The organism is Pseudomonas sp. NS1(2017), from assembly GCF_002269425.1.
GTDB classification, from domain to species: Bacteria; Pseudomonadota; Gammaproteobacteria; order Pseudomonadales; family Pseudomonadaceae; genus Aquipseudomonas; species Aquipseudomonas reactans.
The window spans coordinates 5,227,983-5,268,455 of sequence record NZ_CP022960.1; the positions used below are offsets into that span (position 1 = coordinate 5,227,983).

The 40,473-nt window shown below is 61.3% G+C and carries 37 protein-coding genes (1 of these 37 cut by a window edge); 15 read left to right on the forward strand and 22 right to left on the reverse strand.

From position 1 onward, the window contains the following. On the reverse strand, positions 1-911 hold the 5' portion of the coding sequence (locus CI807_RS24340) for an ABC transporter substrate-binding protein (protein WP_095016566.1). It extends 94 nt beyond the left edge of the window; the window shows 911 of its 1,005 coding nt (coding positions 1-911); its start codon is at positions 909-911; the stop codon falls past the left edge of the window. Continuing rightward, positions 895-1,914, reverse strand: coding sequence for a LacI family DNA-binding transcriptional regulator (locus CI807_RS24345; RefSeq protein WP_095016567.1), 1,020 nt, complete (start codon positions 1,912-1,914; stop codon positions 895-897). The genes CI807_RS24340 and CI807_RS24345 overlap by 17 nt, the downstream gene beginning before the upstream one ends. 265 nt (positions 1,915-2,179) lie before the next feature. Between CI807_RS24345 and CI807_RS24350 the strand changes: the two genes are divergently transcribed. Together CI807_RS24350 and CI807_RS24355 are read left to right on the forward strand one after the other, a co-directional pair. Continuing rightward, complete coding sequence (locus CI807_RS24350; RefSeq protein ID WP_095016568.1) at positions 2,180-3,277, forward strand: carboxynorspermidine decarboxylase; 1,098 nt, start codon at positions 2,180-2,182, stop codon at positions 3,275-3,277. Between the two features lie 28 nt (positions 3,278-3,305). Then, positions 3,306-4,550, forward strand: coding sequence for a saccharopine dehydrogenase family protein (locus tag CI807_RS24355; protein ID WP_095016569.1), 1,245 nt, complete (start codon positions 3,306-3,308; stop codon positions 4,548-4,550). A 180-nt stretch (positions 4,551-4,730) separates the two neighbouring features. Here the strand turns inward: CI807_RS24355 and CI807_RS24365 are convergent, their stop codons facing one another. Next, positions 4,731-5,510: an IclR family transcriptional regulator gene (locus CI807_RS24365; protein WP_016977166.1), complete on the reverse strand. Its 780-nt coding sequence runs from the start codon at positions 5,508-5,510 to the stop codon at positions 4,731-4,733. Between the two features lie 215 nt (positions 5,511-5,725). Here CI807_RS24365 and CI807_RS24370 point away from each other — a divergent pair, with 215 nt between their 5' ends. From CI807_RS24370 to CI807_RS24395, 6 genes are all read left to right on the forward strand, one after another. Next, positions 5,726-6,508, forward strand: a complete 783-nt coding sequence (locus CI807_RS24370) for an ABC transporter substrate-binding protein (protein ID WP_095016570.1) — start codon at positions 5,726-5,728, stop codon at positions 6,506-6,508. Continuing rightward, positions 6,505-7,173: an amino acid ABC transporter permease gene (locus CI807_RS24375; RefSeq protein ID WP_016977168.1), complete on the forward strand. Its 669-nt coding sequence runs from the start codon at positions 6,505-6,507 to the stop codon at positions 7,171-7,173. The genes CI807_RS24370 and CI807_RS24375 overlap by 4 nt, the downstream gene beginning before the upstream one ends. Continuing rightward, positions 7,170-7,922 (forward strand): amino acid ABC transporter ATP-binding protein, encoded by a 753-nt coding sequence (locus CI807_RS24380; protein WP_095016571.1) that lies wholly within the window; start codon positions 7,170-7,172, stop codon positions 7,920-7,922. The genes CI807_RS24375 and CI807_RS24380 overlap by 4 nt, the downstream gene beginning before the upstream one ends. Further along, positions 7,919-9,187 (forward strand): FAD-binding oxidoreductase, encoded by a 1,269-nt coding sequence (locus CI807_RS24385; RefSeq protein WP_095016572.1) that lies wholly within the window; start codon positions 7,919-7,921, stop codon positions 9,185-9,187. Before CI807_RS24380 ends, CI807_RS24385 begins: the two co-directional genes overlap by 4 nt. 308 nt (positions 9,188-9,495) lie before the next feature. Further along, positions 9,496-9,735 carry a DUF6124 family protein gene (locus CI807_RS24390; protein WP_095016573.1) on the forward strand — a complete coding sequence of 80 codons (240 nt, stop codon included), beginning with the start codon at positions 9,496-9,498 and terminating at the stop codon, positions 9,733-9,735. Positions 9,736-9,807: 72 nt separating this feature from the next. Beyond that, positions 9,808-10,311: a signal peptidase II gene (locus tag CI807_RS24395; protein WP_095016574.1), complete on the forward strand. Its 504-nt coding sequence runs from the start codon at positions 9,808-9,810 to the stop codon at positions 10,309-10,311. A gap of 39 nt (positions 10,312-10,350) precedes the next feature. Here CI807_RS24395 and CI807_RS24400 read toward each other — a convergent pair whose 3' ends face one another. From CI807_RS24400 to CI807_RS24415, 4 genes are all read right to left on the reverse strand, one after another. After that, entirely contained in the window at positions 10,351-11,094 is a 744-nt protein-coding gene (locus CI807_RS24400; RefSeq protein WP_256578612.1) for a zeta toxin family protein, read from the reverse strand. Then, positions 11,091-11,381: a hypothetical protein gene (locus tag CI807_RS24405; protein ID WP_095016576.1), complete on the reverse strand. Its 291-nt coding sequence runs from the start codon at positions 11,379-11,381 to the stop codon at positions 11,091-11,093. The genes CI807_RS24400 and CI807_RS24405 overlap by 4 nt, the downstream gene beginning before the upstream one ends. A 152-nt stretch (positions 11,382-11,533) precedes the next feature. Beyond that, positions 11,534-12,442 carry a glutaminase B gene (glsB, locus tag CI807_RS24410; RefSeq protein WP_095016577.1) on the reverse strand — a complete coding sequence of 303 codons (909 nt, stop codon included), beginning with the start codon at positions 12,440-12,442 and terminating at the stop codon, positions 11,534-11,536. Positions 12,443-12,497: 55 nt separating this feature from the next. Next, positions 12,498-12,842: a hypothetical protein gene (locus CI807_RS24415; protein ID WP_025856147.1), complete on the reverse strand. Its 345-nt coding sequence runs from the start codon at positions 12,840-12,842 to the stop codon at positions 12,498-12,500. A 90-nt stretch (positions 12,843-12,932) separates the two neighbouring features. On the opposite strand from CI807_RS24415, the gene CI807_RS24420 reads away from it, so the two are divergent. Then, on the forward strand, positions 12,933-13,280 hold the full coding sequence (locus tag CI807_RS24420; protein WP_016977177.1) for a hypothetical protein: 348 nt from the start codon (positions 12,933-12,935) through the stop codon (positions 13,278-13,280). 106 nt (positions 13,281-13,386) lie between these two features. Here CI807_RS24420 and CI807_RS24425 read toward each other — a convergent pair whose 3' ends face one another. After that, positions 13,387-13,797: a hypothetical protein gene (locus CI807_RS24425; protein WP_095016578.1), complete on the reverse strand. Its 411-nt coding sequence runs from the start codon at positions 13,795-13,797 to the stop codon at positions 13,387-13,389. Between the two features lie 108 nt (positions 13,798-13,905). Between CI807_RS24425 and CI807_RS24430 the strand changes: the two genes are divergently transcribed. Then, complete coding sequence (locus tag CI807_RS24430; RefSeq protein ID WP_095017617.1) at positions 13,906-14,772, forward strand: helix-turn-helix domain-containing protein; 867 nt, start codon at positions 13,906-13,908, stop codon at positions 14,770-14,772. On the opposite strand, the gene CI807_RS24435 is transcribed toward CI807_RS24430, so the two are convergent. Further along, positions 14,763-15,392 (reverse strand): ribonuclease T2, encoded by a 630-nt coding sequence (locus CI807_RS24435; RefSeq protein ID WP_095016579.1) that lies wholly within the window; start codon positions 15,390-15,392, stop codon positions 14,763-14,765. The genes CI807_RS24430 and CI807_RS24435 overlap by 10 nt on opposite strands. A gap of 36 nt (positions 15,393-15,428) precedes the next feature. Beyond that, a complete protein-coding gene (locus CI807_RS24440) occupies positions 15,429-16,409 on the reverse strand; it encodes a Gfo/Idh/MocA family protein (protein ID WP_095016580.1) in 981 nt (326 codons plus the stop codon). A gap of 126 nt (positions 16,410-16,535) precedes the next feature. Here CI807_RS24440 and CI807_RS24445 point away from each other — a divergent pair, with 126 nt between their 5' ends. Continuing rightward, positions 16,536-16,898 (forward strand): NUDIX hydrolase, encoded by a 363-nt coding sequence (locus CI807_RS24445; protein ID WP_095016581.1) that lies wholly within the window; start codon positions 16,536-16,538, stop codon positions 16,896-16,898. On the opposite strand, the gene CI807_RS24450 is transcribed toward CI807_RS24445, so the two are convergent. The 9 genes from CI807_RS24450 to CI807_RS24490 all read right to left on the reverse strand — a co-directional run bounded on the left by CI807_RS24450 (position 16,884) and on the right by CI807_RS24490 (position 29,097). Beyond that, positions 16,884-17,597 carry a transporter substrate-binding domain-containing protein gene (locus CI807_RS24450; protein ID WP_095016582.1) on the reverse strand — a complete coding sequence of 238 codons (714 nt, stop codon included), beginning with the start codon at positions 17,595-17,597 and terminating at the stop codon, positions 16,884-16,886. The two genes, CI807_RS24445 and CI807_RS24450, sit on opposite strands and share 15 nt — an antisense overlap. After that, positions 17,590-20,244 carry an aconitate hydratase AcnA gene (gene acnA, locus CI807_RS24455; protein ID WP_095016583.1) on the reverse strand — a complete coding sequence of 885 codons (2,655 nt, stop codon included), beginning with the start codon at positions 20,242-20,244 and terminating at the stop codon, positions 17,590-17,592. Before acnA ends, CI807_RS24450 begins: the two co-directional genes overlap by 8 nt. Next, entirely contained in the window at positions 20,241-21,434 is a 1,194-nt protein-coding gene (rocD, locus tag CI807_RS24460; RefSeq protein ID WP_095016584.1) for an ornithine--oxo-acid transaminase, read from the reverse strand. The genes acnA and rocD overlap by 4 nt, the downstream gene beginning before the upstream one ends. A 27-nt stretch (positions 21,435-21,461) precedes the next feature. Next, positions 21,462-22,580 carry a succinylglutamate desuccinylase/aspartoacylase family protein gene (locus CI807_RS24465; protein WP_095016585.1) on the reverse strand — a complete coding sequence of 373 codons (1,119 nt, stop codon included), beginning with the start codon at positions 22,578-22,580 and terminating at the stop codon, positions 21,462-21,464. 130 nt (positions 22,581-22,710) lie between these two features. Continuing rightward, complete coding sequence (locus CI807_RS24470) at positions 22,711-23,964, reverse strand: OprD family porin (protein WP_016977186.1); 1,254 nt, start codon at positions 23,962-23,964, stop codon at positions 22,711-22,713. Between the two features lie 111 nt (positions 23,965-24,075). Then, entirely contained in the window at positions 24,076-25,719 is a 1,644-nt protein-coding gene (locus CI807_RS24475; protein WP_095016586.1) for an ABC transporter ATP-binding protein, read from the reverse strand. Further along, complete coding sequence (locus tag CI807_RS24480; protein ID WP_095016587.1) at positions 25,716-26,594, reverse strand: ABC transporter permease; 879 nt, start codon at positions 26,592-26,594, stop codon at positions 25,716-25,718. The genes CI807_RS24475 and CI807_RS24480 overlap by 4 nt, the downstream gene beginning before the upstream one ends. Continuing rightward, a complete protein-coding gene (locus CI807_RS24485; RefSeq protein WP_033902298.1) occupies positions 26,591-27,532 on the reverse strand; it encodes an ABC transporter permease in 942 nt (313 codons plus the stop codon). Before CI807_RS24485 ends, CI807_RS24480 begins: the two co-directional genes overlap by 4 nt. Positions 27,533-27,534: 2 nt before the next feature. Beyond that, positions 27,535-29,097, reverse strand: a complete 1,563-nt coding sequence (locus CI807_RS24490; protein ID WP_095016588.1) for an ABC transporter substrate-binding protein — start codon at positions 29,095-29,097, stop codon at positions 27,535-27,537. A 379-nt stretch (positions 29,098-29,476) separates the two neighbouring features. Here CI807_RS24490 and CI807_RS24495 point away from each other — a divergent pair, with 379 nt between their 5' ends. Together CI807_RS24495 and CI807_RS24500 are read left to right on the forward strand one after the other, a co-directional pair. Next, positions 29,477-30,391 (forward strand): LysR substrate-binding domain-containing protein, encoded by a 915-nt coding sequence (locus tag CI807_RS24495; RefSeq protein WP_095016589.1) that lies wholly within the window; start codon positions 29,477-29,479, stop codon positions 30,389-30,391. A gap of 24 nt (positions 30,392-30,415) precedes the next feature. Then, entirely contained in the window at positions 30,416-31,843 is a 1,428-nt protein-coding gene (locus tag CI807_RS24500; RefSeq protein WP_095016590.1) for a serine hydrolase, read from the forward strand. A gap of 27 nt (positions 31,844-31,870) precedes the next feature. On the opposite strand, the gene CI807_RS24505 is transcribed toward CI807_RS24500, so the two are convergent. Then, a complete protein-coding gene (locus CI807_RS24505) occupies positions 31,871-34,507 on the reverse strand; it encodes a glucosidase (protein ID WP_177409601.1) in 2,637 nt (878 codons plus the stop codon). Positions 34,508-34,576: 69 nt separating this feature from the next. Further along, entirely contained in the window at positions 34,577-35,986 is a 1,410-nt protein-coding gene (locus CI807_RS24510; protein ID WP_095016592.1) for an OprD family outer membrane porin, read from the reverse strand. Between the two features lie 289 nt (positions 35,987-36,275). On the opposite strand from CI807_RS24510, the gene CI807_RS24515 reads away from it, so the two are divergent. Further along, a complete protein-coding gene (locus tag CI807_RS24515) occupies positions 36,276-37,652 on the forward strand; it encodes a VOC family protein (RefSeq protein WP_095016593.1) in 1,377 nt (458 codons plus the stop codon). A gap of 254 nt (positions 37,653-37,906) precedes the next feature. On the opposite strand, the gene CI807_RS24520 is transcribed toward CI807_RS24515, so the two are convergent. Beyond that, on the reverse strand, positions 37,907-38,131 hold the full coding sequence (locus CI807_RS24520) for a DUF465 domain-containing protein (protein ID WP_095016594.1): 225 nt from the start codon (positions 38,129-38,131) through the stop codon (positions 37,907-37,909). A gap of 175 nt (positions 38,132-38,306) precedes the next feature. Here CI807_RS24520 and tkt point away from each other — a divergent pair, with 175 nt between their 5' ends. Further along, entirely contained in the window at positions 38,307-40,370 is a 2,064-nt protein-coding gene (tkt, locus tag CI807_RS24525) for a transketolase (protein ID WP_095016595.1), read from the forward strand. Positions 40,371-40,473: the final 103 nt, after the last annotated feature.

A 40,473-nucleotide genomic window follows, 5' to 3' on the forward strand; every position in this document is an offset into this window, starting at 1 on the left:
TCGGGCAGGAACTGTGCGGCCACGTCAGCCGGCATTTTCATCGGGCGCACCGGGCGCAGATAGGCCTTGGCCCAGAGTGCCTGGCCTTCGTCCGACAGCACGAAGTCGAGGACCTTTTCCCCGTTGGCGCGGTGCGGTGCGTTGGCCACCAGGCTCATCACGTAGGGCACGCTGATGCTGCCTTCCTTCGGGATCACAAAGGCGACGTTGGCTTTGTCTTTGTAGCGCGCGCGGTAGGCGTTGAAGTCGTAGTCCACCAGGATCGGCAACTCACCGGACAGCACCCGCGCATAGGCGGTTTGCTTGGGCACGATAGGCGCGTTCTTCGCCAACTTCTGGAAGTAGTCGATGGCCGGCGCGAAGTTGTCCAGGTCGCCGCCCAGTGCGCGGTTGATCGCCACGGCCGAGACGTAGCCGACGAAAGCACTGGACGGGTCGAGGTAACCAACCATGCCTTTGTACTCAGGCTTGAGCAGGTCGGCCCAGCTTTGCGGTACCGGCAAACCAGCCAGCGCATCAACATTGACCATGATGCCCAAGGTGCCGGAGTGGATCGCGAACCAGTGGCCGGCCGGATCTTTCAAGCCAGCGGGAATCTGGTCCCAGGCCTTGGGTTTATAAGTGTCGACCACCTCGGCTTTTTGCGCCTGCAGACCGAAGGTCACGCCGTAGTAAACGACGTCAGCCACCGGTGCGGCTTTTTCCGCCACCAATTGCGCCAGGGACTGGCCGGAGTTCTTGTTGTCTAGCGGCACCTGCACGCCGGTGCTGGCGGCGATGGCCTTGAGCTGGGTGCCCCAGTCGGCCCAGTCCGGCGGGCAGTTGTAGCAGATCGCGGTTTCGGCGGCCTGAGCCAGGCTGGCCGCACCGCACAGCAGCACGGCTGCCAGGGTTTTACTGAGTGCGCGCATCAAGGATTTCCTCGTGGGGTTGAGTACTGTCGCCCGGCCGGATATGGCAAGGCAGGCAATGGGACGTCGGGGCGTTGCCGGCGATCTGCGCCAGCAGTTGGTCAATCACGGTGCTGGCCAGCAAGGCGATGGGCTGCACCACGCTGCACAGGGTCGGGTGCATCTGAGTGCCGAGGCTGATGCCGTCGAAGCCCATCACCGACAGTTGTTCGGGCACGTTCCAGGCGTTGCGGCGCAGTTCGGCGATCAGGCTGATCGCCAGGAAATCGTTGGAGCACACCAATGCAGTCGGGGCCTCGGGGCCTCGCAAAAAGGGTTCGATGGCGGCGAATTCAGCCTGGGTGTGGGCCGGCATTTCGATCACCGCGCGGGGTTCCAGGCTGTATTCGCGCATGGCGTCGCAATAACCGGCGTAGCGCAGGCGGGCACGGTCGGACTGCAACGCAGGGCCGGCGACCATGCCGATACGTCGGTGCCCGGCTTCCAGCAGGTAACGCGTGGCCAGCGCCATGCCCGCGCGGTTGTCCACCGACACGGCGCTGTAGTTGGGATTGCTCGGTTGGTGATAAGCCAGCACGAACGGGGTTTGTTCGGTGTTCAAGCTGCTGAGCACGCTGTTGCTCTCGGCATCGGTGACCGTCAGCACCAGGCCATCGACGCGCTGGCGCAACAGTTCTTCCACCACGATGCATTCGCGCTCGCTGCTGTAGTCGGTGGTCGCCAGCAACAGGCTGTAGCCGCGCGCCCGAGCGGCGCGCTCCATGGCCTGAAACTGTTCAGCAAACACCGGGTTGAGCAGATTGGGCACCACCACGCCAATCAACTGGGTGGTTTGCAGACGCAGCTGGCGACCCAGCAGATTGGGGCGAAAACCCAACTCTCGGGCGGCGGCGAACACCTGCTCACGGGTGGTCGGGCGCACCTGGTCGGGGGAAGCAAAAGTGCGGGCGGCGGTGGCGCGGGATACGCCCGCCAGCCGGGCTACGTCTTTCAGGTCAGTCATTGTCACTCGCTTGAGATCGATCTCATTGGCGAGGACAGTAGCGGGGGAATGTGGCAGTTCGGCGGTAAGGAGATGACAGTTTGATGGCACCTGGCTTGCTACACACAAATCAAAATGGGCCGGGGTATGCCCATAGATAGTCATACTCCGCAGGTATTATTGAAAACCCAGGGCAGCAAAATCCGCCCACGAACCTTTCGATTCGATCCAAGTGCGGGCACAATGCGTGTCCTTTTTTGGCAGGCACCGCCGCAGGCTCTCAAAAATGATCAAAACGCCGTACTACCTCATCGATAAACAGAAGCTTCTGGTCAACATGCAGAAGATTGCTTACGTGCGCGAGCAGTCCGGCGCCAAGGCGTTGCTGGCGCTCAAGTGCTTTGCCACCTGGTCGGTGTTCGACCTGATGCAGCAATACATGGACGGCACCACCTCGTCGTCGCTGTATGAGCTCAAGCTCGGCCGCCAGAAGTTCGAAGGCGAGGCACACGCCTACAGCGTGGCCTGGGCCGACGATGAAATCGAAGAGATGCTGGATAACTGCGACAAGATCATCTTCAACTCGATCAGCCAATTGCAGCGTTTTGCCGAACGTTCCGAGGGCAAGACCCGCGGCCTGCGCGTCAACCCGCAGGTGAGCAGCTCCGACTACCTGCTGGCCGACCCGGCGCGTCCGTTCAGCCGTTTGGGTGAATGGGACCCGGTGAAGATCGAAGGCGTGATCGAGCAGATCTCCGGCTTCATGTTCCACAACAACTGCGAGAACGGCGATTTCAGCCTGTTCGACAAAATGCTCGGCACCATCGAAGAACGCTTCGGCGCGCTGCTGCACAAGGTCGAGTGGGTCAGCCTCGGCGGCGGCATCCACTTCACCGGTGAAGACTATGCGGTGGACGCGTTCTGCGCGCGCCTGAAGGCGTTCTCCGAAAAGTACGGCGTGCAGGTGTACCTGGAACCCGGCGAAGCGGCGATCACCAACAGCGCCTCCCTGGAAGTCACCGTGCTCGACACCCTCTACAACGGCAAGAACCTCGCCGTGGTAGACAGCTCCATCGAAGCCCACCTGCTGGACCTGCTGATCTATCGCCTCAACGCCAAGCTGGCGCCAAGCGACGGTGAACACACCTTCATGGTGTGCGGCAAATCCTGCCTGGCCGGGGATATCTTCGGCGAGTATCAATTTGATCGTCCGCTGGCCATCGGCGATCGGCTGTCGTTCATCGACACCGCAGGCTACACCATGGTCAAGAAAAACTGGTTCAACGGCCTGAAAATGCCGTCCATCGTAGTGAAACAACTCGACGGTACTGTCGAAGTGGTTCGTGAATTTGGTTACGACGACTACCTGTCCAGCCTTTCGTAAGCTGGCGGATAAAGGAGAGATAAAGCAATTGAAAAAGAACGTTCTTATCATTGGTGCAGGAGGTGTCGCCAAGGTGGTGGCCCACAAGTGCGCGCAGCACAACGACGAACTCGGTCGTATTGCTATCGCGTCGCGCAACATCTCCAAATGCCAGGCCATCATCGACAGCGTCAAGGCCAAGGGTAGCCTTAAGGTTCCCGCCGACATCCAAGCCTTCGCGCTGAACGCCCTGGACGTGGAAGCGACCAAGGCCCTGATCCGCGAGACCGAATCGCAGATCGTCATCAACGTGGGTTCCGCGTTCCTCAACATGTCGGTGCTGCGCGCCTGCATCGACACGGGCGTTGCCTACCTCGACACCGCCATCCACGAAGAGCCGGGCAAGGTCTGCGAGACCCCGCCGTGGTACGGCAACTACGAATGGAACCACCTGGAAGAGTGCAAACAGAAGAACATCACCGCCATCCTTGGCGTGGGCTTCGACCCGGGTGTCGTCAACGCGTATGCCGCGCTGGCGCAGCAACAGCATTTCGACCGCATTGATTCGATCGACATCCTCGACGTCAATGCCGGCTCCCATGGCAAGTACTTCGCCACCAACTTCGACCCGGAAATCAACTTCCGCGAGTTCACCGGACAGGTGTGGAGCTGGCAGAACAGCCAGTGGACCAGCAACACCATGTTCGAAGTCAAACGCACTGATGACCTGCCGGTCGTCGGTTCGCAGAACCTCTACCTCACCGGCCACGATGAAGTGCACTCACTGTCGAAAAACCTCGACGTGCCCAACGTGCGCTTCTGGATGAGCTTCGGCGAGCACTACATCAACGTGTTCACCGTGCTGAAAAACCTCGGCCTGCTCTCCGAAAAGCCGGTCACCACCGCCGAAGGCCTGGAAGTCGTGCCGTTGAAACTGGTCAAGGCCGTGCTGCCCGACCCGTCTTCGCTCGCCCCCGGCTACACCGGCAAGACCTGCATCGGTGACCTGGTCAAGGGCACCAAAAATGGCCAGCCCCACGAGATGTTCATCTACAACGTGGCGTGCCATGAAGAAGCCTTTGCCGAAACCGACAGCCAGGGCATCTCCTACACCGCAGGCGTGCCACCGGTGGCCGCTGCGCTGCTCGTTGCCCGTGGCGAGTGGGATGTGAAGCACATGGCCAACGTCGAGGAACTGCCGGCTGAGCCGTTCCTGAAGGCGCTGGACGTGATGGGGTTGCCGACTCGGATTAAAGACGAGAAGGGTGATCGGGCCTGGGATGCGATTGCCTGAATAGGCGATAACTGACCGAACAAAAAAATGCGCCCTCCGGGGCGCATTTTTTGTTTGGCCCCCCCTTACTGTAGGAGCGAGCTTGCTCGCGAAAAACATCAACGATGACGCGGGCATTCTGGATGCACGCGGTGCCTGTTGGTTTTTCGCGAGCACGCTCGCTCCTACAAGGGTTCTGGGTTATTCGAGGTTACGGGCCGAGTTACTCAGCGCTCGCGAACATTGCAACAACGCCGGCGCCAACTGCTTCTCCGCATCCGCCCTGCTCCACCGACTGGTCGGCGCCACCACATGCACCGCCGCCACCGGCCGGCCATTGGCACCCAACACCGGCGCGCCGATGGTCATGTCGCCCAGGAACAGCTCCTGGCCATTCACCGCGTAGCCCTGCTCGCGCACCTGTTGCAACGACTCCAGAATCTGCTCGACGTCAGTCAGCGTCTGGCTGGTGTGGGCAATGCGCTGGCTGTTCTCGATCAACACCAACGCCTCCTCCTGCGGCAACGCGCTCAAATACGCGCGCCCCGACGCCGTGCAATACATCGGCACACGCGAACCGATCGGCATGTGCACCGGCACGAACCCTGAGCTGACGAAACGCGCGATATAGGTCATGTCGTAGCCCGCAGGCTCGGTGAGGCATGACGTCTCGCCGGTCAATCGCGTCAGCTCCGACAGAAATGGATTGGCCACCTCGATCAACGAATGCGCGTCCAGGTAACTGAAGCCCAACTCCAGCACCCGAGGTGTGAGTTGGTAATGCCGTGTGCGGGAGTGTTTCCGAAGGTAACCCAGGCTTTCCAGGGTAAACACCATGCGCTGGGCCGAGCTTTTGGTCATGCCGGCGGCTTCGGCCACCTCTGCAAGGCTCATGCTGCGGCGCTGAGCGCTGAATGCCTTGAGCACCGACAGGCCTTTTTCCAGGGATTGGTTGTGCAGACTGTTGCGTTCTTCGGACATGTCGGACTCGCGGTCAGGTCGATCAGGCGTGGCGATATTTCTACCTCAAATCACAAAAATAGACCACTAAATATCGCATATCGATACGATCGGTTCATTTTGTCGATTTTTGATGGCGAATATCGATTGTTATCAATCGAAATGGCACAGAGCTTGCGATTTCATCAATAACCGCTCGCGGTACTGACGATCCGTTTTCCTTCTGGAGTAACCCGATGAACAGTCTTTCGCCCTTGTTTCGCCGCCTTGCCTTCGGTTTGTGCGCCGCCTTTTGTGTCAGCGCCGCGCACGCAGACAGTGCGTCCTCGTACAAAGTCGGTGCAACCGCCAGTGGCTCGCCGTTTACCTTTCTCGACATCAAGAGCAACAGCATCCAGGGTGTGATGGTCGATGTGGCTGAGGCCGTGGGCAAGGCCGGCGGGTTCACCAGCCAGATCGAACAGACCAACTTTGCCGCGCTGATTCCGTCGCTCACCTCGGGCAAGCTGGACTTCATTTCCGCCGGCATGCTCAAGACCGAAGAGCGCACCAAGGTCGTCGACTTCAGCGCCCCGGTGTATGCCTACGGTGAAGGCCTGATTATCAATGCCGACGACAACGCCGCCTACCCTGACCTCATGCCACTCAAGGATCAGGTGGTCGGCGTACAGGCCGGCACGGTCTTCTATGACCAACTGAACAAGCTCGGCATCTTCAAGGAAATCCGCACCTACGACTCCATCGGCGAGATGGTCCGCGACCTGTCCCTGGGCCGCATCAAAGCCGCCGTGGGCGACCAGCCGGTGGTGGCCTACCAGATTCGCCAGAATCTGTTCAAAGGCGTGAAACTCGCCCCGGACTACAAGCCCACCAATGTCGGCGAAGTGTGCCTGGTGGTGCGCAAGGGCGATTCACAGACCCTGGAGCGCCTGAACACCGCCATCGCCAGCATCAAAGCCGACGGCACCCTGGACAGCATCCTCAAGAAGTGGGGACTTGATACCCAGGTGCGCCCATGAACCCGGCTGAGTTCCTGCAAAACGCCCAGGACTTCTTGCCGATCCTGCTGCAAGGCGCCTGGGTGACGATCCAGATCACCGTGCTGTCGTTCCTGCTCAGCAGCGCGATCGGCCTGGTGCTGGCGCTGCTCAAGCTGTCGCCTATCCGCGCGCTGTCGTGGGCCGCCAGCACCATTATCAACGTGATCCGTGGGCTGCCGATCATTGTGCAGCTGTTCTACATCTACTTCGTGCTGCCGGACATGGGCGTGCACCTCACCGCGTTCTACGCGGGCGTAATCGGCATGGGCATCGCCTACTCGGCGTATCAGGCGGAGAACTTTCGCACCGGCATCATTGCCGTGGAACAGGGCCAGCGCGAGGCCGCCGAAGCCTTGGGCATGCGCTCGGCACTGATGATGCGCCGGGTGATCCTGCCGCAAGCGTTCCGCATCGCCCTGCCGCCCTACGGCAACACCCTGGTGATGATGCTCAAGGATTCATCGCTGGTATCGACTATTACCGTGGCCGAGATGACCCGCCAGGGCCAACTCATTGCCTCGTCCACCTTCCAGAACATGACCGTCTACACCCTGGTCGCCCTGCTCTACCTGCTGATGAGCCTGCCGCTGGTGTATGGCCTGCGCCGCATGGAACAGCACCTGGGTCGGAGGAAAAAAGCATGATCGAGATTCGCCAACTGCAAAAACACTACGGCAGCCACCGCGTACTGCACGGCGTCGACCTGGACGTGGCCAAGGGCGAAGTCGTATGCCTGATCGGCCCCTCGGGCTCGGGCAAGTCCACGCTGCTGCGCTGCATCAATGCGCTGGAAGCTTATGACGGCGGCGCCATCACCGTATTTGGCCAAACCGTGCAACGCGGCAGCAAGACCGTGCACACCCTGCGCAGCCGCATGGGCATGGTGTTCCAGCGCTTCAACCTGTTCCCCCATCGCACCGTGCTGGAAAACGTCATGGAAGGCCCGGTGTATGTCAAAGGCGAACCTGCGCAACAGGCCCGCGAGGAAGCCCTGGTATTGCTGGAAAAGGTCGGCTTGAGTGCCAAGGCCGACGCTTACCCGGAACAACTCTCCGGTGGCCAGCAGCAACGCGTAGCCATCGCCCGCGCCCTGGCAATGAAACCCGAGGCGATGCTGTTCGACGAACCCACCTCCGCCCTCGACCCGGAACTGGTGGGCGATGTGCTGGCGGTGATGCGCACCCTCGCCGACGAAGGCATGACCATGATCGTGGTCACCCACGAAATGGGTTTTGCCCGCGAAGTGGCCGATCGCGTGTGCTTCCTGCATGGCGGCTACATCGTCGAAAGCGGCGCGGCGGAGCAGGTGCTGGGCAATCCGCAGCATCCACGCACCCAGGATTTCCTACGCCGTGTGCTGCATCCCACTGGCGATACGCGGAGCCTGTCATGAAGTCATTATGGTCAGCGACCGCGCCGTCGGTGGTGCCGACGCCTGCGTTGAGTGAATCGGTAAACGTGGACGTGGCGATTGTCGGCGCCGGGTACACCGGCTTATCGACGGCGCTGCATTTGGCCGAGCGTGGCGTGAGCGTGTGTGTACTGGAAGCTAACGAACCGGGTTGGGGTGCGTCCGGGCGCAACGGTGGGCAAGTCAACCCGACGCTCAAATATGACCCGGAGCAACTGGTGCAGATGTATGGGGCGGAGCGCGCCGAACCATTGATCTCAACCGTATCGAACTCGGCGGACCTGGTGTTCAAGCTGATCGAAAAACACGGCATCGATTGCGCCCCGGTACGCAAGGGTTGGATGCAGGTGTCGTACACCGAAAAAGGCGTCGCCGGGTTGCATGCACGAGCAGATCAGTGGGCCCGGCGTGGTGTGCCGGTACATCGCCTGGATGCAGCGGCGGTAGCTTCACGCATGGGCAGTGGCGCCTTTGCCGGTGGCTGGCTGGACGGCCGGGCCGGGGCGATTCAGCCGTTGGCGTATGCCCGTGGGTTGGTCGGTTCGGCGTTGGCGGCGGGTGTGAGGATTCATGGGCAGAGTGCGGTGACGGGGTTGCAGCGCCAAGGTTCGGGCTGGCAATTGACGACGGCAACGGGTGCGCAAGTGAGCGCCGAGAAAGTGGTGCTCGCCACCAACGGCTACAGCGGCAACCTGTGGCCGGGCATGGCGCAAAGCATCCTGGCGGCCAACAGTTTTATCGTCGCGACCAAGCCTCTGACGGGGCACGCGGCCGAGAGCATTTTGCCGGGCCAGGAAACCGTTTCCACCGCACAAAGGCTGCTGCTGTACTTTCGCAAAGACAGCCATGGGCGCTTGCTGATGGGCGGACGCGGGCTGTTCAACGACCCCACTTCGCCCACGGATTTTGCTCATCTGGAGCGTTCGTTGGCACTGCTGTTTCCGCAGTTGGGGCCATTGGAATTCGAATACCGTTGGGCTGGGCGTATCGCGATCACCCGCGACTTCATGCCCCACGTCCACGAACCGGCGCCGGGGCTCACGTTGGCACTGGGTTGCAATGGCCGTGGGATTGCGTTGTGTACCAGCCTGGGGCAGCAATTGGCGGGGCGGTTATGTGACGGCAAGGCCGAGTTTGCCTACCCGGTGACGGCGTTGCAGCGCTTGCCGATGCATGGGTTGCAGCGGTTTTATATTGGGGCGGGGGTGGCGTGGTACAGCTTGTTGGATCGACTCCATATCAGCTGATTGCGATCCAGGACTTTTCCCACAAGGGTTTCAGGTTGTCGCTCGGAACCTGGCTGACTAACCTCTGCGCCGTCGCTGCCAATTCAGCGGCCGGATTTGACCGTCCGACCTTGTTAACGAACTGCTACGCCCTGCACCCGCCTTAGGCGTTTTTTTGTGCCTGAGGTATTGTGTCGCGGCAGTTGTGCGCGGGATACCTTCGGGTATGCCGGGTTCGTTGACAACCGGTCGGTCAACCCGCGTACAGCTGCCACCCTCTTCGTTTGACCGCGTACGTTGGTAGCTCCACTTGTCAACGGAGTTTCACCATGATTAAAGACAGCCCAAATCCCCCAGAAACACTCTTCTCCGTCCGTCCCGATTTAGGTACAGAAACTGTGCTGGCCAACGCCTCCCAAGACCTGGCCTCCATCAACGACATCGCAGCCCACCTGGCGTTTGAAGTCGACGGTGCTCAACGCAACGTGGCGCTGGGCATCTGCCGCCTGCTGGAAGGTGTGCAACTTTTAGTGAACAAGGCATTGGACGAGGCTCATCCCACTGCCTGAACGTAGACGACATAAGGCGCCTGAGCTATCTTCGGACGCCTTATCGATCGACCCGGAACAGGAAGTGACCGCTTGAGCACGTCGTCCCTACTGCGAGGCCGCACCTTTGCCTTCTTCGCAGGCACCGCCTTTATTGCCGTAGACCAACTCGTCAAACTACTGGCCTTGGTTTCACTGCAAGCCACCAGCTTCAAATTCGGCGCCAGCCCCATCAACCTCGCGCTGGAACTGAGCCTGAACCCAGGCGCCTTCCTTAGCCTGGGCGCTGCACTACCGGCGCAGGTCAAACAGCTGATCTTTATCGTGGGTGTGGCGGTCGTGGTGGCTTGGGCGATGGGGTGGTCGCTCTCCAATTGGAACCAACCGCTGCGTAAAGTCTTGCCGCTGTACGCGATTGCGTTGGGCGGTATCGCCAACCTGATCGACCGCGTCTTTCGTGACGGGCATGTCGTCGACTACATGGTGTTGAATGTAGGGCCGACACATACCGGCGTGTTCAATATTGCTGATATCGCTATTACGGCCGGTGCGATTTATTTAATGATCGACTTATTGGCACGACCGCGAAGGGCATAGTTCGATGAGCACATTACGTAAAAGAAGGCGTCTCACCTTCTACGTCAACTTATCGATCACGTATTGCTGAAACCAGGCAGGCTGCGTATCCGAAACGATATCGATATCTTCACCTTCGGTAATTTCCGCAAGCTGAGCGAAACTTGGCTCACCGTCTTGCGAGTTATCAAAGATATAAGCTCTGTTTGAAAGCAATACAGCGTCGGAGAGATTCTCCAGCGAGCGCTTGTAACGAGAGCGAATTTTGTCGGCAGGAACATCATGTCCCCCGATTGACGCCCTGTACGCAACCCGCGCAACGTTGATATCGGCATCTGCCGTGGCGACGTAGTAAACGTATACCCGATACCCTGCTGCTTTCGCCTGCCGCAGCAGCTCTATCTTGCTGCTATCTGACATGACGGTTTCAAAGGTAAAACTCACCCGCTCTTCAATCAAGGAGACTCGAATAAAGTCAGACAACGCAGAGGCTATATAGGAATCCACCTGCCTTGAGGGAAAAGCGATTCGATCGCCGTCCACGACTAAGTCTTCCAATTTGGCAAGAGAATCGGGAAATTTCAAAAGTAGCGTATGACCGCGTAAGAACGGAATCGCCCGTCTGGCACATTGATCGAGGCCAAAGGCAGCAAATTCAAACGCTCCCGTTTCGCGGATGCTCAACTCAATTGCATCAGGGTTGATGTAGTTCACCAGCAAATGAGCCGGAACTTTCGAGTTGAACGTGCTCTTTCCACTCCCGTTCGGTCCGGCGAACATCCGGACCCTGGGGGTGGTACTCAAGCCTGAATCTGCGCCTGGGTGGACCGTCGATCCAGGAGAGACTTCTTGGTTTTCAAGCGGGTGCCCGCCTTGAGAGTACCGTAGGTTTCCACTGGACGAATAACCAACGTTTCTGTATTTGAGACTTTCACCAGCTGGCCGGCACGGACCACAAGCACAGATTCGCCCTTGGAAAGGGCAACCTCGTAGGCATCTCTGAATGCCTTGGCTGCAATAGAGGGAATACTCGATTCTTGAGCAAGAATCTGCGCTTCGGTGATTTGTGGCTTAATTTTTTTACGTGACATGCTGGTCTCCGGCTCAGGACGGGGGCGGATCAATGGCAGTTAGCATAGATCACCTCAAGCGTCGAACGCAGACTCGACTTTACCTCAATGTGTGTCCCGTGTCCTCACCCCCACCGTGCGACACGGTGTTTACGCGCTCCCCATTCGATCTCTCAAAACACCGACCACCCAATCCGCTCACTCAACAACTCCAACGCTTTCATCCCCGCCAGCGAGTTCCCCGCCGCGTTCAACTCCGGCGACCACACGCACACCGTAAACTGCCCCGGCACCACCGCGACGATCCCGCCCCCTACCCCACTCTTGCCCGGCAACCCCACGCGATAGGCAAAATTGCCCGCCTCGTCATACAGCCCGCTAGTCGCCATGATCGAGTTGACCTGTTTGGTCTGGCGCGCGGTGAGGATCTGCTCGCCGCTGTGGGCGCTCACGCCTTCGTTGGCCAGGAAGCTGAACGCCCGCGCCAGATCCAGGCAGCTCATCTGCAACGCGCAGTAGTTGAAGTAACTATGCAACACCGCATCCACATCGTTGTGGAAGTTTCCAAACGACTTCATCAGATACGCCATGGCCGCGTTGCGCGCACCGTGTTGCGCCTCGGATTCGGCGACGATGCTGTTGACCAGGATCTGCGGGTTGCCCGACAGGCGCCGGACGAAATCGCGCATCGACAAAATCGGCACGGCAAAGCGCGATTGGTTGATGTCGCAGATCACCAGAGCACCGGCATTGATGAATGGGTTACGCGGGCGGCCGCGTTCAAATTCAAGCTGCACCATGGAGTTGAACGGCTGCCCGGACGGCTCGTGGCCCAGGCGTTCCCAGATGGTTTCGCCGCCGTGGTCGATGGCCTGCACCAGGCTGAACACCTTGGAAATGCTCTGTACCGAGAACAGCGTGTCGGCGTCACCGGCGCAGTAGGCGGAACCGTCGTTGCCGTACACGGCGATGCCCAGTTGGTTGGCGGGCACGTCGGCCAGTGCGGGGATGTAGTCGGCGACTTTGCCGAGGCCGATCAGGGGGCGCACTTCGTCGAGGATCGACGAGAGCATCGCCTGCATGTCTTGTCGTGTCATCTGGGTTTGAATCGCTGGTAAACGGGTCGCGGAGGATACTTCAATGCGCCCGAAAGCCCCACACAATCTCGACCACCCGTTCGGCGATCACCAGGTACACCAGGATCAACAATACCTGTAGCGCCAAGTGATAGCGCAGCTTGGCGAGCCGGCGAATACCGTCGCTGATATTCAGGAGCATGAGCAGCGTCGACAGGATGATCAGGCCCCAGCCGGCCACGCTGGAGGCGAACACCCCGATAAACAAGTCACGCTGCCCAAGCAACGTATTGGTCCCCGCTGCAAACAACAGTGCACACACCAGCAGGTTTTTCACGTTGTCGAAGATCTGCGTGCTCAGATCGTTTTCCAACAACGCCATATAGCGTTTCCATAACGTGCGCATGGCAGGTACCGGATAGGGATCGCTCGTCAATCAAAGTAGTCCAAATGCCCGTACACTGCACCGTTGCGCTTACTCCACGAGGATTTTTGCATGAAATTGATGATCGGCCTGGCCGCCCTGCTGTTGGTATCGGCTTGCACCACGACCGCGTCCACCACGCCACCCGCCCAAGACTCCGCTGCGTCGACGTGCCTGGCCGGCGGCGGCACCATGAAGCAAGTCGGCAAGTTGCAGAGCTGGAAGTGCATCACGCCGTACAAGGACGCGGGCAAGGCATGTACCGATTCGAGCCAGTGCGAGGGTGAGTGCCAGACCAGCGTGACCACGCAAACAGGCACTACACCGATCAGCGGCACCTGCCAAGTGGATAACAGCCACTTCGGCTGCTCGGCGACAGTGGAGAAAGGCAAGCTGGGGCGGGCGATCTGCATCGATTGACCGATACCCCCTGTAGGAGCCGGCTTGCCGGCGATGGCGTCCCCAGGTGCGATGCAAATCTTGAGGGCCTATCGCCGGCAGCCGGTGCCTACAAGCGGGCCAGCGCTTAGAAATGCGCCACATCCGACACCTGCTCGTCCAGCACATCTCGCGCCAGCGCCCAGGCGCGATCCTTGGACTCCACCACCAGCAGCGGGTAGCCCCAGGCCTTGCCGAACATCACGGCAAACGGCTTCAGCGCCAGGCGTTGTGCGGCGCTGGGCTCGACCTGGATCATGCCTTTGACGTAGGTGCGCAGCGCCTGCTTGTTTTTCTTCATCCAGATCGACGCTTGCTTGCGCTCTTCATGAGAGTGTTCGTGGTTGTTCTCATCCACGGATTTCTCGTGCAGCAACAGGAAGGGTTGCTGGCGGGCCAGCAGGCTTTCGAAGGTCAGGAAGGCCTCCTCCGGCCCGCCCTCGTTGGGCGCGTCGAAGACGATTTTCACCACTGGGAATGTTGAGCTGTCGAGTCGCATGGCAAATCTCCTTGTTGAGAATGGATCTCACTATAACGACCACCCCACTAGACGGCATTGCACAGAATAGCCAGAATGTTTCGCAATTCAGCCAAGCGTAAAGTCGCCATGCAACACCACCGCCTCGACCAACGTGACCCCTCCAGAGTAAAGGACGCCGACCTGCTCCCGCGTGCCGTGATCGCCGTGAGTGCCACCAGCACGTCCGAGAGCTGGGAGCATGCACCGCATTCCCATCGCAAGGGCCAGTTGATGTACACCCTGCGCGGGGTGATACATTGCCAGATCGAGGCCGGCATCTGGATCGTGCCGCCCCAGTGCGCGCTGTGGATTCCCGGCGGCCTGTCCCACGCAGCACGCGGTTCCGGCCAAGCGCAGGTGTATTGCCTGTTGATCGACCCGGACGCCGCCGGCGCCCTGCCCCCGCAATGCTGCACGCTGTCGGTGTCCGGCCTGTTGCATGAACTGATCAGCAAAGCCGTAAGCTTCCCGCCGTTGTACGAAGAGGACGGCGCGCAGGGCCGTCTGATCCGCACGCTGCTGGACGAACTGGCCCAGGCGCCCATCGAGGACCTGCACCTGCCGATGCCTCAGGACCCGCGCTTGCGGCGCCTGGCCGACAGCCTACTGGCCGCCCCCAGCGACAAGGCCACCCTCGGCCAGTGGGCCGTGCGCATCGGCATGAGCGAGCGCAGCATGACCCGCCTGTTGCTGGAAGAATTTGGCCTGAGTTTCGGGCGTTGGCGCCGGCAGTTGCATGTAATCCTGTCACTGCAACGCCTGGCCAAGGGCGACAGTGTGCAGCGGGTCGCCCTGGACCTGGGCTATGAGAACGCCAGCGGCTTCATCACCATGTTCCGCAAGGCGGTAGGCCAGCCGCCAGCACGTTACCTCGCTGATCGCGCCGGTGCGTCAACAGCCAACGCCGCCGCGACCATCGCATTGCACGCGCAACAGACGCCGGATCAGCGCTGAACCGGAATGCGAATATCACCGCCGCGACACTGGGTCTTCACACTTTTGGGGCAGCCGGCAAAGCGCAGTTCCTTGCTCAGGCACACCCGCACTTCGGACAGCACCTTGCCCTTGCAGATCACCGCCACACTGTGATCGCCCATGGCTGGGTTGGCCTGGCGGAACAGGCGTTCGATGTCCTGTGCCTCAAGGTAACTGGGCACATTGAACGGCTGCAGTTGCTGCGGAATCTGCACCGTGGCCAGCGCTGCGTCGGTTGCTTCCAGGTAACGCGCGGGCCCCAAGCCGCTGCACGTGCCGTGTTTGGCCCACTCATGCTTGAGCAATGCCTGTGTGGGAAACATCAGCGCGCCCTTGGCCATGTCGTCGGCCGACAACCGCGATTGCGGGTCGCACGACGCCGGCCACCCGCCACGGGCGTACTGCGGCCATAACCCGTGCAATACAAAGCCGTAGCCTTTACCTGTGCATTGCTCATTGTTCGGGTGCGTCAAGCAGAACGTGGGCGACCACGACAGCGACAACACATAAAAATCAAAGTCCCCTGCCGGGCGTTGCTCACGTGGCGCAGCCATTGCACTGGTGGCTATGACCAGCCACACCATCATCCAGTATTTCATCCGTCTATTCCTCGAAAAAACAGAGCCCTATCGCAGCTACCCAGGATGATGGGGGTTACGTTGTAGCACCTTGTCGAGGATCCGATCGGTCTTCAACGCCTCGATCGCTTGGGAAGGGTGTTCGGCTTCCCCGCGAATATGGGCATTCATTGCCAGCACATGATGCCACTGGATATGCGCGTGGCAAGGCACCTCCAGCACCTCGTCCACCTCGCCTTCAAGGCGCAGTGGCTGGTCGTCGAATACGGCAAAAGTGATACGCCCCTTGCTGCCGATCAGCTCGACCTTGTCTTCGCGGCGGTCGGCGACAAAGTTCCAGCAGCCCATGCCCAACGCACCGGACGCGAACGTCCAGCAGGCGGTCACCGCATCTTCGGCGGCGTAGCGCCCGGCCTGTCGCGCGGTGAAGCCCGAGACCTCGACGATATCCCCGGCCAGGTACTGGAACAGGTCAAACCCGTGGCTGGCCAAGTCGGCAAAATAACCACCACCGGCGATGAGCGGGTCGGTGCGCCAATTGGCGACACTGGCATCGTCGGCGCCCGGTGGCTTGCACAGGGTCCAGGTCAGGTGGCGCAGTTTGCCGATACGCCCGTCTTGCAGCCACTGACGCACCTGCTGGAAACGCGGCAGCGAGCGGCGGTAATACGAGACAAACAGGTGCAGGCCGGCACGCTCGAAGGTGCGCTGCATCAATGCGCTTTGCTCGGCATTCAACGCCATCGGCTTTTCGACACAGCAGTGCTTGCCCGCGGCGGCCACCATCAGGCTGTACTCGAGGTGGCTGTCGGGTGGCGTGGCGATATACACCGCATCCACTTCGGGATCGTTGATCAGGGCCTGGGCGTCGGTGTAGAAGCGGGCAATACCGTGGCGTGTCGCATAATCGCGCACCGCGTCTTCACGGCGCCCCATCACGGCCACCAGCGCAGAACCTGGCGCTTTGTAGAAAGCGGGTCCACTCTTCAATTCAGTGACACTGCCACAGCCGATCATGCCCCAGCGTACGGTGCTCATCTGCTCTCCTCGTGCGTTTTGATCAATCGGGCAGTATCCACATCCCCACACGTCAGCGCCATAACCACTTAGCATGACAATTGCATTACACTTTTATGACACTCATCCCGCTGCGGGGCACAGACGATGAAAATAAGGGCCACGGTCATTTGCGAACACGAGGGGCATATCCTCTTCGTGCGCAAGGCCAGATCGAAATGGGCGCTGCCGGGCGGCAAGGTCGAACGCAATGAGCGACCGGTTGGCGCGGCTGAGCGGGAGCTGGAAGAAGAAACCGGATTGAACGTGGACGGCTTGTTGTACTTGCAGGAGTTGAAAGCCCGCGACACTGTCCATCACGTGTTCGAAGCGTCGGTGGTGAACATCGCCGATGCAAAACCTTGCAATGAAATAATCGATTGCCAGTGGCACCCCTATGGCGCCATGGATGATCTGGACACCACCGACGCCACCCGACACATCGTTAAATCCTTTCTACGTCGCCTGTAGTTCAGCGCTTTGGCCACTGGCCAACAGACCTCGTTTCACCCCGCCATTCTCTTTCTGCCGTTCGACAAAGGACCTGACGAACGCGGCAGCGGCTGCGTGCGCCACCGGTACGGCCATGGCTTGGCGGATGGTCATGAAATCGTCCTGCACCAAGCGGCTTTGCGCGGTGACCTGGGTTTGCAGGAAGTCCCGCACCCCTGCCGCCGCATCCAAACCTTGTTCGATAAACCAATCCACCGCTGCGGCCGAGGTCGGCGCGCGTACCAATTCGGCATGCTCGACCGTTCGGCTCAAGTACAGATCGTAGGCCGCGCCCTGACCGACGGCGATGCGTCGGCCCGGCGCATCCAGTTGTGCGACGTGCGTAAAAGGTGAGTCCGCCGCCACCAGATACGTGCCCTTGATCGCTACATACGGCGCGCTGAAGGCGATTTCCTTTTCACGCACCGGCTCGATAGCCAGGAACGCCACGCGCCAGACGTCCTCGGCCAAGGCCGCGAAGACCTTACCCGCCGCCTCAAACGTGATGAGCTGCAACTCTACACCCAGCTCTGCAGCCAGCGACTTGGCCAGCGCCACGGAAACACCCTGGGGCTCTCCGTTCGTACCACGTTGCGCCAGCACCGGGTTGCCGAAGTTGATGGCGGCGCGCAGCACGCCATCGGGGGCCAATTGTTGCAGTACGCGGGGGTCAATCATCAAGCGCTCCTTGGCGGGTCCGTTGCACGGTCTTGCGGATCACAAACGGCAGCACGCCGCCGTGCACAAGGTAACCAAGCTCTTGCAGCGAGTCGAGGCGCAACACCAGACTGCATTGAGTGAGACCACCGTCGGCGCGATCGATCTGCAGGGTGATCGGGTTTTCGCCCACCTGCAGGTTATCCAGGCCGAGGAAAGTCAGGCGCTCGCTGCCCTCCAGCGCCAATTCCTGCACTGTCTGCCCCTCGTTGAATACCAACGGCAACACCCCCATGCCGATCAGGTTGCTGCGATGAATACGCTCGATACTGCGCGCCACCACCGCCTTGATACCTAGCAGACTGAGGACCTTGGCCGCCCAATCGCGGCTGGAGCCAGCGCCGTAGTTGATCCCGGCAAACAGCACCGTAGGCGTACCCACGTAGCTTTGCGCAGCCAGGTACAGCGGCTGATAGTCCGTATGGTCGGCGTTCCACGCCCACACGCCTTGGCGCGGCGCTTGCGTCGGGTCCAACAGGTTGTTCAGGCGCGGGTTGGTAAAGGCGCCACGCACCATCACCTCGTGGTTGCTGCGCCGGGTCGAGTACTGGTTGAAATCCGCCTCGGCCTCGCCCCTTTCACGCAGCCAGGCACCGGCCAGGCTCTGCGCCGGGATGGTACCCGCTGGCGAGATATGGTCGGTGGTGACGTTGTCGCCCAGCACCACCAATACCCTGGCGTTGCGCACCGATAAGCGCGTCACCGGCAACGCCTGAACATCCGCCAGGTACTGCGGGCGGCGCAGGTAGGTGGAGTCGGGATGCCAGGCAAACTGCACGCTGCCATCGGCTTCCAGCGCCTGCCAGTGAGGCGTGCCTTGCCAGAGCAGTTCACTGCGTTGCTGGAACAACGCCGGCCGTACCACTTCAGAGACTTGCGCCGACACCTCGGCGTCGCTGGGCATCAGCTCATGCAGGTACACCGGCCTGCCCTGTGTATCCAGTGCCAGTGGCTGGCTGGACAGGTCTATGTCGATGCTCCCGGCAATCGCATACGCCACGCACAGCGCGGGCGATGCCAGGTAGCCGGCCGGGACTTTCGGGTTGACCCGCCCCTCGAAATTGCGATTACCCGACAGCACCACCACGCCCCTGAGGCCCTGCTCGGCGAAGGTCTCCACATGCGCTTCCAGGCTGCCAGAGTTACCGATGCAGGTCATGCACCCAAAACCCGCCAAGTCGAAACCCAGCGCAGCAAAATCCTTCAGCAAACCTGCTGCTTCCAGATAGTCCGCGACCACCCGCGAGCCCGGCGACAGTGAGGTCTTCACCCACGGCCTGCGCCCCACGCCACGTGCCCTTGCATTACGCGCCAGTAACCCGGCCTGGATCATCTGCGCCGGGTTGGCAGTGTTGGTGCAACTGGTGATCGCCGACATCACCACCGCGCCGTGGGTCAGCGGCGCATTAAACGATGGCTCTAAAAACGGCTGCCCGGCCTCGCCTTGCACATGCTGATGAAACGAGGCACTAGCCCCCGCCAGCGACTGACGCTGATGGGGCTGATGCGGCCCGGCCACACTCGGTTCCACCTGCGCCAGGTCCAGCTCGATCAATTCATCGAACTGCGGCTCGGGTTCCCCTTCCTGGCGCCACAACGACTGCGCCGCCATATAGGCCGAGACCTTGGCCAGCAGCGCCGCCGGGCGCGCGCTCAATTCAAGGTAAGACAAGGTTTCGTCATCAAACGGGAAAAACACCACGGTCGCGCCATACTCTGGCGCCATGTTCGCCACCGTGCCTCGCGCCGCCCAACTCAACGACACCAACCCCGGCCCGGTGAACTCGACAAACTTGCCGACCATGCTGCGTTGACGCAGCAACTCGGTCACGGTCAACGCCAGGTCCGTCGCCGTCACGCCGGGACGCAAGGCGTTGTTCACGCGAATCCCCACCACCTGCGGGAACGGAATCGGCACCGGCTCGCCCAGCATTGCCGCCTGCCCTTCCAGCCCGCCCACGCCCCAGCCCAACACACCGATCGCGTTGATCATCGGCGTATGGCTGTCGGTGGCGACCATGCAATCGGGGTGCAGCAGCACACCGCCGTCAGCAGCGGGACTTTCCCACACCACCTGCGCGATGGACTCCATGTTCATCTGGTGGATGATCCCCGTACCTGGCGGGATCACCTTGAAGTTGTCCAGGCTGGCCTGGGCCCACTTGATAAAACGGTAGCGCTCGCTGTTGCGGCGAAAGTCGATGTCCAGGTTGGCTTCCACCGCCCCCGCTTCGGCGTAGTGCTCGACAATCACCGAATGGTCGATGGTCAGCACCGCCGGAATCGCCGGGTTCACCGCCGTCGGGTCACCGCCGAGTTCCGCCACCACATCGCGCATGCCGGCAAAGTCCGCCAGCGCCGGCAGGCACGTGGTGTCGTGGAACATCAGGCGATTGGGCTGAAATGGCACCTCACAATCAGGCCCCTGTCCCGTGGCGCGCGAAAGCACGGCAGGTAATGAGGCCGGGGCACAACGGGCGATGTTTTCCAGCAGGATGCGCAGCGAATACGGCAGCCGGTGCAATTGCGCAGGTGTCAGCAGCTTATGCAGGTCGATGTAGGCGTAACGTTGGCCGTCGATGTGCAAATGGTTGAGAAAGTCACTCATAGTTGCGCGAAGACCCGTTCGATACGCGCCAGGCCCCAATCCAGTTCGTCGCGGGTGATGGACAACGGCGGCGCGATGCGCAGCACGTTTTCATGGGTTTCCTTGGTCAGCAAACCTTCGACAAGCAACGCTTCGCAGATTGGCCGCGCGTCGCGGTCCAGCTCCACACCGACCCACAGCCCACGCCCGCGAATCTCGCTAATCGCCGGGGAGTTCATGGCCTGGAGACGTTCCACCAGGTAATGGCCGAGCTGCGCGCTGTTGTCGATCAAGCCTTCGTCCTCCAGCACGTTCAAGGCTTCCAGGCCAATGGCGGCGGCCAGCGGATTGCCGCCGAAGGTCGAGCCGTGGCTGCCGGCATCAAACAGATCCATGATCGAGTGATCCGCCAAAAACGCCGACACCGGCATGATCCCGCCACCCAGCGCTTTACCCAGGATCAACGCATCCGGGCGAATGCCTTCGTGCTGGAAGGCAAACCACTTGCCGGTGCGGCCCAGGCCCGACTGGATCTCATCGAGGATCAGCAAGGTGTTGGTCTCATCGCACAAGGTGCGCAGCTCGCGTAGGAAACCGGCTGGCGGCACACGAATACCCGCTTCACCCTGGATCGGCTCGATCAACACCGCGCAAGTGTCAGCCGTGATTGCCTGGCGGAAACTCTCGATATCGCCAAAGCGTGCCTCGGTAAAGCCGTTGCAGAACGGGCCGAAGTCGGCCTTGTAGTCCGGCTCGGACGAGAAACCGACGATGGTTGAGGTGCGCCCGTGAAAGTTGTTGTCGGCCACGACGATCTTTGCCTGGTTCGCGGCGATGCCCTTGACCCGATAGCCCCAGCGACGGGCCGCCTTGATCGCGGTCTCAACGGCTTCGGCGCCACTGTTCATCGGCAGCGCGGAATCGAAGCCACTGATGCGGCACAGCGCCTTGAGGAAGTTGCCCAACGGCTCACTGTAGAACGCCCGGGATACCACGCTGATCTTGTCGATCTGCGCCACGGCGGCGGCGCGGATGCGCGGGTGCACATGGCCGTGGCTGACGGCGGAATAAGCCGACATCATGTCCAGGTAGCGCTTGCCGTCATCGCCAATGGCCCAGACGCCCTCGCCCTTGACGATGACCACCGGCAGTGGCGAATAGTTATGGGCGCAGAATTGGTTTTCGAGGGTGATTGCCGGGTTGGAGTGCATGGAGAGTCCTGCCTAGTAGATATCGGATCAAGCGCTGAGCAGCTTGCCGCTGCGAATCGGTGTAGCTCCGGAGACACGACCCAACGGGTCCCCCGGTTTCACAAACCGCACATCACGGCGCATGTACAGCACACCGGTGTTGTGACTGTTGACCGTAATGGTCTTGCCGCTGTGGGGGTCGACGATATCGAACAGCGCCTGCCCTGCTTCGATCCGGCTGCCCACCGCCGCACGGTGCACCAGCACCCCGGCACTCGGTGCGTAGAACTGCTCGCTGCCCGCCAGCGGCGTGGCCGGGCTGCGCAGCGTCGGCAAAGAGCGCGGGGTACCATCGATGGCGCCGAGGTGGGTCAGGTAATCGATGATCGCAGTGGCGTCGTGGTCCGCCAGTTCGTAGGACACATCACGCTGGCCACGGTGCTCGACCGTCACTGCGATGCTGCTGTCCGGGATCGGGAAACGCGCGCCAAAACGCTCGCGCAAGTTGACCCACAGCAAGTACAGCGCTTCGTCAAAGGAATTGGCCTGGGAGTCGGTCGCCAGCAAGGTCGCTTCGGCGCCGATGTAACGGGCCAATGGCTCGATGGTCGGCCACACTGACTCACCGGTGTAGAGGTGCATTGCCGCTTCGCGGGAGCAATGCAGGTCGAGCACGATGTCGGCATCGTGGGCCAGCAGCATCAGGGTCTGTTGCAGCGACTGGTACTCATCCATCGGCTGGGCGGCGCGCAGGCATTCACCCCAGGCCTGGCGGATCAGCGTGCGGTTGACGTCGATGTCCTGGCCGAGCCGGTGCTCGACTTTCTCGGCAATGGCCTGAAAAGGCACCGGGAATCCACGGTTATAGTTGCGCCCGCTGCCCAGTTCAAAACGGCCACTGGGCGCACCCAGGATGTATTGGCCCAGGCCGGCCGGGTTGGCCACGGCCACCAGCACGATCTGCGCGTTGAGGCGGTCGGCATTTTCCAACGCCGCCAGTTGCTGGCGCAGGTGCGCAGCCACCAGCATCGCCGGGGTTTCATCGGCATGCAGCGCCGCCTGGATATAGATTTTCCGACCGGCACCCACTGCACCGTAATGCTCACTTTCCACGTATCGGTGGGTGCCTTGTGTCGCTTGCAGCAAGGGGTGTTGTTTAAGTTTCATAACGCAGAAGTCTCGATATTCGAGTGACAGAACTTGAGAAAATACTAACGAGACCGGGTGATCGCCTGTAAGGGCGGCCGGGGCTATCTTGATCTGCAAAACCGATCAGCCCAGGCCGCCCCGCCTGTGGCTACCAGAGCGCCAGGGTGTAGCCCAGCAGCACGCGGTTTTCGTTGACGTCGTTGTAGAAGTTGCCCTTGGCCAGGGCGTTGCGCCAGCGCATCGACACGCCCTTGAACGGGCCGGTCTGCACCACGTAGCTGATGTCCAGGTCGCGCTCCCATTCACGGCCTTCGCCGTTGAAGCCGATCACCTCAGCCGAATCACCCTTGGCGTATTTGATGCCGAACAACAGGCCCGGCAGGCCCAGGTCGGCAAAGTTGTAGTCGTAGCGCGCATGCCAGGCGCGCTCCTTGGTCTGGGTGAAGTTGGTGAACTGGTATTCGGTGAACAGGTAGCTGATGGAGCCATCGAGGTAGGTGAACGGCGTGGTGCCGTACTGCTGCTGGAAGCCGCCGCCGATGCTGTGACCGCCGTACTGGTAGGTCAGGCGTGTACTCAAGGCACGGTTGTCGACGTTACCCGCCAGGCCCGCACCGTCCTTGTCGGCCTTGAAGTAGCGCACGTCGGTCTTCAGGTTGCCCGGCCCCAGGCCAAAGCTGTTCTTGAAGCCGCCATATTGCTGGTGGTAGATGCTGTCCAGCTCGGCATAGTGGTAGCTGAGCAAGGTGTTGGGCGTCAGCGAGTAATCACCGCCGGCGAAGCGAAACTGGTCGCTCAGGGCCGTGCTTTTGTAGACCTTGCTGATGGTGGTCAGCTTCATGTCTTCGTAGTTGGTGGAGTCGCGATCCTTGGCCTGGTCCAGTTGGCCGAGGCTGATCTTGAGGTTGCTGATGTCGTTGGACACCAGTTGCGTACCGCTGAAGGATTGCGGGAACAGGCGGCTGGTGTTGGGTTGCAGGGTCGGCAGATCCGGCACCAGGTAGCCCACGCGCAGCTCGCTCTTGGCCAAGCGGGCCTTGGCGGTCACGCCCAGTTTGGAATAGCTGTCGGAAGCGCGCTTGTCACTGTCGCGCTGCAGCAAGCCGGTGCCGGACTTGTCCGGGCTGGAGTCGAGTTTCACGCCAAGCATGCCGATGGCATCCAGGCCAAAGCCCACGGTACCGTCGGTAAAGCCCGACTTGATCCCCAGCAAAAAGCCTTGGGCCCATTCGGCACGCACCGATTGGCTGGCCTCTTCACGGTAGTCACGGTTGAAGTAGTAGTTCTTCAATTCCAGCGTGCCGCTGCTGTCCTTGATGAAGTCGGCATGGGCGGCGAACGGGATCATCCCGCTGCTCACGACACCTACGCCGGTGATGAGTTGAGTCAGGGATTTTTTCATTTTTTTAGCTCCTGGCAGTGTGGGGGTTGGGGTGTTTTTATTGTTCTTCGGGCATGGCTTCGCCGTTCGCGCAAATCCGGGATTTGCGCGGCGGGCAAAGTCAGTCCTGGGTTACAGCACTAGCGGTACGGGGCCCTGGCGGATGCGGTAGCCACCGTTTTCAAGCTTCTCCAAGGGGCTGGCAGCGGCCAGCAACTTGCGGGTGTAAGGGTGTTGCGGGCGGTCGAAGATCTCATCGCGGGCGCCCATTTCCACCACCCGGCCCTCGCTCATCACCGCCACTCGGTGGGCGATGCGTTCCACCGCCGCCAGGTCGTGGGAGATGAACAGGCAGGCAAAGCCGTATTGCGCCTGCAGGCGTTCGAACAGCTCCAGAATCTGCTTCTGGATGGTCATGTCCAACGCCGAAATCGGCTCGTCGGCAATCACCAATCGAGGATGACGCACCAGTGCGCGGCCAATCGCGACACGCTGGCGCTGGCCACCGGAGAGCTGGTGCGGGAAGCGGTCGACAAACTGCTCGGCCAAACCGATGTCCAGCAGGGTCTTGGTGACCCGTTCACGTTTCTGCTCGGCACTCATGCCGGGCACATGGCGCAACGGTTCGGCAAGGATGTCGCCGATTTTCATGCGCGGATCGAGGGACGAGTACGGGTCCTGGAAAATCATCTGGCATTGCAGGCGATGTTCGCGGTTGCCGGACTTGAGGATGTCCACGCCTTCAAACTCGATAGCGCCGGCACAGGCCTTGTTCAGGCCGACAATGGCGCGGCCGAGGGTGGTCTTGCCTGAACCGCTGCCGCCCACCAGCGCCAGGGTTTCCCCCGGTGCAATGCTGAGGTTGGCCGAATGCACCACGCGTTTGAACGCGGTGCGACCCCACAGGCTGCGCGGGCCAGGATGCTCGATGCACACGTCCTTGACCGTCAGCAGCGGGCCGTCGGCCTGGGGCAAGTCCGCCAGTACCCCGCGACGTGGCAAGGCCTCCAGCAACTGCCGGGTGTACTCGGCCTTGGGCGCCAGCAGAATCTGTTCGATGGTGCCCTGCTCCACCGCGCGGCCTTCGCGCATCACCACCACCTTGTGGGCGTAGCGCGCCACCAGGGACAGGTCATGGCTGATGAACAGAATCGCCGTGCCCTGCTCGCGGGTGAGGTCGAGCATCAGCTTCAACACGTCCAGCTGCGCCAGGCAATCCAGCGCGGTGGTGGGTTCATCGGCAATCAGCAGCGCCGGGCGTAACAGCATCACCGAGGCAAGCATGATGCGTTGGCGCATGCCGCCGGAGAACTCGTGGGGGAACGCCGTCAGGCAACGCTCGGCGTCCTTGATGCCGATATGGCCGAGCATCTCCAGGCTGCGTTCGCGGATCTGCGCATCCGTCAGTTTGGTGTGCAGGCGCAGGCCCTCGGCCATTTGCTCGCCGATGCTCATGGACGGGTTCAACGAGACCATCGGTTCCTGAAACACCATGCCGATCTTGGCCCCACGCAGCTCGCGCAGTTGCTCGGGCTTGAGGCTGTTGAGGTCATGGCCCTGGAAGCGGACCTGACCGCCACAGTGTTCCAGCGGTGGCGGCAACAGGCCGATGGCGGCGCGGGCGGCCATGGTCTTGCCGCTGCCGGACTCGCCCACCAAGGCGACGATTTCGCCGGGGGCGATGGTGAAGCTCAGGTCATTGACCGCCAGCGGGCCGTGGGCGCCGATGCGGATTTTCAGGTGATCGACTGCCAGTAATACGTCAGTCATGCTCATTTACTCATCCGTGGATCAAGGCGGTCACGCAACGCGTCGCCACACAGGTTGAACGCCAACAACGCCATGGCGATGCAGACACCGGGAAACAGCCCCAGCCAACTGGCCGTGGCGATGTACGGCCGACTGGCCGCGAGCATGTTGCCCCAGGTCGCCGCCGGTGGCGGTACGCCCAGGCCGAGGAAGCTCAGCGAGCTTTCCGCGAGAATCGCCCAGCCGAACATGCTGGTGGCCAACACACACACCGGCGCCACGCAGTTCGGCGCGATGTGGCGCAGCATGGTGTACAGCTCGGAATTGCCGATCACCCGTGAAGCTTCGACAAACTCCTTCTCCCGCAGCGACAGCACAGTGCCGCGCACCACCCGCACCACTGAAGGCGTATAGGCCAGGCTCAGGGCGAAGACGATGCCGTACAGGCTCGGGCCGATGATCGCCATCAGGCCCAGCGCCAGCAAAATCCCTGGGAATGCCAACAACGCGTCATTGACCATCATCAGGCCACGGTCGACCCAGCCGCGCAGGAAACCGGCCAGCAAGCCGAGAAACGTACCGGCGATAATCGCCATGCTCACCGTCAGCACACTCACCCACAGACTGGTGTGCGCGCCGATCATCAGGCGACTCAACACATCGCGGCCATATTCATCCGTGCCCAGCCAGTGCGCAGCGGTCGGGGCCTGCAACCGCGCCAGCAAGTTCAGCGCCAGCGGGTCGTGGGGCGTCCACACCAGGCCGAGCGCGGCCATGATCAACAGCAAGCCCAACAGGAACGCACCGATCAGCGCGTTCAACGGCGGCACGCGCCAGGCCCTGGGGGCACGCACCGGTGCAGGCAACAGCACCTCGGGTGCAGCAGGAAGTGGCTTATTCATAACTTAACCCTGGGGTCGAAGAGCGGGTACAGCAGGTCCACCAACAGGTTGACCAGCACATAGACAAAGGTCACCAGCAGCAGGCAGCCTTGCAGCACCGGGTAGTCCCGGGCGTAGATGGCGTCGACCATCAGCCGGCCGATACCCGGCAGGGTGAACACGGTTTCCAGCACGGCAATGCCGCTGAGCAGGTTGCCAAGGATCAGGCCGATCAGGGTCAGGGTCGGTGCAAACGAGTTGCGCAACGCATGGCGCCACAACACCGCCCGCTCCGACAGGCCCTTGGCGCGGGCATGGGTGATGTACTCCAGGCGCAGCACTTCGATGGCACTGGCCCGTGCCATCCGCGTGATCGCACCCAGCTCCACCAAGGTCAGGGTGACAATCGGCAGCACAATGAAACTCAAGGCTTGCCACGGTGATTGGCCGAACGACACGTAACCCACCACCGGCAACCAGCCGAGCTTGATGCCAAACGCATACAGCAACAGCAGGCCGAGCCAGAAGCTGGGGATCGACAGCAACAGCGTCGCCGTCGATACCACGCCGAAGTCCAGCGCGCTGTCCTGCTTCCACGCCGACAGCAAACCCGCCGGCACCGCAATCAAGGCCGCCAACAACACCGACACCAAGACAATCCCGGCACTCATCTGGAACCGATCCAGGATTAGCGGCAACACGGCCTCATTGGTGGTGATCGAATGCCCAAGGTCGCCGCTGAGCACCGCCTTGAGCCAGATCACAAACTGCACCGGCAACGGCTGGTCCAGCCCCAGGGACGCGCGCGCCACCTCCAGGCTGTGGGCATCAGCCATGTCGCCAAGCATCAACAACGCGGGATCACCCGGCACCAGGCGGATGATCGCGAACACCATCAGCGATATCAGCAGCAAGGTCGGCACCGACATCGCCAGGCGTTGAGAGATAAACCGGAACATCCTCAATTACTCCCGGTGGCGGGGACGCTGACGGTCCACAGGCGCGGCTTGGACACAGGCCAGGTGCGCAGGCCCTTGACGTAGTCACGGCTGGCGGCAATCGCGTTGCCGTTGTACATCGGGATCATTGGCACGTCCTTGATCATCTGCTGGTGCAGTTGATCGAACAGCGCCTGGCGCTTGCTGATGTCACCTTCGCGCTGGGCTTCACGCAGCCACTCGCGGGCCTGGGGGTTGTCCCAGACCTTGCGTGACTCCTTGTCCTTGTCGCCGGTCATCGAGTCGAAACTCAAGGCCGGGTCGAGGCGCTCGGAATACGGGAACGCCATCATCTGGTAGTTGCCGCTCTGGTAGCGCTCCAACTGCGTGCCCCACTCCAGGGTTTCCAGCTCCAGGTTGATGCCACTGGCCTTGGCCATGGCCTGCACGAACACGCCCATGTCGAAGATCGCCGCGTAACGCTTGTTGACGATCAGCTTGATCGGCTCGCCCTTGTAGCCGGCTTCGCGCAGCAGTTGCGCAGTCTTGGCCGGGTCGAAGGTGAAGCCCTGGTCTTCGACGGCGGTGTGGTAATGGCTGCCGCTGGCAACCATCGAGTTGTTGGCCTTGGAGCGACCGCCGGTGAGCGCCTCGACGATTTGCGCCGAATCCAGGGCATGGGCGATGGCCTGGCGCAAACGCACATCTTTAAGCAGCGGATCACGGGTCTGGAACAGCAAGGCATTCACCGACATGGTACCGCTGGAGGTCACACGCACACCGGAATGGGCGGCCAGTTCAGTAGCGTCCAGCGGGGTGACATCAATCAGCAGGTCGACGTTTTTCGACAACAACGCGGCTTTGGCGGCGGCCGGGTCCGGGATCACCAGCAGGCGCACGCGGTCCAGACTGGTGGACTTGTTGCCGGTGTAACCGTCCGGCTCTTTTTCGTCGCGCGGGGTGTAGTTGGGGTTGCGCAGCAACTCGACGTATTGGCCAGGCTTCCACTCGCCCAGTTGGAAAGGGCCGGTGCCGACCGGGGCTTTCCAGCTGCCATCGGCGTTAAGCGAGTCCGCCGACAGGATGCCGCTGCCGCCACATTCAGGCAGCGCAGTGCTGGTCAGGAACAGGCCGTTGGGCTTGTCGAGGGTGAACACCACGGTGAGAGGGTCCGGGGCGTTCATGTCGACGATCTTCGCACCGCCATGCCCATCGAATTCAGGGGCGCAGCGCCACTGGGTCTTGGGGTCGAGGAAGCGCTTCCAGGTCCACAGCACGTCAGCGGACGTCAACGCCTTGCCATTCTGGAACTTCACCCCGTCGCGCAGGTGGAAGGTGTAGCGCAGGCCGTCGTCGGACACCTGCACGTCCTTGGCCAGCAGCGGGCCAACGGTGGCATCTTCGCGGAAGGCTACCAACCCCTCGGTGATGTGCATGATCACGGCGTCGGAGTTGGTGTCGCGGTTCACACCCGGGTCGGTGCTGCGGATGTCAGCGTTGAGCGCCACCTTCAATACACTTTCAGCGTGGGCAGTGCCCACCAGCGCCGCAGACAAGGCGCCTGCCAGGATAAGAGTCTTGTTCATGGATAACTGCACCTTAAATGTTCCTTACGCATGGGGTTCGGACGCTGGCAGGACCCAAAAAGAGGCACGGCCGAACACCTGGAGAGTTGTTGTTGTTTTAGTCGCCTTCACGGTTGGCGAATGTTCCTGGACCGATCTTATTCTTCACGCGGCAAGCTTGAGAAGAACGCTCCAGGTGATCAGGCTCGGCTTTTCCGATCACTTGCCAAGCCTGTCCTGACTTGACTCCAGCCTACCGAAAAATCAGGGCCTGGAGCCGTTTGCATGCGTTCAAAAATAATGAACCTGATCGGCCAAACCGATCTGTGCGCACCTGTAGCCATCAGATAAGCTGTCGGGCATTCAATGGTTTAAATGCTGAAACCTGAGGCAGTCCTTCATGACTCTCACCCACCTTCGTGCGTTCTGTGCCGTGGTCGAAAAAGGCAGCTTCCGCTCTGCCGCACGCCAATTGGACGTGGCGCAAAGCACCCTGACCCAGTCGATCCAGACCCTGGAAAAAGAACTCGGCGTGGTGCTGCTGCAACGCTCGAACCAAGGCATCAACCTGACCTCGGCCGGTGAAGTGTTCCTGGTGCGCGCCCGTTCGATCACCCTCGACTGCGAACGCGCCCTGCTCGACCTGCAACCCTGGAAAGGCGAACCCGAAGGCCATATCGACCTGGGCGTGACCTCCGAACCCCTGGCCGAACTGCTGGTGCCGGTGCTGAGCAACTTCACCCAGCGCTTCCCGCGCATCCAGGTGCATGTGGCCAGCGGCACCACCAAGGGCCTGGTGGAAAAAGTCCGCGATGGCCGCCTGGATTTCGTGCTGTGCCCACTGGCGCCGAACGTCACCGACATCGACCTGTCCATCGACCGCCTCTACAGTTCCAACGCCGGCATCATTGCACGCAAGGGCCACCCGCTGGCCCAGGCCAAGTCGGTGCAGGAACTGGTGGACTGCCAATGGATCAGCGTGCGCTCCACCGGTGTGATCGGCGGCGCCGAAAACCGCCTGGTCCAACTGTTCCGCACCCAAGGCCTGGCGCCGCCGAAGATCGCCATCACCACCGACTCACTGCTGGAAACCCTGCACATCGTCTCCGAAACCGACTACCTGACCATCGAGCCGCGCATGCTGCCGGGGATGAAGCTGTTCTCCAGCGCACTCACCACCATCGCCATCGAAGAACCCCTGGCGCCCCGAGATGTGTGCCTGATCAGCCGTCGTTCCGCGCCCCTCACCGGGGTCAGCCAGGAACTCACCAGCATGCTGATTTCCTATTCCCGGCTGGTGCACCGCAGCCGTTGATCCACCCTCTTGCCGAGCGTTTCCATGCCCCTGACCTCCTACGACGGTTTGCCCCGCGCCAGCGCCAGCAGTGTTGGCGTTGACCCCGACCGCCTGATCGCGTTTCTCGACGCCGTCAAGGCCGCCGGCCTCGACCTGCATGGCTTCATGTTGCACCGCCATGGCCATGTCGTCGCCGAAGGCTGGACCTGGCCGGTCGACCCTAACGAACCCCGCGTGCTGCACTCCATGGCCAAGAGTTTCACCGGTTGCGCCATCGGTCTGGCCATCGAAGAAGGCTTGCTCAAGCTTGACGATCGCCTGGTCACCTTCTTCCCCGACGAAGTGCCTGCCGACGCCGACCCGCGCCTGGCCGACATGACCGTCGAACACCTGCTGACCATGCGCACCGGGCACGCCAGCAATACGTCCGGCTCCGTATGGCGCGGCATCAGCACCAGCTGGATCGCGGAATTCTTCAAGATCCCACTGGCCTATGCGCCGGGCACCGAATACGTCTACACCAGCGCGGCCAGCTACATGCTCTCGGCGCTGATCAATCGCGTTGCCGGGCAGACCTTGCACGACTATCTCAAGCCGCGCCTGTTCATCCCCTTGGATATTCACAACGAAACCTGGGACATCGGCCCGGACGGCGTGAACCCCGGCGGCAATGGCCTCACCGCCCCCGTGTCGGCGGCGCTGAAACTGGCAGTGCTGCACGCCCAGGACGGCCTGTGGAATGGGCAGCAAATACTGCCGGCCGCCTGGGTCCGCGCCGCCACCCAACCCCAAGGCGGGCCGGACAGTCGTTACGGCTACCACTGGATGATGAAACCCAGCGGGGCCTTCAGTGCACTGGGGGTGTTTGTGCAGATGGCCGCCGTGTACCGCGAGTATGGCGCGACGCTGGTATTGGTGGGTGGGATGAAAAACTCGGCGGCGATCCTGCCGTTTGTCGAGGCCTATTTCCCGGCGGCGTTTACCCGCGGCGGCAGCCCTGGCGCGGATGCACGCCTGGAACAGCGGCTGGCGAGCATGGCCGAGCGACCTGCGCTAGTGTCTTTATGTGCTGCGCCGGCGAATGGGAAGCGCGTGTTTGAAATGGCCGACAACGGATTGGGCGTGCAGCGGTTGTCGTTTGAGTTTGCAGGCGATGCCTTGACCTTCGAACTCAGCGACAGTCAGGCCACCCATTCGTTGAAAGTGGGCGTTGATCACTGGCTCAGCGGCCTGACCAGCATGCCCGGCCGGGCGTTGCATCACGGTTATGAATTCAACGGCGCGCAGATCGTTGCCGGTGCCCGCTGGTTGGACGCCAGGACACTGGAAATGACCTGGATCTACCCGCAAACGGCATTCAGGGATCGGGTGGTGTGTGTGTTTGACGGGGATGGCGTGAGCGTTGCCCGCACGGTTAACGTCAACAGTGCGGAGCGCGAGCAGGCAGTGTTGATCGGCACATCGCGCTAAGCGACCTGCCGCTCGCCATAGGGAGGCTTAAGCACCCGGCTGCAGTAACAACGCCACCAGCGCACTCCATCCCGTCTGATGGGATGCGCCCAGCCCGCGTCCGGTTTCCCCGTGGAAATACTCGTGGAACAACACCAAATCACGGCTGGCCGGGTCTGCTTCCAGCTGGGCGTAACCCGCCATCGACGGCCGTGAGCCATTTTCATCACGCAGAAAAAGACGCGTCAGGCGCTGACTGAGGCCGTCGGCGACGTCCTCCAGGGAGGACAGGTAACCACTGCCGGTCGGGTACTCCACCGAGAAGTTGTCCGCGTAATAGCGGTGAAACTCCCGCAACGACTCGATCAGCATGTAGTTGACCGGCATCCACAACGGCCCGCGCCAGTTGGAGTTGCCGCCGTACAGCCGCGAGTCGGATTCGCCCGGCTGGTAACTCGCACTCAGGGTATTGCCGTTCATCTTCAACGCCAGCGGTTGTTCGGCAAACGCCTTGGACAGGGAGCGCACGCCAAAGGCCGACAAGAACTCGTCGTCATCCAACATGCGCCGCAACAGGTCCTTGGTGCGCTCACCGCGCAACAACGCCAGCAACAGGCGATTGCCCTGCCCCGGTTCGTTCCAGCGCGAGACCAGTTTGGCCAGGTCCGGCCGGTGCTTCATGAAGCCCAGCAAACGCTCGCGCAACCCTTGCAGGCCTTCATGCTCGCGCTGCTCCAGCACCAGCACGGCAAACAGCGGCATCAGCCCGACGATCGAACGCAGGCGCACCGGCTCGTTCTGGCCATCGGGGCGATGCAGCACATCGTAGAAGAACAGGTCCTGCTCGTCCCACAGGCCTTCGGCGCTGTCGTCGACGCGGTTGATGGCGCCGGCGATATACAGGAAATGCTCGAAAAACTTCACTGCGATGTCGACATACACCCCGTTGCGCTTGGCCAGCTCCAGCGCGATGCGCATCAAGTCCAGCGCATAGGCCGCGACCCACGCCGTGCCGTCGGCCTGATCCAACTGGTAACCCGCTGGCAACGCGGCCGAGCGGTCGAACAAGGCGATATTGTCCAGCCCGAGGAAGCCGCCTTGGAACAGGTTTCGGCCTTCTGCGTCTTTACGGTTGACCCACCAGGAGAAATTCAGCAGCAGCTTGTGGAATATCCGCTCCAGGAAATCCATATCACCTACGCCGGTCAGCGCCTTGTCCTGCTGGTAGACCCGCCAACTGGCCCAGGCATGCACCGGCGGGTTGGCGTCGTCGAAGCGCCATTCGTAAGCGGGCAACTGGCCGTTGGGGTGCATGAAGCGATCTTTCACCAGCAGCAACAGTTGCTGCTTGGCATAGCCCGGATCGATCAGCGCAATGGCCACTGCCTGGAAGCCTTGGTCCCACGAGGCGTACCACGGGTATTCCCAGGTGTCGGGCATGGAAAGGATGTCGAAATTCGACAGGTGCCGCCAATGCGTATTGCGGATATGCAGGCGCTCGGGCGGCGGCGCAGGTTGTGCCGGGTCGCCGTCGAGCCATTGGTTCACGTCGAAATAGTAGAGCTGCTTGGACCACAGCAGCCCGGCCAGGGCCTGACGCTGCACATTGCGCGCATCCTCATCGGCGATGCCGCGTTGCAAGGCGGCGTAGAAGTCATCGGCCTCCTGGCGGCGTTGTTCGAACAGTTTGCGGGCGTTGACTGGCGGCGCGTCGACCGGCGCAAAACGCAGGTAGAGGGTTTTGCTTTCCAGGCCTGCCAGGTCGAGGATGAAGCGCGCGGCGACTTTAGTCCCGCTGTCGCGTCGAATCGCAGTGTGGTCACCGCCGACTACGTAATCATTGATCCCGTCCTTGAACGGCCCCGGTGCCGGCTGCCCATCCAACCGGGGGACATTGGTTTCGTTCTCGCAGAACAACCATTCCACGCCGTCCTGGCCCCAGGCACTGAGATGGCGATCCGCCAATTCATGATGACGCGCCAGCACCTGTTCACCGTCTCGCATCAACTGCGGCTTGGGCGCGTCGAAGGTCCAGCTCCAGTCATTACGCGCCCACAGCTGGGGCAACACCTGCAAACGCGTCGGTTGCCCCGAACGGTTGTGTACGGTGATACGCATGAAAATGTCGTCGGGCTGGTGCTTGGCATATTCGACGCTGACATCGCAGTAGCGGTTGTCTTCGAACACCCCGGTATCGAGGATCTCGTACTCGGCATCCGCCAGGCCACGCCGGGCGTTTTCGCTGATCAGGTCGGCGTAGGGAAAGGTGGCGTGGGGGTATTTGTAGAGCATGCGCATGTAGGCATGGCTCGGTACGCCGTCGACGAAAAAGTACAACTCCTTGACGTCTTCACCGTGGTTGCCTTCGGCGTTGTTGAGGCCGAACAGGCGCTCCTTGAGGATCGCGTCACGCTCGTTCCACAGGGCCAGGCCCAAGCACCAGCGTTGGGACTTGTCGCTGAAACCGGCTAAACCATCCTCGCCCCAGCGATAGGCGCGACTGCGTGCGTGTTCATGGGGGAAGTAGGTCCAGGCGTCACCATCGGCGCTGTAGTCTTCGCGCACCGTGCCCCATTGGCGTTCGCTTAAATAAGGGCCCCACTCGCGCCACCGCTCGGCATCCGGCTGCGCCAGGCGTTGGCCTTCGAGGGTTGCACGTATTCGGTTGTCGGGTGTGGCCGTCATCGGGTCCTCCATTGCCTACCAGGTGAGAGGCAGTGTAGAGCCCAATGACGCCCGGGTGCACATGAAGACTTAGAAGATCGCGTAGGTGTAGTTGAAGATCAGGCGGGTTTGGTCCTGGTCGGCGGTGCCGGTGTTCTTGCCGTGATAGGTGCCGGTACGGAAAGTCGTACCAAAACCTTTCAGAGGACCGGCCTGCACGACGTAGTCCAGGCGGAAGTCGGCTTCGTTTTCTTTCTGGTCAGGGCCACCGGCGACCTTCGACTTGATGTCCCGGCCATCCAGGTAAGCCACGGACGCCTTCAGGCCCGGCACGTAGGCCTTGAAGTCATACGAGTACTGACCAAAGTTGACCTGCTCGCCCGCGCGGGAGAATTGGCCGACCACGGCGTCAGTGAACAGGTAGAAGTCGCTGCCGCCAGCGCCTTGTGCATGCGGATCGGCCAGGCTGCCCTGGTTCACCCACACAAAGCCGCCGTCGTCACCCACGCCAATGTGGCCGAGCATCAAGCTGCTGCCGCCCAACTGGTAGGTGAAGGCCGCGCTGTAGGTCTTGTTGTCCACTTCGCCGGCGTGCTTGGCATAGCCACCGTTGTTGTTGAACTGATAGCCGCTCTCGCCGTTCTTGCCGTCGCTGCTGCTGTCGAAGTAGCGCAGGTCGGTCTTGAACGACTGGTCATTGCCCAGCGGCAATACGTGGACCAGGCCGAAGTAGTTCTGTTTGTAGAAGTCCTGCAACTGGGCGTAGTAGTACTGCAACGTCAGGTTTTTCGCGATGACGTTGTCGGAAGAGCCAAACGGTTTGTAGTCCACCCCACCAAATTTGAAGCTGTCGCTGTCGCGGGTGCCGCCGGCCACGCTCAAGCCCGTAGAGTTGCTGGAGGCACGGCCTTCAGCGCGGTTCAGCTCACCACCGGTGAAGGTGACGTTGGGGATGTCGTTGGAGGTCAGGATGCCGCCGTCAAAGGTCTGCGGCGCCACGCGGCTGTCGTTGGACACCAGGATCGGCAACACCGGCGCCAAGCCACCCCCCACATGCAATTCGGTCTGGGAAATGCGGAACTTCACGTTGCCCGCCGCGCGACCGAAAGAATCGGCAGGTTCAGTGCCGTTGTTTTTGGTCGGAAAGAAGCTGTTGCCGTTGCCCGACAGGCCCGCGCCCGCCGTGTGGCCATCGCCACCGTCCAGACGCAGCGCGCCGAAGGCCATGACGTCAAACCCCAGGCCGACGGTGCCTTGGGTGAAGCCGGATTTGTAGTCAAAACGCAGCGCGGTTGCGGTTTCGCGCAGGTCGTTGTTGGTCCCCGAGCGGTTATCCGCGCTGTAGTACATGGTCCGCGAGCTGATGGCCGCGTGACTGTCTTCAAGGAAACCGCTGTGACCGTTGCCCGTGCCCAGCGAACCGAGCCCGAAATCATCAGCGAATGCCTGTTGTGCAAGAACGGCGGCGGTGATCGACAACGCCAGTGTAGAAATTTTCATTAACGACAGCCCCTAAACATTTTTTTATGTGTCTGGTGTGCATAACGGCGTTTTCATCCTTGCAAACGTGACGATTCTTTCATGCCGACCGGGGCGGACTCCGTGAAGAATTAGTTAGGAAAATCGCCCTTAAATGAAATTTCTCAAGGGCTGGTTTTTGTCATATTCACGTCATCTCATTCATTTGCAGAATGAAGTCCTGAGGATTCTTCGTTTGCAAGCGCGCCTTGCGCTCAACAAAATCCAGGCACAGGCCACCTCTATCGTCATAGCCATCAGGAATTTTTCTATGCCTAGTACCGCACATGTCAGCCCAGACGAGATCCGCAAGGGCTTTTCCAAGGCCATGTCCGACATGTACCGAGATGAAGTTCCCCTGTATGGCGCGCTGATGGAGCTGGTGGCCGAGACCAATGCCCACGTGCTCGACACCCAGCCGCAGCTGGCGCAGCAGCTGCAACGCACCGGCGAAATCCAGCGCCTGGACATGGAACGCCACGGCGCGATCCGCCTGGGCACGGCTGAGGAACTGGCGACCATCAGCCGCCTGTTCGCAGTGATGGGCATGCAACCGGTGGGCTATTACGACCTGACACCGGCTGGCGTGCCCGTGCACTCCACCGCGTTTCGCGCCGTGCACGAACAGGCGCTGCAAACCAGCCCGTTTCGCGTGTTTACCTCATTGCTGCGCCTGGAACTGATCGAGAACCCCGACCTGCGCGCCTTTGCCGAAACCGCCCTGGCCAAGCGCTCGATCTTCACGCCCGGCGCCTTGGCGCTGATCGAACAAGCGGAAAAGCACGGCGGCCTCAACGCCGTGGATGCCGATGAGTTCATCGGCCAGGCCCTGGAAACATTCCGTTGGCACCACACCGCCACCGTTACCGGCGCGCAGTACCAGCAACTGAGCGACCAGCATCGCTTGATCGCCGACGTGGTCGCCTTCAAAGGCCCGCACATCAACCACCTGACTCCGCGCACCCTGGACATCGACCAGGTCCAGGCCGCCATGCCCGGCAAAGGCATCACGCCAAAAGCCGTGATCGAAGGACCGCCTCGCCGCCGCTGCCCGATCCTGCTGCGCCAGACCAGCTTCAAGGCCCTGGACGAACCCATCGCCTTTACCGACGCCCAAGGCAGCCACAGCGCACGCTTTGGTGAAATCGAACAACGCGGCGTAGCGCTCACGCCCAAAGGCCGTGCGCTGTACGACCAGTTGTTGAACGCCGCGCGCGACGAATTGGGCACTTTTCCCAATGAAGGCAACGCCACCCGTTATGTCGAATTGATGGAACGGCACTTCCAGGCCTTCCCGGATGATCACGCGCAGATGCGTGAACAGGGCCTGGCCTACTTCCGCTACTTCACCACCGAGCAGGGTCTGGCGGCGCGTGGTGCGGCTGATCAACCGCGAACCCTGGACGCATTGATCGCAGCGGGCCACATCGATGTGGAGCCTTTGGTGTATGAAGATTTTCTGCCGGTGAGTGCGGCGGGGATTTTCCAGTCGAACCTGGGGGATGCGGCGCAGAGTCACTACGCGGCCAATTCGAACCAGGCCGAATTTGAAAAGGCGCTGGGCCGTCGGACGATCGATGAATTGAAGCTGTATGGCGAGACGCAGCAGCGCTCGATTGATGCGTGCACACAGGCACTGCTGGCCTGAATGAAGTACCCACCCGGCTCACCAGCGCAATCCTTGCGCCGCAACAGTCCCCAGAGCCGGGTGGGCGGTGGGCATCATAGGCAGTGTAAGCCTCCCTGTCCTTCAGACAATTCTGAACAAATGTGTCCGCCCCTGCTGTAGGAGCGAGCTTGCTCGCGAAAAACCTAAGAGCGCCGCGATGAACCAGAAGCGCTGCGTTATCGTTGACGTTTTTCGCGAGCAAGCTCGCTCCTACAGGGTGGTGTGTTTTTGGCTTATGCCAACTTCGCCACAATGTCGTCTTTGATCAACAGCCGTTTCTTCTTCAGCTTCTCCACCTCCTCATCGCTGGCGCTTGCCGATTCTGCCTTCAGCACCTCCTTGTCAGCGTCATCGTATTGAGTGAGCAGCGAGTCCAGGCGTTTGTCGCTCGCCCTGCGTTCGTGAACGACTTCCTTGCTCAACCCCAAGTCCTGATACAGGTCGTGTTTCACTGGCATGGCGTACCTCCGCACGTTGATCAATGGCTTACGCCCTAGAAGCTAGACCATTGCGAGGGGTCTTGTCATGTCCGGGGTCAATACAGCCCCGTTCGTCGCGGCGCAGGTGTTTGGATCAAACCTTTGCGGCGCCCTGCCCTCCACTCTAGATAGCCATTCGAGGGAGACCGGTTTCATGACTCATGCCGCCACCGCTGTCGACACCCAATGCATCAACACCATCCGCACCCTGGCCATGGACGCCGTGCAGAAGGCCAATTCTGGCCATCCGGGCACGCCCATGGGCCTGGCGCCGGTGGGTTACACGCTGTGGAGTCGCTTCCTGCGCTATCACCCGGAGCATCCCGACTGGCCCAACCGTGACCGTTTTGTGTTGTCGGTGGGGCATGCGTCGATGTTGCTGTATTCGCTGCTGCACCTGGCGGGTGTGGTGGAAATCGACGCCCATGGCAAGCGCACTGGCCAGCCGGCAATCAGCCTGGACGATATCAAGCAGTTCCGGCAGGCCGATTCAAAAACTCCGGGCCATCCCGAGTACCGCATGACCACTGGCGTGGAAACCACCACCGGGCCACTCGGCCAGGGCTGCGCCAACAGCGTCGGCATGGCGATGGCCGAGCGCTGGTTGGCCGAGCGTTTCAACCGTGATGGCAAGGTGTTGTTCGACTACAACGTCTACACCCTGTGCGGTGACGGCGACATGATGGAAGGCATCAGCAGCGAAGCCGCGTCGATGGCCGGGCATTTGAAGCTTGCGAACCTGTGCTGGATCTACGACAACAACACCATCAGTATCGAAGGGCACACCGAGTTGGCGTTCAGCGAAGACGTGATCCAGCGCTTCCAGGCCTATGGCTGGCACACGTTGCACGTGACTGACGCCAATGACTTGCAGGCGCTGAGCGCAGCGTTGGAGACATTCAAGGCGAACACAGGAGCGCCGACGCTGATCGTGGTCGACAGCGTGATCGGCTACGGCTCGCCCCACAAGCACAACACCGCCGCCGCCCATGGCGAGCCATTGGGTGATGATGAGATTCGTCTGACCAAGGCTGCTTATGGCTGGCCGCAGGATTCAAGTTTTCTGGTGCCGGACGACGCGCGCACCGTCTTGCGTGATGCCCTGTTGGAACGCAGCCAGGCGTTGTACGAAACCTGGAGTCAGCACCTGTCGCAGTTGGAGCAGTACGAGCCGGAACTGGCTGACGAGTTGCGCCGCATGCGTGCAGGAGAAATGCCCGAGCATTGGCAAGATAATTTGCCGCACTTCGACAGCGATCCCAAGGGTATCGCCAGCCGCGCAGCCGGTGGCGAAGTGCTGAATGCGTTTGCCCAACAAATCCCCTGGTTGCTCGGCGGCTCGGCAGACCTGTCACCGTCGACCAAGACCAACCTTACCTTCGACGGCGCCGAGCGTTTCAGTGCCGACGACTACAGCGGGCGCAACCTGCACTTCGGCATTCGTGAACACGCCATGGGCGCGATTGCCAATGGCATGGCGCTGTCCTACCTGCGGCCCTACACCTCGACCTTCCTGGTGTTCAGTGACTATATGAAACCGCCGATCCGCCTGGCGGCGATCATGGAATTGCCGGTGGTGTTTGTGTTTACCCATGACTCGATTGGCGTCGGTGAAGACGGGCCGACGCACCAGCCGATCGAGCACCTCACGCAACTGCGCGCCACACCGGGGTTGCTGACACTGCGGCCCGGCGATGCCAATGAAACCCTGGAACTGTGGAAGGTCGCCCTGGCGCAAACCCATCGGCCGAGTTGTGTGGTGTTGTCGCGCCAGCCGTTGCCGACGTTGGATCGTACGAAATATGCGGCGGCGTCCGGGGCAGCCAAAGGGGCTTATGTGTTGGCGAGTGCCAACGAGCCCAAGGTGATTCTGTTGGCGACCGGCAGCGAGGTCAGCCTGGCCGTGGCGGCGTATGAACAGTTGGAAAACGAAGGGATTGCGGCGCGGGTGGTCTCGATGCCGAGTTGGGAGTTGTTTGAAGACCAGGACCAGGCGTATCGCGACAGCGTGTTGCCGCCAGCGGTGAAGGCGCGGGTCGTGGTGGAACAGGCTGGGCCATTGGGTTGGGATCGGTATGTGGGGCAGACCGGGGCCAAGGTGGTGATGAACAGCTTTGGCGCGTCGGCGCCGCTGGCCAAGTTGCAGGAGAAGTTTGGGTTTACGGTGGAGAATGTGGTGGAGCAGGCTTTATCGCAGGTTCAACTGATTCAGGGTTGAGCTAAAAGTGGGATTGATCGCGAATGCCGGGGGGCAGTTTTTTTGGGTGGGTACATATCCGTTATTTGGGTAACGGCTACTTATGGTTCCGCTCTTACAGCGG

What these genes read in the sequence shown, in the direction of transcription:
- CI807_RS24345 (WP_095016567.1), bottom strand. Translation starts at nt 1,914, where the DNA reads ATGACTGACCTGAAAGACGTAGCCCGGCTGGCGGGCGTATCCCGCGCC.
- CI807_RS24350 (WP_095016568.1), top strand. Translation starts at nt 2,180, where the DNA reads ATGATCAAAACGCCGTACTACCTCATCGATAAACAGAAGCTTCTGGTC.
- CI807_RS24365 (WP_016977166.1), bottom strand. Translation starts at nt 5,510, where the DNA reads ATGTCCGAAGAACGCAACAGTCTGCACAACCAATCCCTGGAAAAAGGC.
- CI807_RS24370 (WP_095016570.1), top strand. Translation starts at nt 5,726, where the DNA reads ATGAACAGTCTTTCGCCCTTGTTTCGCCGCCTTGCCTTCGGTTTGTGC.
- CI807_RS24375 (WP_016977168.1), top strand. Translation starts at nt 6,505, where the DNA reads ATGAACCCGGCTGAGTTCCTGCAAAACGCCCAGGACTTCTTGCCGATC.
- CI807_RS24380 (WP_095016571.1), top strand. Translation starts at nt 7,170, where the DNA reads ATGATCGAGATTCGCCAACTGCAAAAACACTACGGCAGCCACCGCGTA.
- CI807_RS24385 (WP_095016572.1), top strand. Translation starts at nt 7,919, where the DNA reads ATGAAGTCATTATGGTCAGCGACCGCGCCGTCGGTGGTGCCGACGCCT.
- CI807_RS24390 (WP_095016573.1), top strand. Translation starts at nt 9,496, where the DNA reads ATGATTAAAGACAGCCCAAATCCCCCAGAAACACTCTTCTCCGTCCGT.
- CI807_RS24405 (WP_095016576.1), bottom strand. Translation starts at nt 11,381, where the DNA reads ATGTCACGTAAAAAAATTAAGCCACAAATCACCGAAGCGCAGATTCTT.
- glsB (WP_095016577.1), bottom strand. Translation starts at nt 12,442, where the DNA reads ATGCAGGCGATGCTCTCGTCGATCCTCGACGAAGTGCGCCCCCTGATC.
- CI807_RS24415 (WP_025856147.1), bottom strand. Translation starts at nt 12,842, where the DNA reads ATGCGCACGTTATGGAAACGCTATATGGCGTTGTTGGAAAACGATCTG.
- CI807_RS24420 (WP_016977177.1), top strand. Translation starts at nt 12,933, where the DNA reads ATGAAATTGATGATCGGCCTGGCCGCCCTGCTGTTGGTATCGGCTTGC.
- CI807_RS24425 (WP_095016578.1), bottom strand. Translation starts at nt 13,797, where the DNA reads ATGCGACTCGACAGCTCAACATTCCCAGTGGTGAAAATCGTCTTCGAC.
- CI807_RS24430 (WP_095017617.1), top strand. Translation starts at nt 13,906, where the DNA reads ATGCAACACCACCGCCTCGACCAACGTGACCCCTCCAGAGTAAAGGAC.
- CI807_RS24435 (WP_095016579.1), bottom strand. Translation starts at nt 15,392, where the DNA reads ATGAAATACTGGATGATGGTGTGGCTGGTCATAGCCACCAGTGCAATG.
- CI807_RS24440 (WP_095016580.1), bottom strand. Translation starts at nt 16,409, where the DNA reads ATGAGCACCGTACGCTGGGGCATGATCGGCTGTGGCAGTGTCACTGAA.
- CI807_RS24445 (WP_095016581.1), top strand. Translation starts at nt 16,536, where the DNA reads ATGAAAATAAGGGCCACGGTCATTTGCGAACACGAGGGGCATATCCTC.
- CI807_RS24450 (WP_095016582.1), bottom strand. Translation starts at nt 17,597, where the DNA reads ATGATTGACCCCCGCGTACTGCAACAATTGGCCCCCGATGGCGTGCTG.
- acnA (WP_095016583.1), bottom strand. Translation starts at nt 20,244, where the DNA reads ATGAGTGACTTTCTCAACCATTTGCACATCGACGGCCAACGTTACGCC.
- rocD (WP_095016584.1), bottom strand. Translation starts at nt 21,434, where the DNA reads ATGCACTCCAACCCGGCAATCACCCTCGAAAACCAATTCTGCGCCCAT.
- CI807_RS24465 (WP_095016585.1), bottom strand. Translation starts at nt 22,580, where the DNA reads ATGAAACTTAAACAACACCCCTTGCTGCAAGCGACACAAGGCACCCAC.
- CI807_RS24470 (WP_016977186.1), bottom strand. Translation starts at nt 23,964, where the DNA reads ATGAAAAAATCCCTGACTCAACTCATCACCGGCGTAGGTGTCGTGAGC.
- CI807_RS24475 (WP_095016586.1), bottom strand. Translation starts at nt 25,719, where the DNA reads ATGAGCATGACTGACGTATTACTGGCAGTCGATCACCTGAAAATCCGC.
- CI807_RS24480 (WP_095016587.1), bottom strand. Translation starts at nt 26,594, where the DNA reads ATGAATAAGCCACTTCCTGCTGCACCCGAGGTGCTGTTGCCTGCACCG.
- CI807_RS24485 (WP_033902298.1), bottom strand. Translation starts at nt 27,532, where the DNA reads ATGTTCCGGTTTATCTCTCAACGCCTGGCGATGTCGGTGCCGACCTTG.
- CI807_RS24490 (WP_095016588.1), bottom strand. Translation starts at nt 29,097, where the DNA reads ATGAACAAGACTCTTATCCTGGCAGGCGCCTTGTCTGCGGCGCTGGTG.
- CI807_RS24495 (WP_095016589.1), top strand. Translation starts at nt 29,477, where the DNA reads ATGACTCTCACCCACCTTCGTGCGTTCTGTGCCGTGGTCGAAAAAGGC.
- CI807_RS24500 (WP_095016590.1), top strand. Translation starts at nt 30,416, where the DNA reads ATGCCCCTGACCTCCTACGACGGTTTGCCCCGCGCCAGCGCCAGCAGT.
- CI807_RS24505 (WP_177409601.1), bottom strand. Translation starts at nt 34,507, where the DNA reads ATGACGGCCACACCCGACAACCGAATACGTGCAACCCTCGAAGGCCAA.
- CI807_RS24510 (WP_095016592.1), bottom strand. Translation starts at nt 35,986, where the DNA reads ATGAAAATTTCTACACTGGCGTTGTCGATCACCGCCGCCGTTCTTGCA.
- CI807_RS24515 (WP_095016593.1), top strand. Translation starts at nt 36,276, where the DNA reads ATGCCTAGTACCGCACATGTCAGCCCAGACGAGATCCGCAAGGGCTTT.
- CI807_RS24520 (WP_095016594.1), bottom strand. Translation starts at nt 38,131, where the DNA reads ATGCCAGTGAAACACGACCTGTATCAGGACTTGGGGTTGAGCAAGGAA.
- tkt (WP_095016595.1), top strand. Translation starts at nt 38,307, where the DNA reads ATGACTCATGCCGCCACCGCTGTCGACACCCAATGCATCAACACCATC.